Genomic DNA, 57,671 nt, shown 5'->3' with positions numbered 1-57,671 from the left:
TGCGTGGCGGCAAACAGAATCACTAATCTGTTGGCTGGCACGGCGCCGGGTTTACAAAGAAATCCACATTAGAAGGTAGGTGTATAATGACCGAACTTAACGAGAAGTTAGCGACCGCTTGGCAAGGTTTCAGCGAAGGTGACTGGCAGAAAGAAGTCAACGTACGTGACTTCATCCAGAAAAACTACACTCCTTACGAGGGTGATGAATCCTTCCTGGCTGGCGCAAGTCAAGCCACTACCACTCTGTGGGACAAGGTTATGGAAGGGATCAAACTGGAAAACCGCACCCATGCGCCAGTTGATTTCGATACCAACGTCGTCTCCACCGTGACTTCTCATGATGCGGGCTATATCAACAAAGATCTGGAGACCATCGTTGGTTTGCAGACTGATGCTCCTCTGAAGCGCGCGCTGATCCCATTCGGCGGCATCAAGATGGTTGAAGGTTCATGCAAGGTTTATGGTCGTGAACTGGATCCACAAGTGAAGAAAGTGTTCACCGAATACCGCAAAACCCACAACCAGGGCGTATTCGATGTTTACACCAAAGACATCCTGAACTGCCGTAAATCTGGCGTGTTGACCGGTCTGCCAGATGCGTATGGCCGTGGCCGTATCATCGGTGACTACCGTCGCGTTGCTTTATACGGTATCGACTTCCTGATGGCCGACAAGCTGAACCAGTTCAAGTCTCTGCAGACTCGTCTGGAAAATGGCGAAGATCTGGAAATGACCATCCAGCTGCGCGAAGAAATTGCTGAACAGCACCGCGCCCTGGGGCAGATTAAAGAAATGGCCGCCAAATACGGCTACGACATTTCCGGCCCAGCCAGCACCGCTCAAGAAGCCGTGCAGTGGACCTACTTCGGCTACCTGGCCGCGGTGAAATCCCAGAACGGTGCAGCCATGTCCTTCGGCCGCGTATCTACCTTCCTGGACGTGTTCATTGAGCGCGATATCAAGGCCGGTAAACTGACCGAACTGCAGGCGCAGGAACTGATCGACCACCTGGTCATGAAACTGCGTATGGTTCGCTTCCTGCGTACTCCTGAGTATGATGAGCTGTTCTCTGGTGACCCAATCTGGGCAACAGAATCCCTGGCAGGTATGGGTGTTGATGGTCGTACGCTGGTGACCAAAAACAGCTTCCGCTTCCTGAACACGCTGTACACCATGGGGCCATCTCCAGAGCCAAACATGACCATCCTGTGGTCTGAAAAACTGCCGTTGAACTTCAAAAAATACGCTGCGAAAGTGTCTATCGACACCTCCTCCGTACAGTATGAAAACGACGACCTGATGCGCCCAGACTTCAACAACGATGACTATGCCATCGCCTGTTGCGTCAGCCCGATGATTGTCGGTAAGCAAATGCAGTTCTTCGGTGCACGTGCCAACCTGGCGAAAACCATGTTGTACGCAATCAACGGCGGCGTTGATGAAAAACTGAAAATGCAGGTTGGCCCGAAAGAAGCCCCAATGATGGACACCGTACTGGACTATGACAAAGTCATGGAACGTATGGACCACTTCATGGACTGGCTGGCCAAGCAGTATGTGACCTCGTTGAACATCATTCACTACATGCACGACAAGTACAGCTATGAAGCTGCTCTGATGGCTCTGCATGACCGTGATGTTTATCGTACCATGGCTTGTGGTATCGCGGGTCTGTCCGTAGCAGCCGACTCCCTGTCTGCCATCAAGTACGCCAAAGTATCCACCATCCGTGACGAAGACGGCCTGGCTGTCGACTTCAAAATCGAAGGTGAATACCCGCAGTTCGGTAACAACGATTCTCGCGTAGATGACATCGCTTGCGACCTGGTAGAACGTTTCATGAAGAAAATTCAGAAACTGCGTACCTACCGTAATGCGGTACCAACTCAGTCCGTGCTGACCATCACCTCTAACGTGGTTTATGGTAAGAAAACCGGTAACACCCCAGATGGCCGTCGTGCTGGCGCTCCATTTGGTCCAGGTGCCAACCCAATGCACGGCCGCGATCAGAAAGGTGCTGTAGCCTCTCTGACTTCCGTAGCCAAACTGCCGTTTGCCTATGCGAAAGATGGTATCTCTTACACCTTCTCCATCGTGCCTAACGCGTTGGGTAAAGATGACGACGTGCGTAAAGCCAACCTGGCGGGTCTGATGGATGGTTACTTCCACCACGAAGCGTCCATCGAAGGTGGTCAGCACCTGAACGTGAACGTGATGAACCGTGAAATGCTGCTGGACGCGATGGAAAACCCTGAGAAATATCCTCAGCTGACCATCCGCGTATCGGGTTACGCAGTGCGCTTCAACTCGTTGACTAAAGAACAGCAACAAGACGTGATTACTCGTACTTTCACCCAGTCGATCTAATCGCGGTTTCTCCGGGGCGGATCGCTCTGCCCCGCTGAACAAGTGTTACCAAGGCCGGATATTCCGGCCTTTTTACTAAGTACTCCCTGACTCTGGTCTTGAGTCTGTTTTGCCAGGTATCTACGCTGCTGCTTAGCCTGTGATGGGTATATACTGCATGGATATCTGGCAAAACAGTGAACCGGTACGTAACCGGCCAACAGGAATCGTTTTACCTGGCGCCTTTTTTCGCCACATCGTTGATCCCTGCCTGGCGGTTACCAGCCTATTGTAGACTGCGTTTGACAGTCGATTTTGGAGAAACCCGCAATGTCCTTGAAAGGCCGCATCCACTCTTTCGAATCCTGTGGCACCGTTGATGGCCCTGGTATCCGCTTTATCGTGTTCTTCCAGGGTTGCCTGATGCGCTGCCTGTACTGCCATAACCGCGATACCTGGGACACCCACGGCGGCAAGGAGGTCACGGTTGAAGAGCTGATGACTGATACCGTGGCCTACCGTCACTTTATGAACGCTTCCGGCGGCGGCGTAACGGCGTCCGGCGGCGAAGCGATCCTGCAGGCCGAATTTGTTCGCGACTGGTTCCGCGCCTGTCACAAGGAAGGGATCAGCACCTGTCTGGACACCAACGGTTTTGTCCGCCGTTATGACCCGGTGATTGATGAGCTGCTGGATACCACCGATCTGGTGATGCTCGATCTGAAACAGATGAATGACGATATTCACCAGAACCTGGTGGGAGTTTCCAACCATCGTACGCTGGAGTTTGCTCGTTATCTGGCCAAACGTAATCAACGCACCTGGATCCGCTACGTGGTGGTGCCAGGCTGGTCTGATGATGATAAATCGACGCATCTGCTCGGTGAGTTCACCAAGGATATGACCAATATCGAGAAGATCGAGCTGTTGCCTTACCACGAACTGGGCAAGCACAAATGGATCGCGATGGGTGAAGAGTACAAGTTGGACGGCGTTCATCCGCCTAAGGCCGACACCATGGATCGCGTGAAGGGGATCCTGGAAAGCTACGGCCACAAAGTGATCTATTAAGCTCCCACAGATGCCCTATCCTTCTTCCTGTTAGCGGTCTCTTGATCAGGCCCCCTGCTCAAGAGACTTCGCAATATTGCGGTTGAACTGCTTCTTTGCAAAATGCAATTAATAAATAACACTTAACAAAGAAGGGGTTGCAGGGGAGATATTGGTCTTTTAAAGATTAACCAGACTTAAATATCGATTATTATAACAATTACAGATAATTACCTTACTCACTTACCTGCTCCAGTTTGATTCCCGCATAGATTAAATTACTTTCCCCCCATCTATCTTTACTTATTCATAAGATAAATTTACATATTACCTGCTTAGTATAACTGCGTCGTTTGAGTCAAACATCAGCAATGCTGGTAGAAACGACGGTGGTTTACGCGTCAGCGCTGAATTCTACAACAGCTGGTCATGGCCGATTAATACCAACAAAGGGACATGTTATGAACTCCTTGAATCATCTATTAGTAAGAAACCGTAGCTGGGCAACAGAACAGCAATGGCGGGACCCGAGTTACTTCTCACAGCTTGCAAAATCTCAGCACCCTGAAATTCTATGGATAGGCTGCTCTGACAGTCGAGTCCCTGCTGAAACTATCGTGCGTGCACAACCCGGCGAGCTATTTGTCCATCGTAATATTGCTAATATAGTCGAAGAACAAGATGATAATTTGATGAGTGTGGTGCAATACGCCGTAGAACATCTTGGTGTAAGCAGCATCGTCATTTGCGGGCATTACGGTTGCGGTGGGATCCAGTCAGCTTTAAGTACTCGAAACGTTCCAGTAAAAGACTCATTAACACGCCGTCTTGCATCTCTGCGCTTCTCTCTGGCCCCCCATCTGGTCACTCTAAAACCTCCCGAAAATGAAGAAACTGAGTATTTGAAAAAGGCCGTGTATGCCAACGTACAGGTACAACTGAATAAGCTCAGTAAAACCGCCATAATCCAGAGAGCCTGGCAGCAGAATAAAGCATTGACGCTATTTGGTTGTATTTACGATATGCACACGGGATTCCTGAATGTACTGGCGCAATACCCCGACGACGGAGCGATATCATGAGATACGCTAATGTGCGCTTTGATCTTCCGGCTGGATTAGTCGTATTCCTGGTCGCTCTGCCACTGTGTCTGGGGATCGCTCAAGCCAGTGGAGTTCCACCCTTCGTGGGTTTACTGACTGGGATCATCGGCGGGCTCCTTGTCACACTACTCAGCCCTTCCCCTTTTTCCGTTAGCGGGCCTGCGGCCGGGTTGGTCACTATTGTTACTAGTGCAATCGTTTCTTTGGGCGATTTTCCAACCTTCTTGTTCGCGTTGCTACTGTCAGGAATATTTCAATTTGTCTTTGGTATGCTACGCAGTGGCCAATTGGCGGCACTGATCCCCAGTGCGGTGATCCACGGTATGTTGGCAGGTATTGGCATCCTACTTATTTTACAGCAGTTACCACTGGCTATGGGATACCCTGTAGGTCATGGGCTGAGCGAAGACATCACTTTGCAGCAACTACAAGCAGACATTACCCCGGCAGCCATAATAGTCAGCATCGGGGCGCTACTGCTTATCAAATTCTGGGGGAGCTCTTCTGTTAAGCAGCGCCTGCGGCTTTCCGCATTACCGGGCCCTCTGATTGCCGTTTTATGGGGATGCTTATTTGTCTGGCTCGCACAGTATTTGTCACCCGAGCTGGCAAACCTGGCACGCATTGAATTGCCTGCGCTGACAAGTGTGGAAGCATTACAATCTCAACTCTCTTTTCCTAACTGGCAAGCTTGGCGTAATCCTACGGTCTATGTGATTGCCATGACTATTGCCATCGTCGGCAGTTTGGAAACGCTGCTCAGTCAGGAGGCATTGAAGAAAATTGCCCCCATGACGCCAGAACCAAGTGCCGATAAAGAGCTACGTGCGCAAGGGGCCGGTAATATGCTAAGTGGCCTGATAGGGGGCTTACCTATCACCTCTGTGATAGTAAGAAGTTCTGCCAACGTGCAGGCTGGTGCGCAAAGTCGCCTGTCAATCCTCATCCATGGGCTATTATTACTGTTCAGTGCGGTTCTATTTACTGATTTACTTAACAATATTCCCTTGGCGAGTTTAGCGGCAATTTTGATTTATACTGGCTTTAAGCTGGCACATCCAAAAATTATCTTATCGCTATGGCGGCAAGGCTTACAACAATTTATCCCCTTCACCGCCACCCTGTTCGGTATTTTATTTCTCGGTATGTTAGAAGGGATCGCGCTTGGACTCGTTGTACAACTGGCAGGAAGTTTGTATCAAAGCAACCGCAACGCCCTGCGGTTGACGCATTACGACAATCACTACTTAATCAAATGTCAGCAAAACCTGACCTTTCTGAACAAGATGCGATTAAAACATTTATTGGGACAAATCAAGCCGGATAGCGAAGTGATCATAGATTGTGAAGGTATCGACTATCTGGATGATGATATTCGCGAAATGCTCAATGAGTACCGATATAGTGCAGCTAAAAAAGGGATAAAAATTAGCCTGCACTTATCGGAAGATATCTTGGTACGCAATATCAATTAATTGCCCGCCACTCGAAAGATCGGTCTTTCATGTTCAGGCCGCAGCCAACGGGGTGTGGTGATGGTCAGGTTTCTTCAGCAGCATCATCAAATAAACCAACGCCACCCCCGCAATCATCACAAACAGCAGCCGATCGGAGTAGCTCTGCATCAGCATCGACGTCATCGCGGGCCCTAGCAAGCTGCCGACGGTATAGCTCATCAACAATGTCTGGTTCATCGCCACCAACTGATGCGGCAGCACCTTTTCGCAGGCCCAGGACATCGCCACCGGGTATAAGGTAAAACCAGCACAGCCCAGAATAAACAGCGCCGGAGCCATTGCATAGTTACCCAGCATCGCGATGCTGGCAAGGATCACCACGAACACCTGAATGCGCAGCACCAACAGGCGGCCATAGCGATCGGCCAAACGCCCTATAGGCCACTGACCCACGATGCCGGAACTGACCAGCAGCGCCATCCAGTAACCCACGTTGGCATCACTCATCCCCTGATGGTTTAAATACAGCGGCATCAGGCCGTACAGCGAACCCAGCACGATCCCCGAGATAATACAGCCGTTGATGCCCAACCGGGCGTCACGACGTTTAAACATCTGCCAGATTGAGGCCTGCTGTGGCTCATCATCTTGGTTATTAACCCGCGCAAACAGCATCGGCAACATAGCGGCCATCACAACGGCGGTCACCCACGGCACCACATCCAGCAGCTCGGTTGAAACACTGCTTAGCAGCAACTGCCCCGCAACCGTACCGAGGTAGTAAACTATCATATACGCCGCCAACAGTTGGCCACGGTTACTCAAATTACCGCTGCGCAACAGCGCGCTTTCAACGATCACCCAAATCCAGGCACACCCTACCCCGGCAAAGAAGCGCCAGCCGATCCAGCTCCAGAAGTCCAGCGACAGCACCATACCCACGGTAGCGAAGGCAAAGACCAGACAGGCAAGATGATAGCTGCGGGTAAAGCCAATCCGCTTGATCAGTTTGCCCGCCACCAGCGTTCCCATCAGGTTCCCGGTAAAGTAAGACGAACTGACCACTCCCACTTGCCAGGTTGGCAATTGAGCATGGGTTAACCAGAGGGGAACCAAAGTGTTCAAAACGGCGATGGAAACCGTAAGCAGCAATAGGCCGCAGAGCAACATAAGCACTGGGCGAGAATATGCGGACATAGTGAAATTGAAACCGAACAGACAGAGTAGAGTGCGCGCATCATGCCACTGGCGATAAAAAAGTCAATCGGCGGTTAACGGGCGATCGCACAATATGTTTAACAACGGGTTAAAACTGGCTTTATAGCTGTTCCGGCAACGATTTTTCACCCGAAGCTGCCAGGGAAATATGCCCGTGAAAGCAGGATAGCTTGCAGAGCCCGCAGCCATTACACAGCGTATCGTCACACTGCAATTGGCGGGCACCGTTTTCAGAAAGCTGGAAGGATAAAGCCTGTTGCGGGCAGTTGATGGTACACATCCGGCAACTGTCCTGGCGCCCCAGGCAGCTATGGCTGATTTGCGGGCGCAGCAGCGTGTCGCAGGGCATTTTGTCACGCAGCGCCCCGGTTTGGCAGGCGGCGGTGCATTTGCGGCAGACATCACACTCGGTGAAATCGATGCTCAATACCGGCTTGCCTTGCTCGAGGTTCAATAAACCGTACGGGCAACTGCTCACGCAACCGCCACAGCCGTTGCACAACGCGCTGAACAACGCCTCCGGCAAAGCCTGAGGTGGACGAGCCACCGCAGGCAATGTCACAGAGGGCGTATCCTGTTCCGGCAAGGCTTTACTACGATCCAGCCAACCAGTCAGCAACCGGCGGCGGCTATTGCCTTGCGCAGATAACTGCTGGTCGTTGTTCATTAGAAATACAGCTCCAGGCTCGGCACCGGTGACGGGCACTCTTCCGCCCAGGCTGCCAGCGTGATTTGTGCCAACTGAGCCACACCTTGATAGAACGGATGTCCGGCATGTTGCTGCAGCAGCTCCAGATAACGCGGAGCCCACGGAAGAATGTGCAGCGCAATCAGCCCGGAAATCATTTTGTGCTGCTTCTCTTCGGCCAACCAGGCCGCCATCATCAGCAAAGTGCCAATATGGTCTTCCGGTTCATTCTGGTCGCGCTGGGCTTCGATACCGTTCACCCGCAGCCATTGGCGCAGGCGCAGCGTCGAATCACCAAACAGCACGCTCTCTCTATCCAGATAGACCGAGCCCCAAGGCGGAGCAACCAGCGTATGCGGGCCAACAAACAGGCGTTGATAAGCTTCTGACAGCGTCTCTGGCTGGTTTCCAGTCAAACCTTCCGCAATCAGGGCTGCTGCCTCTTGAGCGCCTTCATAAGGCCATTCGGTCAACCACTGCGGGTCGGCCAGGGAGTCCAGTAAAGGCTGGCACTCTTTGCTCTCCGGTGGGGCATACAATAAAACACCTAGCACACGGCCAGTCAGGGCAATTTTTTCAAGCATCATAACTTGGGGCTTCTCCAGGGGCGCAGCCAGGCCGCGCCCAGATTAACGTTAGCCAGCCACGGCCATGCCAACGGTCATATGCAGGCCGTAGAACACGCCACGGCCAATCAACTCACCGGCAAAGACTAACACAAAGCCCAAGATCAACCCCATGACACTGGCGTTACCACGGCGCAACTGCGGGCAAATCCAGCAACCCAGGCCGAGAACCAGCAATACCAGCCGCCATACCATCAGTTGACCGTATTCCGGGATCAGCGCCGACGCCTGCTGTACCGAGCTGCTGATGGTCACCAACTCACTGCCCTGCAACAGCGCCGAGCACAGGCTAAGCAGCAGCGCCAGCACGCTGATCATCATCAATTGACCACGACCAGCCACTTGCAGACCGGCGGCCCGCAGCAGCAACACGCCCAACAGCGGCCCGCCGATAAACACCGACAGGAAGAAGTTCAGCGTGGTGTAACCGTTGTGCCAAGTCGGTACGGTATCAATCTGGTAGACACGCGTCATGGCGTAGACAAACAGCAGGCCTAGCACCATGGTAAGCACCAGCCAGGCTTTACCCAGCGCCGGCGGCATTTTTTTCAACACGGCCAGCAGCCAATAGAGGCCACCAACCGCAAAGAATACAGAACCGCTGGCGATTTCATTACTCAACGCCGACTCACCGATGCGATTGAGCGAGTTAAAGGCCCTGATCGGCGTCCCCAGGTGCATCACGGAGGCGATAAAGGCGATCCCCATCAGCAACCACAGGAAAAACATAGAACCGTGTACCGCCTTGCTCTGGCGATCGGTCAAATTACCGGCGATCAACGCCAGCCCCATTACGATGACGCCGCCCACCACAAACTGCCCTAATACGGTGAACACCATCAGCGGCCATTCATGCCATCCCGTTCCCATTTTAAACCTCCTTCGGATTAGCCAGATGGCCGGTAGTGTCACCACTCGGGCGGCTGTTGGCGTTAGGTTTCAGTACGATGCACGGTTTGGTGAAATGCGCGGCCGGTAACGGTGCCACTTGCGCCAGGGTGCCATGTTGTTTACGCAGTTCGTCGATCGGGCCAAAGTCCAGGGCACGCAGCGGGCAGGACTCGACACAAATCGGCTTTTGGCCAACGGCGACGCGTTCGTAGCAGCCATCGCACTTGGTCATGTGGCCTTTCGCTTCGTTGTACTGCGGTGCGCCGTATGGGCAAGCCATATGGCAGTAGCGGCAACCGATACATATCTCTTCGTTCACCACCACAAAGCCGTCTTCCCGCTTGTGCATGGCGCCACTTGGGCACACTTTGGTGCAGGCCGGATCTTCGCAGTGGTTACAGGCGATCGACAGGTAATAGGCAAACACGTTCTGGTGCCAGCTATCGCCGTCCTGCTGCCAGTCGCCCCCGGCATACTCATAGATGCGGCGGAAGCTGACGTCCGGGGTCAGGTTTTTATAGTCTTTGCAGGCCAGCTCGCAGGTTTTGCAGCCGGTGCAACGACTTGAATCAATGTAGAATCCATATTGCGTAGTCATCAGCTACTCCTTAAAGTTTGGCGACCTGGACCAGATTGGTGTGAGAAGGATTGCCCTTGGCCAGCGGCGACGGGCGCTGGGTGGTCAAGACGTTGATACTGCCAGCATGATCGATACGGCTACCATCTGGCGCATACCATGCTCCTTCGCCCATTGCTACCACGCCCGGCAACATGCGCGGCGTCACCTTGGCATTAATACGTACCTCACCCCGATCGTTGTAAATACGGATCAGGTCTCCGTTGGCTATGCCGCGGGATTGCGCATCAATCGGGTTGATCCACATCTCCTGGCGGCAAGCGGCCTTCAGCACGTCGACGTTGCCGTAGGTAGAGTGGGTTCTGGCCTTGTAGTGGAAACCGGTCATCTGCAATGGATATTTGCCGCTTAACGGATCGTCGAGGCTTTCGAAACCGGCCGCATACACCGGCAGCGGATCGATAACGTCGTCCTTGGATAATTCCCAAGTCGCTGCCAGCTCTGCCAATTGGGCAGAATAGATCTCGATCTTGCCTGAAGGCGTTTTCAGTGGATTAGCCTGCGGATCGGCCCGGAATGCTTTGTAAGCCACATGGTGACCATCGGGATCGCGCTGCTTGAAGATCCCTTGCTTGAGGAACTGTTCAAACTCCGGTAGCGCCGGAATGGCTTCGCGGGATTGCTGATAAAGGTGACGCAGCCACTCTTCCTGAGTCCGCCCCTCGGTGAAGGCCTGCTCAACCCCCATACGCCGGGCGATCTCGCTGGTCATTTCATAAATGTTCTTACATTCAAACTGCGGCTTGATCGCCTGATCGGCGAAGATGACGTAGCCCATATTGCCGCTTGAGGCATCCAGGCAAAAGTCCATCTGCTCAGAGGCGGTGCAATCTGGCAGCACCAGATCGGCATATTTCGCCGACGAGGTCATGTGGTTATCGATTACCACGATCATCTCGCACTTCTTCTCGTCTTGCAGAATGTCATGGGTACGGTTGATTTCTGAGTGCTGGTTGATCAGACAGTTACTGGCATAGTTCCAGATAAACTTGATCGGCACGTCCAACTTGTCCTTGCCCTGCACGCCGTCACGCTTGGCGGTCATTTCCGGCCCACGCAGAATGGCATCGGTCCACATAAACATGGAGATGCTGGTTTTAACCGGATTCTCCAAGGTCGGCATCCGAACAAACGGCAGGCCGTAGGAGCCTTCGCGCGCCCCCGTGTTACCGCCATGGATCCCGACGTTACCGGTGAGGATCGGCAACATGGCGATGGCGCGTGAGGTCAATTCACCGTTGGCATGGCGTTGCGGCCCCCAACCTTGGGAAATGAACGCCGGTTTGGTACTGCCAATTTCGCGCGCCAGTTTGACGATGCGATCGGCCGGGATACCGGTAATTTTTGAGGCCCAGGCAGGCGTTTTCTCAATGCCGTCTTCACCTTGGCCCAGGATATAGGCCTTATAGTGCCCATTAGCTGGAGCCCCCGCAGGTAAGGTTTTTTCGTCGTAACCCACGCAGTATTTATCCAGGAACGGCTGATCGACCAAGTTCTCGCTGATTAACACATGCGCCAACCCGGCAACCAGTGCCGCATCGGTGCCAGGGCGAATAGGGATCCACTCGTCTTCCCTACCGGCAGCGGTATCGGTGTAGCGCGGATCGATCACAATCATGCGCGCATTCGAACGCTTACGCGCCTGCTCCAGCAGGTAGGTGACCCCACCGCCGCTCATGCGGGTTTCGCCTGGGTTATTGCCGAACAGCACCACCAGCTTGCTGTTTTCGATGTCCGTCGGGCTGTTACCGTCCGCCCAACCGCCATAGGTATAATTCAGCCCCATGGCGATCTGCGCGGTGCTGTAGTCACCATAGTGGTTCAGATAGCCGCCGCAACAGTTCATCAGACGCGCGATCAACGTAGAGCCCGGTGGCCAAGAGCGGGTTATTGTGCCCCCCAAGGTGCCGGTGCCGTAGTTCAAATAGATGGCTTCATTGCCATAGTCTTTGATGATGCGCTTCATGTTGTCAGCGATCAGCGTGTAGGCTTCATCCCAGCTTATCTGCTTGAATTTTCCTTCGCCCCGCTTGCCCACGCGGAGCATGGGGTACTTCAGGCGGTCCGGGTTATACACGCGGCGGCGCATTGAGCGCCCACGCAGGCAGGCACGAACCTGATGCAACTCTTGGTACTCATCGTTGCCAGTATTATCAGTTTCGACATATTTGATCATACCGTCGACCACATGCATCCGCAGGGGACAACGGCTACCGCAGTTTACCGTACAAGCACTCCACACCACTTTTTCTTCGGGTTTGGCAAGGGCGGATGTCGGAGAGGTTTCAGCGTTGGCACGACGGCTGAAAGGCAGGGAAACGCCACCAACGGCAAGGGCAAGCCCGCCAATGGCACTATTTTTGACCAGCTTTCGTCTGGAACACTGAAAGCCGGTTAGAGGTTTTTTGGGGGACTCGCTCATAATATTTCGCTCTGGGTTGCTTCAATCAGCCAGGGGTATGGCTACAGGAAAATCTGCAATCAACTACGCAGATCGGTTTTAAAATGGCAGGTAATGGTTTTTTTATTTTGACCTGCTCTAGGTGGAACTATCCTCCTAAATAGGTAGTTCCACCTTGTTCACAATCAATAAATAGTTGATATCACTGCCATTGTTGATAATGATTATTATTTCATACCTTTTCGATCTCGATCAGATTGGTATGCTGCGGGTTACCTTTCGCCAGCGGCGATGGCCGGTGGGTGGTGAGCGTATTCATGCAGGCACCGTGATCGATACGATCGCCGTTCATGTTGGCCTGATGCCAGGCTCCTTGCCCCATAGCTACCACGCCTGGCATGATGCGCGGTGTCACCTTGGCGGCCACGCGAACTTCGCCACGGCCATTGAATACCCGCACCGTTTCGCCGCTGGCAATGCCGCGCTGGCTGGCATCCAGCGGGTTAATCCAGACCTCCTGCGGGCAAGCCGCCTGCAGCACATCGATATTGCCGTAGCTGGAGTGGGTCCGGGCCTTATAGTGGAAACCGAACATTTGCAGCGGGTAGGTGTTACGCAACGGATCATCCCAACCTTCAAAGGTTGAGGCGTAGACCGGCAGCGGGCTGATGGTCTCGTCCTTCTCCAGCTCCCAACTGTTGGCGATCTCTGCCAACTTGGCAGAATAGATCTCGATCTTGCCTGAAGGCGTTTTCAACGGGTTAGCTACGGGATCGTCACGGAATTTTTTATAGGCCACAAAGTGCCCATTCGGGTCTTTACGCTTGTAAATCCCCATGCTGCGCAAGGCTTCATAGGAAGGTAGCTGCGGGTCCTTCGCCAGCATTTTGGCGTACAGGTATTGCAGCCACTGCTCCTGGGTGCGCCCTTCGGTAAATTTTTGGTGTACCTCAGGCCCAAGGCGACGCGCCACCTCGCTCATCACTTCATAGATAGGTTTACGCTCAAACTTGGCAGAAGTGGCCGGCTGGATAAAAATCAGGTAGCCCATATTGCCGGCATAATCGTTCGGGATGATGTCCTCCTGCTCGACCGTCATCAGATCCGGCAGCAAAATATCGGCGTATTTCGCCGAAGAGGTCATAAAGTTTTCCAGCACCACGATCATTTCACACTGGGAGTCATCCTGCAGAATGTCGTGGGTTTTGTTGATATCGGAGTGCTGGTTGGTAATGGTGTTACCGGCATAGTTCCAGATGAACTTGATCGGCACGTCCAACTTGTCTTTGCCGCGTACCCCATCACGTTTGGCGGTCATTTCCGGGCCACGGGCGATGGCATCGGTCCAACTGAAGCAGGAAATCTGCGTTTTTACCGGATTTTCCAGCACCGGCATCCGCTCTATGGTGATGGTATAGGTTGATTCACGCGCACCGCTGTTACCGCCGTTAATCCCTACGTTGCCGGTCAGGATAGGTAGCATGGCAATGGCCCGCGAGGTGAGCTCACCATTTGCCTGGCGCTGTGGCCCCCAACCTTGAGAGATATAGGCCGGTTTGGCACTGCCAATCTCACGTGCCAGCTTGATGATACGCTCGGCCGGAATGCCGGTGATCTGCGATGCCCACTGTGGGGTCTTCTCAACGCCGTCCTCGCCCTGCCCCAGGATATAGGCCTTATAGTGGCCGTTGGCAGGTGCACCGGCGGGTAAGGTTTTTTCATCGTAACCCACGCAGTAATTATCCAGGAACGGTTGGTCGACCAAATCCTCGCTGATCAACACATGCGCCAATCCGGCGACCAGTGCAGCATCTGTACCAGGCCGGATCGGGATCCACTCATCTTCCCGCCCAGCAGCCGTATCCGTATAACGCGGATCGATGACGATCATGCGCGCGTTTGAACGTTCCCGTGCCTGCTCCAGAAAGTAGGTGATACCACCGCCACTCATGCGGGTTTCCGCCGGATTGTTGCCGAACAGCACCACCAGCTTACTGTTTTCGATATCAGAGGTGCTGTTACCTTCATTGCTGCCGTAGGTATAAGGCATGGCGCAGGCGATCTGGGCGGTACTGTAGGTGCCATAGTGGCTGAGAAAACCGCCGTAACAGTTCATCAGGCGGGCGACCAGCGAGGCATAGGGTGAAGAACGGGTAATATTGCCGCCGACAATGCCGGAGGTGTAGTTGATGTAAACCGCTTCATTGCCGTATTTGGCGACGATACGTTGCAGGTTGGCGGCAATTTCGCTGTAAGCCTCTTCCCAACTGATGCGTTTGAATTTGCCTTCGCCACGTTTGCCGACGCGTTTCATCGGGTAATTCAGTCGTTCCGGATGGTTCATGCGCCGCCGTATGGAGCGGCCACGCAGACAGGCACGCACCTGGTGGTTGCCGTAAACATCATCGCCCGTGTTGTCGGTTTCCACCCAGTAAACTTCATCATCGCGCACGTGCAGCCGCAAGGCGCATCGACTGCCACAGTTAACCGAGCAAGCTCCCCACACCACTTTATCCTGCGGCACGGGTTGTACCGCGGTGCCGACCGTTTCTGCCACGGCATGACGGCTAAAAGGCAACGAAAAACCGCCAGCAGCCAGGGTCAAACCCGCTACCGTGCCGGATTTCATTAGCGTACGGCGGCTGATACCGTTGGATGATGTTGCAGATTTTTGCTTCGACATAGCTCACTCCAGGTCTTGCCCGAACAACGGGAAAAGTCATGCCTTGGTCGGCAGAGACAGGAGGAAGCTGAATTAGTGCTGGGTGGTTTGATGTGGAAAAATAATTCCCCCTCCATAGGTAAGGATATTACTCACAAGGAGGTAAGAAACTTTGTCTGCTATCAATAAATGGTGCTTTCATTCGTAAATAAAAAACATTCATACAAAAAAAGCGCCCGTAGGCGCTTTCGATACACTATTTCGTTACCACTGTGAGGTGGGTTAACCGATATATTCCAGGCCGCCCATGTAAGGGCGCAATGCTTCTGGCACCTGAATACGGCCATCTGCCTGCTGGTAGTTTTCCAGCACGGCAACCAGAGTACGGCCTACGGCCAAACCAGAGCCGTTCAGCGTGTGCACCAGGCGTGGCTTCTTCTCGGTCTTGCTGCGGCAACGAGCCTGCATACGACGAGCCTGGAAATCTCCCATATTGGAGCAGGAAGAGATCTCGCGATAGGTGTTCTGCGCAGGCAGCCACACTTCCAGATCGTAGGTTTTACAGGAACCAAAACCGATATCACCGGTGCACAGCAGCACTTTACGATATGGCAGGTTCAGCAGCTGCAGCACTTTCTCCGCATGGCCGGTCAACTCTTCCAGCGCATTCATCGAGTCTTCTGGGCGCACGATCTGGACCATTTCGACCTTGTCGAACTGGTGCATACGGATCAGGCCACGGGTGTCACGCCCGTAAGAACCGGCTTCTGAACGGAAGCATGGTGTATGCGCGGTCATCTTCAGTGGCAGATCTTCTTCATCGAGGATCTCGTCACGCACCAGGTTGGTGACTGGCACTTCCGCAGTTGGGATCAGCGCATAGTTGCTGCTTTCTGATTCCTCTTCCAGCGGTTTGGTATGGAACAGATCTTCACCAAACTTCGGCAACTGGCCAGTCCCGTACAGCGTGGCATGGTTCACCAGATAGGGCACGTAGGTTTCCAGATAGCCGTGTTGTTCCGTGTGCAGATCCAGCATGAACTGGGCCAACGCACGGTGCATACGAGCCATTTGACCTTTCATTACCACAAAGCGCGCACCGGTCAGTTTCACCGCTGCGGCAAAGTCCAGCCCACCGGCCATTTCGCCCAGCTCAACGTGATCGCGTACCGGGAAATCGTACTGACGCGGCTCGCCCCAGCGGCAGATTTCCAGGTTTTCGCTATCGTCTTTACCATCCGGCACCGCATCGTCCGGCACGTTCGGCATCACCAACGCGTAATCACGGATCTCGTTCTGCAGCTTATCCAGTGCGGCCTTGGCAGCATCCAGCTTGTCACCCAGTTCGTTCACTTCGCGACGCAGTGGCTCGATATCTTCACCGCGCGCTTTGGCCGCGCCGATGGATTTCGATCGGGAGTTACGTTCTGCCTGCAGTGTTTCAGTTTCTACCTGCAGAACCTTACGGCGCTCTTCTTGCGAACGCAGCAGATCCAGATCGAGTTTAAAGCCTCTGCGAGCCAGTTTTACGGCGACTGCGTCTAGCTCATTACGCAGCAGATTGGGATCGAGCATGCTAATCCTGTGCTTGTTGTTATTGAAAGAGAAATTGTGTTTTATGCCGCAACGGTATAGCCGCATAAAAGAAGTGTGATACCCGCTAACCTTACCGCAACGGCAACGCTAGCGGTAGCGTTTTGTCTGGCTATTTTGATCCTGCTCAGCCAGCCATGCCAACTTTTCACCGATTTTGCCTTCCAGCCCGCGCGAGGTTGGATGATAGTAGCGCGTGGTGGCCATTTCTGCCGGGAAATAGCTCTCTCCGGCCGCGTAGGCGTTGGGTTCGTCATGGGCATAGCGGTATTCTGCGCCCAGACCCATTTCTTTCATCAGCTTGGTCGGTGCGTTACGCAGATGCTCCGGCACGTCATAGTCCGCCATCTCTTTGGCATCACGCATGGCGGCTTTAAAAGCGGTATAGACGGCGTTGCTTTTTGGCGCACAGGCCAGATAAACGATCGCCTGTGCGATGGCGCGTTCCCCTTCCGCGGGGCCAACGCGGGTGAAGCAATCCCAGGCGGCAATGGCCACCTGCATTCCGCGTGGATCGGCGTTGCCAACGTCTTCAGAGGCAATGGCCAACAGGCGGCGCGCCACATATAGAGGATCGCCACCAGCAGTAATAATACGTGCATACCAGTACAAGGCGGCATCCGGTGCCGAGCCACGCACGGATTTATGCAGCGCTGAAATCAGATCGTAATAGCGATCGCCTTTGTTATCGAAGCGCGCGCTGCGTTCACCGGAGACCTCTTTGAGCAGCTCCGGGGTTAATACCCGCATGCCTTTGCCGTCGATTTCCGCCATATCGGCCATCATCTCCAGGCTGTTCAAGGCGCGGCGGGCATCGCCACCCACCAGTTCTGACAGCATGCGCTTGGTTTCCGGCGGCAGCGCGATGTTATGATCGCCAAAACCTCGTGCCTTGTCTTCCATGGCCTGATCCAGCACTTGGCCGATGTCGTCCGCCGTCAGCGCTTTGAGCAGATAGACCCGCGCGCGTGACAGCAACGCCGAGTTCAGCTCAAAGGAGGGGTTTTCCGTGGTGGCGCCGATGAAGGTAATGGTGCCGTCTTCGATATGTGGCAGGAAGGCATCCTGCTGGCTTTTATTGAAGCGGTGGACTTCGTCAACAAACAGGATGGTACGGCGGCCTGCATCGCGGTTTTGCCGGGCGCGCTCGATAGCTTCGCGGATCTCCTTGATGCCGGAGGTTACCGCTGAGATGCGCTCAACATCGGCCCGGCCATAGCGGCCAATCAACTCTGCCAGCGTCGTTTTCCCGGTTCCCGGCGGCCCCCACAGGATCATAGAGTGCAACTGCCCAGCCTCGATGGCGCGTGGCAACGGCTTGCCCGGGGCCAGCAAATGCTGCTGGCCAATGTATTGTGCCAACGTGGTTGGCCGCATACGCGCGGCCAGTGGCTGGAACTCATTATGGGAAAAATCGAGTGACATGTTGCTCACGTAGACCTCACTGGCGCTGGTCGTCCAGCGTCACCCCCTTCGGTGGGGTAAATTTGAATTTGGCAGCATCAACGCTGCTGCTCTGCTGGCTCTTCAACTGATAAGCGCTACGCTGGCCATCTTGCTCAACCGCAGCAAAGCTCTTGATGGTGCCGCTATTGGTCACGGTGATGGCAAACTGCTTCAGATTACCGCTGCTGGCCTTTGGCGTCAGTTCGAAATCATCGCCCTTCTGCTTCACGTTGTATTTTTTCCAGTCGTTAGCATCGTTACGGGTGATCAGCATAAAGGGCGTATTGCCAGTGGCGTTCTTCAGCCAGGTGGCCGTCACCTGCTCGACGAACGGGTTGTAGAACCACAGGGTCTCGCCGTCCGAAACCAGCACGCTCTCATCCGGCGAGGTCATGTGCCAGTTAAACAGATTGGGGCGTTTTACCCATAATTCGCCTTCCCCTTGCTGCACAGCAGCGCCGTCACTACTGGTGACAGATTGGGAGAAGCTGGCATGGAAACTGTTTACTTTCGCCAGACGACTTTGCAAATCTTGCGCAGCATCCGCCAACACGGAAGTAGACGCGAATCCCGAAAGCAGACAACAGGCCATCAACAGTTTTTTCATTATTTCAGCTACCTTATGAAATGCGTTTACCGCAAGCTGGGTCAATATAACCCTGAACACCTCCACTCTACCCGAAGCGCTCGGCCGACAGCCAGAGCACGATTCCGATAAAGCAGGGGTTTACGCTTCTTTGCACAAGGGCCGCAAAGCGGCCCTTTTATGATGGTTACAGCGCCTGATGGCAATCAATCATGCCGTGGCGGGGCAAGCACCTCACGGTTACCGTTATGCCCCTGCTCGCTGACAATGCCCTGCGCTTCCATCTGTTCGATGATACGCGCGGCGCGGTTGTAGCCGATGCGGAACTGACGCTGTACACCGGAAATCGAAGCGCGGCGTTTATCCACCACAAACTCGACCGCCTGATCGAACAGCGGATCCAGCTCTTCGTCACCGTCCAGACCACCGCCTGCGCCACCCTCACCGTCTTCACCGGCGCTGAGAATACCCTCTTTATACTGCGGCCGCTCACGCGCTTTCCAGTCTTTGACCACGGCATGAACTTCCTGATCGCGGACAAACGCCCCGTGCACACGCACCGGTATTGAAGAATTCGGCGCCAGATACAGCATGTCACCCATCCCCAGCAAGGATTCCGCTCCGCCCTGATCGAGAATGGTGCGGGAGTCGATCTTGCTCGATACGGTAAAGGCGATACGCGTCGGGATGTTGGCCTTGATCAAACCGGTGATCACATCCACCGAAGGACGCTGGGTTGCCAGCACCAGGTGGATCCCCGCAGCACGCGCTTTCTGTGCCAGACGAGCGATCAGCTCTTCAACCTTTTTGCCCACCGTCATGATCAGATCGGCAAATTCATCCACCATCACCACGATGTACGGCTCTTTTTCCAACACCGGCGGCGTGATATCCATGCTGTCGCTTGGCTTCCAGAACGGATCCGGGATTGGCCGCCCCATCGCCTCGGCCTGATCGACCCGCTCGTTGTAGCCTGCCAGGTTACGAACCCCCAGGGCAGACATCAGCTTATAGCGGCGCTCCATCTCGGCCACGCACCAACGCAATGCATTGGCGGCGTCTTTCATGTCGGTAACCACATCGGTCAGCAGGTGTGGGATGCCTTCGTAGACCGACAGTTCCAGCATTTTCGGGTCGATCATGATAAAGCGCACTTCTTTCGGCGTGGCCTTATACAGGATACTGAGGATCATGGCGTTGACCCCAACCGACTTACCGGAACCGGTGGTACCGGCCACCAGCAGATGCGGCATTTTACCCAGATCGGCGACCACTGGCTGACCCGCGATATCTTTACCCAATACGATCGCCAGAGGCGATGGGTTGTCGCGGAAGGCTGGGCAATCCAGCACTTCGCGCAGATACACGGTTTGCCGTTTGACGTTCGGCAGTTCCAGGCCGACGTATGGCTTACCCGGGATCACTTCCACCACACGCACGGCGGAAGTTGACAATGAGCGGGCCAGATCGCGCGACAGGTTGGAGATACGCGCGGCCTTGACGCCAGGAGCCAAATCCAGTTCGAAGCGGGTAATGACCGGACCAGGCAGAATATCGACCACGTCGGCCTTGACGCGGTAATCCGCCAGGCTGGCTTCCACCAGCCGCGCTTTCTGTTCCAGCGCAAAGGTATCGACCGGTTCGACCTCTTTCGGGGCCTCGGTCAACAGATCCAGCGTTGGCAGTGGCGTAGTCGGTTTCTGCAGCGGCATATCATTACGCATCAGGAATGGATGGATCAGGCTGTCCATCGCTGGTGCTGGCGGTTGCTGCTGAACGGGTGGCTGATAAATCTGTTGCGGCTGGTAACCAGGCGCAGGGTTAGTTTGCGGACGCGGCGCCTGATAAGCGGGCACCTCAGGCTCAAACTGCCCGAACGGCACATCATCTTCCAACTCGCTTTCCAGCTCGATGCTATCCTCAAGCTGTGGCGACAAGGTAAACAGCGGCTCGGTTGGGCCGTCATCCACCAGATCTGCCATCGGTGAGAAACTGTAGGCCTGGCGGGTATCCACCGGGCGAGTTACCGGAGCTGGTTCTGGTTCAGGCTGCGGTTCTTCTACGCCATAGCGAGCCTGTTGCTGCGCGGCAAATGCCTGACCGAGTTCGGCCTCACGCTGCGCATCTTCGTCATCTTGTTGTTCTTGCGAATACTCTTCGCCATAGCGCTGGCTTTGCTGTTCGGCAAAGGCTTGACGCAATGCAGCTTCTTGCAGGACTTCATCTTCTTCCTGCGGGTTGCTGAACGGTTCTGGCTGAGGTTCATCCCCACGGTTGCGCTGCTCCTGCTCCGCGATCCGCTGCGAAGGCAGCTTGATGCCGTAGGAGGCCAGCTCACGCCGGGTTGGAATACGCACCGGATTTGGCCGTGGCAGTTCCGGGCCGATGCCCTGCTTGATCTGCGAGCTCGCATCACTGGTGGCTGTAAACGCAGGCATGAAGGTGTTGTTCACCGCGCCAGCGGTTGCTGTGGCTGCGGCAACCGCCGCTGGCTTCACTACCTCTCTGGCGCTGAAACCCGTTGAGCCAATAACATCGTCGCTATCCCGCTGAGCCGCAGAGAAATCAAACGGTGACGGCTCTGGTTTTGGCGTAACGGGGGTCTGCCAGTCACCCAGGCGCGGCTCATGTTCCTCACGATAAGGCTCCGTTACGCGCGTCGTTCTCGGTGCCGGTGTCTCTTCAGGCAGTTCAAACGAATACAGCGGCGGCGTGTCTTGTGGCTGCGCAGGGGTTAATGGATGCTGATTGATGGAAGCAGGCGCTGTCGGGGCAACGGTGACCGGAGCCTGAACGGCCGCTTTCGGCATTACCGGGATATCAGTAACGACCGGCGCTGGCTCGGCAAGCGGGAGGTCATCATCGCTGGCACGCAACCCACTTAATAAAGGATCTGCGGCATCTTGCGCTGCTTCTTCGGCGGTTTCGGTCACGGAAGAGGCAGAGAACAACGCGTCGTCCTCATCTACTGCCAGAGCAGCAGGTGCCACAGGTTGGCCGCTTTCTTCGCGATCGTCGAACACGACATCGTCATCGTCGTGATAGCGGTCTTCACGGCGTGAACGGTTAGTCATAAAGGTAGCGGCGCCCAGCACGACACCACCAATTTTTTCCGCAATCACCAGCCATGACCAACCGGTGAACAGCGTCAGCCCCACTGCCCAAATGCCGAGCAGCGCCAAAGTGGCGCCAATGCCGTTAAACCACGGCAACATGGCATTGCTTAGCAGGCTGCCAATCACCCCGCCGGAAGCGAAGTAATAGAGATCGTCAACGTTCAACGCCGCCAGGCCACACGAGGTAAGCACCAGCGCCAATGTGCCGATCAAACGTAACGAGAGCCCAAAGAAATCGACGTAATCGCCGTTATCGCGCCGACGGTAACCAGACAGGCACAACACCAGCATAATCGGTGGGATCGCATAGGCAAGGACCCCAAAGGTGAAGAACAACGTGTCGGCCAACCATGCGCCTACCCCGCCGCCCAGATTGTGGATAGGCTCATGCCAGGCAGTTTGCGACCAACTAGGATCGGAAGGATTGAAACTGACCAATGCAGCCATAAGGTAAACGGCAAAAATTGCCACCACGATCAACACAGCCTCGAGCAAACGTCGCCCACTGCTGAGTTTTTTCAGGGTAACTTCTTTATCTTCTGTGTATTCCTGGCTCAAGAAAGGCACTCCAGGTTCCTGTTGACGGATAGAGTAACGGCGCCGAGAAGTTTCCCCGGCGCCAAAACTGTATGAATAAACAGGAGTGTAACGAATTTAATCAGGTTTTGCACCTGCACCTTACCGTGTTTTGATAACCAGACGGTTACTCTGTTTGACTTCTTCCATCACGACGTAAGTACGGGTGTCATTCACCCCCGGTAAACGCAACAGAGTTTCGCCCAACAGCTTACGATAAGCTGACATATCTGGTACACGGGTTTTCAACAGGTAGTCGAAATCACCGGAAACCAGATGACACTCCTGAATTTCTTCAAGTTTTTGTACCGCAGAGTTGAATTGCTCAAACACATCCGGCGCACCGCGGTTCAACGTGATTTCCACGAAGACCAGCAGGGAAGCGTCCAGATAATGCGGGTTAAGCAATGCGGTATACCCATGAATGAAGCCTTGACGCTCAAGACGGCGCACACGCTCCAAACAAGGGGTTGGGGATAACCCCACGCGCTTTGAAAGTTCGACGTTCGAAATGCGCCCATCCTTCTGCAACTCATTAAGGATGTTGCGATCGATACGGTCGAGATCTTTACCCGGGCGTTTTTTAGTATCTACCATTATTATTGTCTCTCTTATGTTCTTCCCTGCACTTGCCACACCCTAGCCAACGTCAATGTGCAAGGATTTGTTCCAAGCGAAGACCCGATGCCAGTGTTTAGCGGTTCATCCCCCTGAGGGAACAGGATACGTAATACCAACCGCCCTTGTGCTTCGTCACTCTTTGTCACTACCATCTTCCGCCGTTGCCCAGCCTGTCTGTCACCTCTGGGCAACGAATTCAAATGATTTACGTTCAGAAATCCATCAACCCCGTCAGGGCAAACCCTCCCTCACCCGTCGCGCCCCGACAATATTCTGCCTGGGTGGCGAAAATGCCTACGATTTGCAGCTGACACGGGGTTAATTTCTTCTTCCAATGATGTTTTCGCAAATGCGCAGCGGATTGTCAAAGTAAAAGAACTAAAATCAGTAGAACGTACCGCCAGCAAAACTGAGCACCTGATTTTTTATTAGGAATTTCCCCTACCCGAAACCGGGTAGTTGCCCACATAAACCCGACAAAAAACGCATTTTTAACCCATTGCTGTACAAAATTATTGCTGCTGTTACCTCTCCCAGCCCAAGGATAAAATCGCGGCTAATAGGCGCTGATTATCAAACAAATCGGTAACAACATCCCCTGGCGCTTTTTTTACTGCCGCATTTTCCCTACAATCGGTTTCATTGTCCGCCATTGTGGGAAACGAGGTTATTCATGGGCACGGCTAAACATAGCAAATTATTGATCCTGGGCTCTGGCCCGGCTGGCTACACCGCAGCGGTTTATGCAGCACGCGCGAACCTGAACCCGGTATTGATCACCGGTATGGAGCAAGGCGGTCAGCTGACCACCACCACCGAAGTCGAGAACTGGCCAGGCGATGCCGAAGGCTTGACCGGCCCGGCGCTGATGGAGCGGATGCGTGAGCACGCAGAAAAGTTCGACACCCAGATCGTGTTTGACCATATCAACAGTGTCGATCTGCAGAACCGTCCTTTCCGCCTGTTGGGTGATAGCGGCGAATATACCTGCGATGCCTTGATTATCGCTACTGGCGCATCGGCTCGTTATTTAGGCCTGCCATCGGAAGAAGCTTTCAAGGGCAAAGGGGTCTCCGCCTGTGCCACCTGCGATGGTTTCTTCTATCGCAACCAGAAGGTCGCCGTAGTCGGTGGTGGCAACACCGCCGTGGAAGAAGCGCTGTATCTGTCAAACATCGCCTCGGAGGTCCATCTGGTGCACCGCCGTGACACTTTCCGCAGCGAAAAGATCCTGATCAATCGCCTGATGGAAAAAGTGAAGAACAGCAACATCATCCTGCATACGGACTGCACGCTGGACGAAGTGTTGGGCGATCAGATGGGCGTCACCGGGATGCGCTTACGCAGCACCAAAGACGCTGAGCAAACCAAAGAGTTAGAGCTTGCCGGCGTATTTATCGCGATCGGTCACAGCCCGAACACCGCGATCTTTGGCGGGCAGCTTGAGCTGGAAAACGGCTATATCAAGGTGCAGTCCGGTATTCACGGCAACGCGACCCAGACCTCCATTCCTGGCGTATTTGCCGCAGGTGACGTCATGGATCACATTTACCGCCAGGCGATCACCTCAGCCGGAACGGGCTGTATGGCCGCACTGGATGCCGAACGCTATCTCGACGGTATCGCACAGGCCGAGTGCAAATAACCCTTCAGCGATAAACGTTACCGAGGCGGCCGATTGGCCGCCTTATTTCTATCCCCCCGCCCCTGAAAGTTCAAAACAACCCCCTCCACGCTAAAAACGTGACTGTTGCCCAAGTGATGAAAGGGATATTTAGTTCACGTCTACCGAGTGACGAGGTAACATTAGCGTTCACTTGTCTTATTTCCCGCTGAGACAAACACTTTTTTAACAGTACGTTAACCAAGCCTGCTACAACAGGCATCGGCGACGCAGACACCTGATGAAAAAAACCAGACAGCACCAGTTAACCCGTTGGCTCAAAACACAGAGTACGTTGGCGCAGCGTTGGCTACGTTTATCCATGCTGTTAGGCCTGGCAAGCGGCATTTTGATCGTCGCCCAGGCCTGGCTGTTGGCCTCACTGCTCCATGCGCTGATTATTGAACATCAGCCCCGTGGCGAACTGGTTTCGTCGTTTATCTGGTTGGCCGCCACCTTTGCCCTGCGCGCCTTCCTGAGCTGGCTGCGCGAACGGGTTGGCTTCATCTGCGGGCAGGTCATTCGCCAGCGTATGCGTTCGCAGGTGCTGGATAAGCTGCAACAGCTTGGCCCCGCCTGGATCCAGGGCAAGCCCGCCGGGAGCTGGGCCAGCATCATCGTTGAGCAGATTGAGGATATGCAGGATTACTATTCCCGCTATCTGCCGCAAATGTATTTGGCCGTGTTTATCCCAGTGCTGATCCTGATCACCGTCTTCCCGATCAACTGGGCGGCCGGGTTTATCCTGCTGGCTACCGCCCCACTGATCCCGCTGTTTATGGCACTGGTCGGTATGGGTGCGGCCGATGCCAACCGCCGTAACTTTGTCGCGCTGGCAAGGCTCAGCGGCAATTTCCTCGATCGCCTGCGCGGCCTGGATACTCTGCGTCTGTTTAATCGCGGCCAGGCGGAAACCGATCACATTGCCAAATCCTCAGAAGATTTTCGCCAGCGCACCATGGAAGTGCTGCGTCTGGCCTTCCTCTCCTCGGCCGTGCTGGAGTTCTTCGCCTCGATTTCCATCGCCGTGGTGGCGGTCTATTTTGGCTTCTCCTACCTCGGTGAACTGGACTTTGGCAGCTATGGCATGGGCGTAACGCTGTTTGCCGGTTTTCTGGTGCTGATCCTGGCACCGGAGTTTTTCCAACCGCTGCGCGATCTGGGCGCCTTTTACCATGCCAAAGCCCAGGCCGTGGGCGCTGCCGAAGCGCTGGAAACCTTCCTGGCCGCCGAGGGCGAGCAGGTTGGCAATGGCTCTCAAACGCTAAATAGCGAAGAACCACTGACCATACGGGCACAGCAGTTGGAAATCCTCTCGCCCAATGGGGTAGTGCTTGCAGGCCCCCTTGATTTTACCTTGCCTGCCAACCGGCGCATTGCCTTAGTCGGGCTTAGCGGTGCGGGGAAAAGTTCGTTGTTGAATCTGCTGCTGGGCTTCCTGCCCTATCGTGGCTCGTTGCTGATCAACGGCATCGAACTGCGCGAGCTGGATGCGGTTAACTGGCGTCAGCAACTGGGCTGGGTGGGGCAAAACCCCCATCTGCCAGCCCAAACTCTGCGGGACAATATTCTGCTCGGCTACCCACAGGCCAGCGAAACCCAATTGCAGCAGGCCGTCGAGCAGGCTTACGTCAGTGAATTCCTGCCGCATTTACCGAAGGGATTGGCAACCGATCTGGGCGATGGCGCTGCCCGCCTTTCCGTTGGGCAAGCTCAGCGTGTGGCCGTGGCGCGAGCACTGCTCAGCCCCCGCCGCTTGCTGTTACTGGATGAACCTGCGGCCAGCCTGGACGCTCACAGCGAACGTTTGGTGATGCAGGCGCTGAATGCTGCCTCCCATCAGCAGACCACGCTGTTGGTCACGCACCAGTTGGAAGATACCGAAGATTATGACCAGATTTGGGTGATGGACAGCGGCAAAATCGTGCAGCAGGGCAACTACGCCACGCTGAGCGCCCAGCCCGGTCTGTTTGCCAAACTGATTGCACACCGCAGCGGGGAGTTATAATCATGCGCGTTTTGCTGCCATTCCTGGCGTTGTATCGCCGCCACACGTTTCTGATTTTACTGGGTATCGTGCTGGCTATCGTCACCCTGCTGGCCAGTATCGGCCTGCTGGCGCTGTCCGGCTGGTTCCTGGCCGCCTCTTCGCTAGCCGGGTTGGCGGGGTTGTATACCTTCAACTACATGCTACCGGCCGCTGGCGTACGGGGCGCGGCAATCTTCCGTACCGCCGGGCGTTATGCAGAACGGGTCGTCAGCCATGACGCCACTTTCCGCGTGTTGTCCCATCTGCGGGTATTTACCTTCCGCAAGATCCTGCCGCTGTCACCGGGTGGTATTGCCCGCTTCCGTCAGGCTGAGCTGCTTAACCGCCTGGTTGCCGACGTTGATACGCTAGATCACCTCTACCTACGCGTTATCTCGCCAATGGTCAGCGCTGCGGTGGTGATTGTGGTAGTCACCTTCGGCCTCAGTTGGCTGGATGTTCCGTTAGCCCTGACGCTGGGCGGAATATTGTTATTGCTGTTGCTGGCCGTTCCGCCGGTCTTCTATCGCGCAGGTAAGCCCATCGGGGAAGAGTTGACCCTGTTACGCAGCCAGTACCGCACCGACCTGACCGCCTGGCTCCAGGGGCAGGCCGAACTGGTGGTGTTTGGTGCGCTGGACAGTTTCCGGCATAAGCTCAACGCAACCGAACAGCGCTGGCAGAGCCGTCAGTGGCAACAGGCTTCACTTGGGGGGATTGCCCAGGCGCTGATGATCCTGGCAAGTGGCCTCACCGTCACGCTATTGATGTGGCTTGCCGCTGCGGGGATCGGTGGCGATACCCAACCCGGGGCCCTGATTGCCCTGTTTGCTTTTGCCGCCCTGGCCTCTTTTGAAGCCATGATGCCCGTCGCCGCCGCGTTCCAACATCTGGGCCAGGTGATCGCTTCGGCGACCCGGGTCAAGCAGATCATCGATCAGCAACCGGAAGTCACCTTCCCTGCCAGTGGCCCAGCTTCACAGCCGGGCGCAGAACTGCAACTGAGCGAGGTGTCTTTCACCTATCCCGACCAGCCGCTGCCGGTGTTGAACAACGTGACGCTGAACATCACCGCTGGAGAGCACATTGCGCTGTTGGGCCGTACCGGCTGTGGTAAATCGACCCTATTGCAATTGCTGACCCGCGCCTGGAATGCCGACGGCGGCCAAATCCTGCTCAACGGCCAACCATTGGCCAGCTATGATGAAGCTACGCTGCGCGCCATGACTACGGTAGTGAGCCAGCGGGTGCATATCTTCAGCAGCACGCTGCGTGAAAACCTGCGTATCGCCGCACCTGCGGCCAGCGATGAGGACTTAAACCTCGCACTGCAACAAGTTGGTCTGGATAAGCTGCTGGAAAATGAGGGGCTGAATGCCTGGCTGGGTGAAGGTGGCCGCCAGCTTTCCGGCGGTGAGCAACGCCGTCTGGGCATTGCCCGTGCCCTGCTGCATCAAGCCCCGCTATTGCTGCTTGATGAGCCAACCGAAGGGCTGGATGCCGAAACCGAACAACAGATCCTGGCCCTGCTCCGCCAGCATTGTCGCGGCAAGACATTAATTCTGGTGACTCACAGACTCTATGGGCTGGAGCATTTCGATCGCATCTGCGTGATGGACGGTGGCAGTATCGTGGAACAAGGCAGCCACGCGGCGCTAATGCGCCAGCCTGGCCGTTACGCCCAATTTCACCAACGTATCAGTAATCTATCGCTGTAGAACCGCCTGTGGGCGACGCTAAGAGGTTTTATGCGCATTGTTAAGCTGTCATCGCAGTCTGTAGCGTTTCCCTCACCAGAGGCCGCCCTGCACGATCCTAACGGACTGCTGGCCATCGGTGGCGATTTGACGCCTGCGCGGCTGCTGGCAGCCTATGAGCGCGGGATCTTCCCCTGGTATTCGCCTGGGGAAGCCATCCTATGGTGGTCACCGGACCCTCGAGCGGTGCTGTTCCCAACGGATTACCATGTCAGCCGCAGCTTCAAGCGATTCCTGCGCAACCCGCCGTTCCGCATTACCCTCAATCATGATTTTGCCGCCGTGATCGCCGCCTGTGCATACCGCCCCGATGAAGGCACCTGGATCGGCGAGGAGGTACAGCGTGCCTATTTACAACTGCATCACCTTGGGCACGCCCATTCCATTGAGGTGTGGCAGGGGGAAGAGCTGGTCGGCGGCCTGTACGGTGTCGCCCAGGGAGCGCTGTTCTGCGGTGAATCGATGTTTAGCCGCACCACCAACGCATCAAAGTGTGCTTTATGGGCGTTTTGCCGCCATTTTGCCGCTTATGGAGGAGAATTGGTTGACTGTCAGGTGCTTAACGCTCACACTGCCCGGCTTGGAGCGAGAGAAATTCCCCGCCGCCAATTTTTGCAGCAGTTGAGCAACCTTCAGCGCAGGGTGTTAGCGCCGGAATGCTGGACAGCGCAAGTCATACCCCCACAGCTGGTTGAACTGCCCTCCCAAACTGACTAATTTTGTGGAATCGGTGCATTGTTCACCGACACTCCTTTACATAATGTGGGTTTTTCGGCATTATCTTGCCGGTTAAAAACTAAGGTAGTTACACCTAGAGGATTCGATGGCCAAAGAAGACAATATTGAAATGCAGGGCACCGTTCTTGATACGCTGCCGAACACCATGTTCCGTGTTGAATTGGAAAACGGGCACGTGGTTACCGCTCATATCTCCGGTAAAATGCGCAAAAACTATATCCGCATCCTGACGGGTGACAAAGTCACTGTAGAGCTGACCCCGTACGACCTGAGCAAAGGCCGCATTGTCTTCCGTAGCCGTTAATCGGCTCACCCGTCGCCAGCCACTGGCGACACCGAGGATGTGATCCCTCAAAAGAGCCCTTTCCGTTTACCCCCGCAGCAACGTTCTCCACCGAGTTGTGTTGGCGCAGGTAAACTGAGAGGGCTCACTCATTTTGTTGAGGCGAATCTGTTCGCCCCGACCTGGTTCAATTTCGTAGGCCGTGAAATTCACGTATAAAAAAAGCGATGCCAAGGCATCGCTTTTTCGTTACCAGCCTACCGCTTAGTGCACCGCACCTTCATCCGCTTTACGCTTCTGCGCGCTGAGGAAGTGGTAAGTCAGCTGTTTCTTGTCTGCGTCCAGCTCGACTTTCACCGAGCCGCCGTCCACCAGTGAGCCAAACAGCAGTTCGTTGGCCAGCGGTTTTTTCAGGCTTTCCTGCATCACACGCGCCATTGGACGAGCGCCCATCGCACGGTCATAGCCTTTCACCGACAGCCAGTCACGCGCTTCGTCGCTCACTTCCATCGACACGCCCTTCGCATCCAGCTGCGCCTGCAGTTCGACGATAAACTTGTCGACCACCTGCTGGATCACCGCAGGAGACAGATGGTTGAACCAGATGACGTTGTCCAGACGGTTACGGAATTCTGGCGTAAACACCTTCTTGATCTCGTCCATCGCGTCGATGCTGTTGTCCTGTTCGATCAGGCCAATCGATTTGCGTTCGGTTTCACGTACCCCGGCGTTGGTGGTCATCACCAGGATCACGTTACGGAAGTCTGCTTTACGGCCGTTGTTATCGGTCAGCGTCCCGTTGTCCATCACCTGCAACAGCAGGTTGAACACGTCCGGGTGCGCTTTCTCGATTTCATCCAGCAGGACCACCGCGTGCGGATGTTTGATCACCGCATCGGTCAGCAGGCCGCCCTGGTCGTAACCGACGTAGCCCGGAGGTGCGCCAATCAGACGGCTGACGGTATGACGTTCCATATATTCGGACATATCAAACCGCAACAATTCGATATCCAGCGCCTTCGCCAGCTGCACGGTAACCTCGGTTTTCCCTACCCCGGTCGGCCCGGCGAACAGGAAGGACCCCACCGGCTTGCGATCCTGGCCCAGACCGGCACGGCTCATCTTGATCGCTTCGGTCAGCGCCTCGATGGCCGGATCCTGGCCAAACACCAGCATTTTCAGGCGGTCGCTCAGGCTTCTCAGCACGTCGCGATCGCTGGCAGAGACGGTCTTTTCCGGGATACGCGCAATACGTGCGACCACGGATTCAATATCCGCCACGTTGACCGTTTTCTTACGCTTGTTCACCGGCAGCAACCGGCTACGCGCACCAGCCTCATCGATCACGTCGATTGCCTTGTCCGGCAGATGACGGTCGTTGATGTATTTCACCGACAGCTCTACCGCAGCACGAACCGCTTTAGCGGTGTAACGCACATCATGGTGCGCTTCGTACTTGGTTTTCAGACCGTTGATGATCTGAATGGTCTCTTCCGGCGTCGGCTCGGTAATGTCTATTTTCTGGAAGCGACGCGCCAGCGCACGGTCTTTTTCGAAAATATTGCTGAACTCCTGATAGGTGGTGGAACCAATCACCCGGATCTTGCCGCTCGACAGCAGCGGTTTGATCAGGTTGGCGGCATCCACTTGCCCACCGGAAGCCGCACCGGCACCGATGATGGTGTGAATTTCGTCGATAAACAGGATGCTGTTCTTATCCTGCTCCAGCTGTTTGAGCAGCGCCTTGAAGCGCTTCTCGAAATCGCCACGGTATTTGGTGCCCGCCAGCAATGAGCCAATATCCAGCGAATAGAGGGTGCAGTCTGCCATCACCTCTGGCACGTCGCCCTGCACGATCCGCCAGGCCAGCCCTTCGGCAATGGCGGTTTTACCTACGCCGGATTCACCCACCAGCAGCGGGTTGTTTTTACGGCGGCGGCACAGCACCTGAATGGCGCGCTCCAGTTCACGGTCACGGCCAATCAGCGGATCGATACCGCCGACGCGGGCCAGTTGGTTGAGGTTGGTGGTGAAGTTTTCCATACGGTCTTCCCCTCCAGGCTGCTCTTCGTTTACCGGGTTTTCCGCATTAGGTGCCTGGCCCGGCTCATCTTTACGTGTACCATGTGAAATGAAGTTCACCACGTCCAGACGGCTGACGTCGTGTTTACGCAGCAGGTATGCCGCCTGGGACTCCTGTTCGCTGAAGATCGCCACCAACACGTTGGCACCGCTCACTTCGCTCCGGCCGGAGGACTGCACGTGGAATACCGCACGCTGCAGTACACGCTGGAAGCTGAGCGTCGGCTGAGTATCGCGCTCCTCTTCGCTGGTGGGCAGCGTTGGTGTGGTTTGTTCGATAAAGGCTTCCAGCTCCTGGCGTAACGCGGCCAGATCCACCGTACAAGCCTCGAGCGCTTCGCGCGCGGCAGGGTTGCTGAGTAACGCCAGCAACAGGTGCTCCACGGTCATAAACTCATGTCTGTGCTCGCGCGCTCTGGCGAAAGCCATGTTGAGACTGAGTTCCAATTCTTGATTGAGCATAGGCACCTCCCCAATAGATTGCCTTTTCAGGCTTTTTCCAGCGTACAGAGCAACGGATGCTCATTCTCCCTTGCGTAACGGTTCACATGGACCACCTTGGTTTCCGCGACCTCAGCGGTGAAAACACCGCAGATCGCCTTGCCTTGATAGTGGACCGTGAGCATCAGTTGCGTTGCACGTTCAATATCATAAGAAAAGAACTTTTGCAGAACGTCAATCACAAATTCCATCGGTGTGTAATCGTCGTTGTTAAGTATAACTTTATACATTGACGGCGGTTTTACCGCATCGATTTGTTTTTCTTCGGCCAAGTGTTCAATATTTAGCCAATCGTTGCTATTGCCCATTGCTGCTCATCTTCTCTGCCATGCCTCAGTATATGGGGCCATGTTCGGGTTATTCAAACGGGAGTATCAAGACTATTTTACCATCTTCGCGGTTAACGTGCCGCAGCACAACGCGATTAATCACCCTTATCGCGGCCACAATTTGTTACCAAACCATGTCAATAGCGTTAACTACTTCAAACTTTGGTGAACTGCCCGACGAGGTCATTGGCCGATCCCTTGACGTGTTGATCATTTGCTCTAGAGTGTAATTTTGTGAGTTGTTGGTCTTTTGACCAGTTGGTACTCACCTGGATCAGTTATTCATCTCATTTTAAAAATAGCATTGCGAGGGATGTAGCAACATGGAGACGGGTACTGTTAAATGGTTCAATAACGCCAAAGGGTTCGGCTTTATCTGCCCGGAAGGCGGCGGTGAAGATATCTTCGCGCATTATTCAACAATTAAAATGGATGGCTACCGAACGTTGAAAGCGGGCCAACAGGTCAGGTTCGACGTACATCAAGGGCCGAAAGGGAACCACGCGAGCCTGATTATGCCGCTGGAAAGCGAGGCAATGGCCTAAACGCTCCCCTTCAGCCACTGCACTGTCAACTCAAAATGCCAGCCGCCATACGGCTGGCATTTTATTTTTGCCGTTACTCGCGCGCCAAGGCGTCAATCGGATTCAAGCGAGCAGCACTGCGTGCCGGCAGATAGCCGAACACCACGCCAATACCGGTGGAACACAAGAACGCACTTAGCAAGGCCACCGGCGGGAAGCTGATCTGCCAGCCCGGCATCACCAATTGCACCAGCAGGCCAATCGCGAACGACAGCGCGATCCCCAGCGCGCCCCCCACCAGGCAGACCAGCACCGCCTCGATCAGGAACTGTTGCAGGACATCGCCAGAGCGCGCCCCCACCGCCATGCGAATGCCGATTTCACGCGTCCTTTCCGTTACCGAGACCAGCATGATATTCATCACCCCAATCCCGCCAACCACCAGCGAAATCACCGCCACCAGGGTCAGGAACAGTTGCAGCGTGCGGGTGGTTTTCTCCGCGGTTTGCACCAGGCTGTCCATGTTGTAGGTGAAGAAGTCTTTCTTGCCGTGGCGCAGCGTCAGCAACCGCGTCAACTGCTGTTCCGCTTCCTGGCTGTTATAGCCCTCACGGATACGCACGGTGATCGAGTCAAAATAGTCATTGCCCATCAGGCGATTGGCCATCGTGCTATAGGGCACCCATACGCTCAGCGCCTTGCTGCTGCCGAACATCGACTGCTTTTCCTTAGCCACACCAACCACCGTGGCTGGCATATTGCCGATCAGGATCACCTCACCCACCACGTTTTTTTTATGCGGGAACAGCCGCCGCTGGGTATTGGCGTCGATCACCACCACCTGCGCCTGGGATTGCACCTGTAGGGCATCGATACCTACCCCCTGGGAAAGCGTCATACCGTAAACTCGGAAAAATTGTTCACCGACGCCCGCGACGTTGGCGGCCACATCAATATTGCCAAACCGTAGCCGCATGCTGCTGCTGATATTCGGCGAAAGCGCACTGACATAGGGTTGTTCACGCAACGCGCTTAGATCGCCATACTTCAACGCCTGGCGGAAGCTGGGATCGTCATCACCAAAGTCTTTGCCGGGATAGATGTCCACGGTGTTGGTGCCAATGGATTTGATGTCTGCCAGGATCATCTGCTTGGCCGCGTCGCCGATCACCAGGATTGAGACCACCGAGGCAATGCCGATGATGATCCCCAACATGGTTAACGCCGTGCGCATCTTGTTGGCTGCCATAGCACGCCAAGCCATCACCAACGCCTCACGGAAACGGCCAGCTACCTGCTGCCAGGAAGGCGCTGGCGCAGCCATATCCAGCATTTTGGCCTGCGGGTTACCCTGCGCCTGTGGCCGAGAGTCGGCGATGATTTCGCCGTCGCGGATTTCGATAATCCGCTCTGCCTGCTGTGCTACCGCCGGATCGTGCGTGACGATAATCACCGTGTGCCCCTGCTCGCGCAGTTGCTTGAGGATCGTCATCACCTCTTCACCGGAATGGCTGTCGAGCGCACCGGTCGGTTCATCCGCCAGGATCACCTGACCACCGTTCATCAAAGCCCGCGCAATACTGACACGCTGCTGCTGCCCCCCCGAAAGCTGGCTTGGCCGGTAGGTGATACGTTCCCCCAGCCCCAGACGTTGCAACAAGGCCGCCGCCCTTTCGCGCCGTGCTGCCTTGCCCAGCCCGGCATAAACCGCAGGCACCTCCACGTTATGCGCCGCACTCAGATGGGGTAGCAGATGATAGCGCTGGAAGATAAAGCCAAAGTGCTCGCGCCGTAGCTGGGCCAGCGCATCGCCATCAAGCGTTGCCACATCCTGCCCGGCCACACGGTAAGTCCCGGCGCTGGGCTTGTCCAGGCAGCCGAGAATGTTCATCAGCGTCGATTTACCGGAGCCAGAAGCCCCCATAATCGCCACCATCTCACCAGCGTTGATGCGCAGACTGACGTTTTTCAGCACGTCTATGGTCTGGCCGCCGGAGAGGTAGCTACGCCGGATATCACTCAGTTCTAACAGTGCCGTCATCAGCTGGCCTCCGCGCCGCCGCGGCTGACAATCACTTCTTCACCGGCCTGCAACCCACTGACAATCTGCACATCCACATTGTTGCGAATGCCGATCGTAACTTCGCGCTTCTCTTCCTTGCCCTGTTTCAGTACCGAAATGTGGTAACGGTTATCGGCGATCTGATCCCCCAATGCCGCCAGCGGGATCACCAGCGCATCGCTGACGCCAGCCAGTTGAATATGCACCTGCGCGGTCATTTGCAGACGCAGCAAGCCCTGTGGGTTTGGCACTTCGAAACGCGCATAATAGAAAATGGCATTGTTGACCTTCTCTGGCGTGGGCTGAATGTCTTTCAGCTCGCCGTCAAAACGTTTGCTCGGATCGCCCAGCACGGTAAACCAGGCTTTCAACCCCGGCTTGAGGTGGATCACGTCCGCCTCGGAAACCTCGGCCTTCACCATCATGCTACTCATGTCTGCCAACGTCAGAATGTTGGGCGCTTGCTGCGCGGCGATCACCGTCTGGCCCTGCAAGGTGGTGATCTGCACCACATCACCGTCCATCGGCGCTTCGATACGGGTATAAGCGAGATTGATCTTGGCGGTATCCAGACTGGCCTGATTTTTGGCGATCTGCGCTCTGGTGGTTTCAACCTGCGCTTTTTTTACCGCCAGCTCAGTGGTGAATTTATCCAGATCCTGGCGCGACACCGCCTGCACCTTGGCCAGTTCGCGGTTACGCTGCAAGGTCACCGCCGCAAGTTGTTGCTCTGCCAAAGCCTGTTGCAGCTGGGCTTGCAGTTGCTGCAGCGTGGCTTCGCCTTCGCGAATACTGTTTTGTGCCTGTTCGGGATCGATAATGCCGAGCAGTTGGCCTTTTTGCACCTTATCGCCAATCTCGACCTTCAGGCTCTCCAACTGTCCGCTGACCTGAGCCCCCACATCAACCTTACGCACCGCGTCCAGTTGGCCGGTTGCCAATACGCTTTGCTCCAGATCGCGTTTAGCGACCTTGACGGTTTTAAACTCCACCGGAGCCGGATGGCTAAAGTGCCAATAAGCCACAACGGCAAGCACCACCAGAACGGCACACACCAGCAACCCACGTTTCTTACTTTTGAATAACCACGTCAATGTTTGTTCCTACCTATTTCCTGTCATTCTCAGGCTGCCAACCATGGCAACCCAAGTAAATTAGCATGTTGCGTTTCCGATAACTAAACCAAGGCTCAACGTATTTCGAGCAAGGCAATTTTGCCGTACCGTATTGAACTTCTGTTTAGTGAAGCCTTGATGAAATAGTCATTTAGACACAGACCAGGATTTCATCATGTCTCAGCTCAGCTATCCACTCATATCGGCCAAACCGGCCAGCCAACTGATGACGGCACTGATCAACGGCGAGAAAGTGCCCAGCAATGCCTGGAAAAAAACGTCATTCCGCCTTAAGTTTCTTGGCCGTTCGCTACTGTGCTGGCCCACGACTCGCAGCCTGCTCAATACGCTGGCCGCCAACCCGCTGCTGGATGAGATTTTAAGCGCACAACCCAATCTACCCTGCAAACTGCATCGCCCCTATCTGGCGAACAACATGAGCCGCATCGACCGTCTTTTTGCCCTGCGCGATCACTACGATCTGCTCTCTCAACGCATGCCGCTGAAGGTGCACCTCGGCCAACTGGGTAGCCATCCCTTTACCTTAAGCCGTGCACAGGACAAAAATGGCGAGCAGATCTGCCTGCAACTGGCCTCTCTGGACCACTTGAATAAAGAGGGTGAAACGACCCTGCTGTTGCGCAATAGCCAAGGGATCATGCTGGCTGAAATGACCTTCACCTTGATGAATTACCAGCAACAACCCACGTTATTTATCGGCGGTATGCAAGGCGCCAACTCCACGGTGCCGCACGCTGAGATCCAGAATACGACCAAAGCCTGCCACGGCCTGTTTCCAAAACGCCTGGTGTTGGAAGGCATTTGCCACCTGGCCCAACAGCTGGGGATCCGGCAGTTGATCGCGGTAGGCAACACCACCCATATTTACCAGAACTGGCGCTACCACCACAAAAAGAAAAGCCAGCTGCATGCCGATTACGATCAGTTCTGGCTTTCCATGGGCGGCAAGCAACTCGATAACGGCTATTTCCTGTTACCCGAGCACATTGGCCGCAAGCCGATGGAAACCATCGCCAGCAAAAAACGCGCGGAATATCGCCGCCGTTACCAGTTACTGGATGAGCTTCAAGAGGGGATTAGCAAACACTTTTCTTAATCCGCCCGGCCCCGCGCCAGCCACATCACGCGGGAGAACATTTTCTTCAACAACGGTGGCACCGAGTCGGTGCCCCACGCCCCGGCCTGCATGGCCACCTCAATCGCCAGATCGGGTTTTGAAGTGTGATGCACCGCCTTGAGGATCACCTTACGCACCGGCATCTGTACCTTTAGCGGTACCGAAGCCACCCGGTGATAAACCGAGCTGAATCCCTCCCGATACATGAAATGTTCCATATCCGGCGCAGGCAGTGCGGTCAAACGATCGCGCTCGTTATCCTCGTGGTTATCCAGCATGCTGCGCACGGCATTGGCATATTTCTTCCCGGCTTCGTCGCCATCCACCAGGGCGTGCCATTCAATGCCCATGCGCCGGGCAAACTTCAGCAAGGGTTTTAGCCCGCATTGGGCAAACTCAATGACCCGCACACCTTCGGACTCGAAACGATAGCCACACTGGCGCGCCAGTTCGTTAAGCAGCCAGACCTCGGTTTCCCCTTCCACCAGCAGCCAGCAGCGGGCAAACAGCGAGGCGGGCCGGTTAAAGCGGATATGGAACGCTATGCGCCGCCCGTCCTCCGCACTTAGCCCCTTTGGCCCGAGGCGATAGGTGGCAACCCGGGCCGATTCGCGCACCAGGCGGCAAATATGCTCCACCGGCACCAGCGACACCAGCTCGCTGGAGTTGGTGGTGGTAATACGCTGCAACGGCATCTGGTTGAGCAACCCCCAGGCTACCGACAGCATGATGGGATGCAAGCGCGTTTCCGGGTCTTCTACCAGCAATAATGGCCGTGCATGGGGATCGAGTTTTACGTTTCCCTTGGCCTGCAGTAACGTAGAGAACATCCCCAGCAGGATCAGTCGCATGCTGCGGCTGTTAGGTTCGGCAATCATGCGGTTGATGCTGTCTAGCGATCGCCACGCCTGTTGTTCCGGTTGGCGACGATGGCGAGGCCCGGCAATCTGCGAACCTTGCTCGGCAAAATAGTGTTCAAGCAGTTGCTGCATCGCCGCCAGGCCCTGCCGTAGTTCGGCATTAGTCAGTTTTTGCGGGTTGCGCACCAGTTCGCGCGTCAGTTGATCCAACTGCTGTGCCAGGGCTTCGTTATCGGCAGGGAGACGATCGCTGAGTGAGCTGGGCCGCAGGCGGCGAATAAAACGCGCATCACGCAGCCGCAGCACCGGATGAATACGGATCAGGGCGTGCACCAGTTGATCAATATGGTGCAGGTGCAAGGCGTTGCCCTCGGCATCAAGAAAACGCCGCCAGGTGCATACCGTGCCATCATCGTCTAATTCTCCCACACAGCAGTAGTGAATGCGGCTCAGGTTATCTTCCCCCTTCGACCAAAGCGGCGAAAGATGGCGATAGCGCGGCAGATGCGCATGGCCGGTATCCTTTTCACAAAAAGTGAAGATAATCTGCAAATGACGATCTTTGGCTGCTTCGTCGCCAGGCGGGAAGTAAAAATCTTTGGCTTCAAAGCGATACAGCGTCTGTTCGGGGGCCAGCAAAAAGGTCATGGCGTCCAGCAGGCTGGACTTGCCCCAGGCATTTTCCCCAAGTAGCACGGTATTATCATCCAGCGTCAGTGAAAGCCGGTTGATACCGCGGAATCCTACAATCTCAATACGCTCCAGGTACATCTGCTGACTCCTTTATTCGCCTGATACCTTGAGGATGAGCAATAAAGCCATTACAGGTCAAGCAGACATTGCCACCGCGTGCTGCAAACCGCGTAAATCCGCCACTTTACTCCGCCGCCCATTTTGGTTAGCGTGTTAGGTTTGCCGTATTCCCTCCAGATTAAAGGACGCTTGTTTCACATGTATTCAGGACTGCTGATTATACTGATACCGCTAATTGTCGGTTATCTTGTCCCCTTGCGTAGCGTCACCCTGATCCGGGCCATTAACCGGCTGCTGAGCTGGATGGTGTATGTGATCCTGTTCATTATGGGGATCAGCCTGGCATTCCTGGAAAACCTCAGCAGCAACCTGATGCTGATCTTTCAGTACACCCTGGTGTTTTTTCTGTGCATTTTCTGCGCCAATCTTCTGTGGTTATCGCTGTTTGAACGCCGCCGCCCCTGGCACAGTACTCACAAGCAAGAAACATTACCTTCACGCCTGCATATGGCGTTGGAATCCCTGAAGCTCTGTGGAGTGGTGGTGGGTGGCTTTGCCTTGGGACTCACCCAGTGGCACTGGCTGCAATTTGCTGGCCAAGGCAGTGAATATGCCCTGCTGTTTCTGTTGCTTCTGGTGGGCGCACAGTTACGCAACAGTGGGATGACGCTACGCCAGATTGCCCTCAATCGCCGTGGCATGATGGTCGCCGTGGTGGTGGCGCTCAGTTCGCTGGCGGGTGGTGCAGTGGCCGCACTGCTGCTGGGGTTGCCGCTGAAAGCCGGTTTGGCGATGGCTTCGGGTTTTGGCTGGTACTCCCTTTCCGGCATCCTGATCACCGACGCCTATGGCCCAGTGATGGGCAGCGCCGCCTTCTTCAACGATCTGGCTCGTGAGCTGGTGGCAATAATGCTGCTCCCTACGCTGGTGCGCCGTAGTCGCTCCTCTGCGTTAGGTTTATGTGGTGCCACTTCGATGGATTTCACCCTGCCGGTTCTGCAACGCAGCGGCGGGATAGAAATGGTGCCTCCCGCCATCGTGCACGGATTCTTGCTGAGCCTGTTGGCTCCGGTGTTAATCGCCCTGTTCTCCTGACGCCCACGGGCGCGGCTCGCCGCGCCTGCTGTCAAAGCGTAATAATTCCCATCCACACGCCAACTTGTTCTAAATCAAACTTTGTTAAAGTTGTATCAAAAAAGCCTTTTTAAGGTTGCGTCATCGATCTATGCTTCAAAACAAGCATTATAAATGCAACTTTAAAAAAGGAAGCGATTATGTTCTGTGTGCAATGTGAACAAACCATCCGGACACCGGCAGGTAACGGCTGCTCCTACGCTCAAGGGATGTGCGGCAAAACGGCAGAAACCTCCGACCTGCAGGATCTGTTGATAGCGGCGCTGCAAGGGCTCTCTGCCTGGGCCTTGCAGGCGCGTGCATTGGGTATTATCGATCATGATGTCGACAGTTTCTCCCCACGCGCCTTCTTCTCTACGCTGACCAACGTTAACTTCGATTCCGAACGCATTATCGGCTATGCACGTGACACCATTGCCCTGCGTGACTCGCTGGCGGTTCGCTGCCGCTTGCTCGACGCCAGCGTGCAGGTCGATCATCCGCTGGCCCAGCTGCAACTGGCCGGCAACGATATGCCTGCGCTGTTGCAACAGGCTGCGCAGTTTGCCCTCAATAAAGATAAAGCCGAGGTAGGCGACGATATCCACGGCCTGCGGATGCTGTGCCTTTACGGCCTGAAAGGGGCCGCCGCCTATATGGAACATGCCCATGTGCTGGGCCAGTTCGACAACCAGATCTATGCCGATTACCACGCCTTCATGGCCTGGCTGGGTACCCAACCGAGCGATCTGGACACCCTGCTGAACAACTCGATGGCCATCGGCAAAATGAACTTCAGCGTGATGGCTATTCTGGATCGCGGCGAAACCGGTGCCTTTGGCGACCCACAACCGACCACGGTCAACGTGCGCCCGGTGGCGGGCAAGGCGATCCTGATCTCCGGACACGACCTGAAAGATCTGCGCTTGCTGCTGGAACAGACCGCAGGCACCGGCATCAACGTGTATACCCACGGCGAAATGTTACCGGCCCATGGCTATCCAGAGCTGAAAAAATTCCCACACCTGGTGGGCAACTACGGCAGTGGCTGGCAAAATCAGCAGACCGAATTCGCCAAATTCCCGGGTTCGATCGTCATGACCTCCAACTGCATCATCGATCCGAACGTCGGCAACTATGGCGATCGCATCTGGACGCGCAGCATCGTTGGCTGGCCTGGTGTCAACCATCTGGAAGGGGATGATTTCAGTACCGTGATCGCTCAGGCTCAGCAGTTGGCTGGCTTCCCTTACAGCGAAATCGAACAACTGATCACCGTCGGTTTTGGCCGCCAGGTACTGCTCAACGCTGCCGATACCGTGGTTGACCTGGTAGTACAGAAAAAACTGCGCCACGTATTTCTGGTGGGTGGCTGTGACGGCAGCCGTGACGAACGCAGCTATTTCACCGATTTTGCCCGCAGCGTGCCGCAAGATTGCCTGATCATGACGCTGGGATGCGGTAAATACCGCTTCAACAAGCTGGACTTCGGCACGCTGGAAGGCCTACCGCGCCTGCTGGACGTTGGCCAATGTAACGATGCCTATTCCGCCGTAATGCTGGCAGTCAAACTCGCCGAGAAAGTCGGTGGCACGGTCAACGATCTGCCGCTCAGCCTGGTGCTGTCGTGGTTCGAGCAGAAAGCGATCGTCATTCTGCTGACGCTGCTGTCGCTAGGGGTGAAAAATATCGTCACCGGCCCAAGTGCCCCGGCCTTCCTGACCGACAATCTGTTGGCGGTGCTGAATGAGAAATTCGGCCTGCGTTCGGTCACCACCGTAGAGCAGGATATGCAAACCCTTCTCGGCTAAGGCCGTTGTTCCGGGGCTGCCCATCGCGGCGGCCCCGTTTGTTGTGAGGTGCCCTATGAGCCAACCCAGCCCACTTTGCCCCAACCCGATGCAGGTGCACTCCCTGCAACAGGAAACCGCCGACGTCTGGACGCTGAACCTGATCAATAACGACTTTTATCCTTATCAGCCCGGTCAGTTTGCATTGGTCAGCATTCGCGACAGTGCAGACACGCTGCGAGCCTATACCCTCTCCTCTTCGCCCGGCCTGAGTCCTTTTATCAGCATCAGTGTACGTTGCCTGGCGGATGGCGCTGGCTCACGCTGGCTGACGCAAGAGGTCAAACCGGGCCAAACGCTCTGGTTATCAGACGCCCAGGGAGAATTCAGCTGCGTGCAACACCCCAGCGATCGCTACCTGATGCTGGCTGCCGGCTGTGGCGTCACGCCGATCATGTCGATGTGCCGCTGGCTGGTGGTGAACAAGCCGCAATGCGATATCCGGGTGATCTTTAACGTCCGCACCCCGGCCGATGTGATTTTTGCCGAACAATGGCAACGGCTATGCGCCGCCCATCCGCAATTGCAACTGACATTGATGGCTGAGCAGGATGCACAGCCCGGCTTCCTGTCTGGCCGCATCAATGAACAGGTGCTGCAACAGGCCGCGCCGGACATCAGCTCACGCATCGTGATGACTTGCGGCCCTGCCCCTTACATGCAACAGGTTGAGCAGCTTTGTCTGGCGCTCGGTGTCCCCGCTGCCAACTTCCATCAGGAACAGTTCCACACCTCGGCAAAGCTGGATGATGGGAAAAACGAACAATTAACATTGCGCATCGGTCAGCCACTGCGTGAATTCCGCGTACCGGTCGGCAGCACCTTGCTCGCCGCTTTAGAAGCCCATAAATTACCGGTCAATGCCGCCTGCCGGGCTGGCGTTTGCGGCTCGTGCAAAACCCGTATCATCGACGGCCAATACACCACCACCAGCACCATGACGTTAACCCCGGCGGAAATCGAGCAGGGTTACGTGCTAGCCTGTAGCTGCCAGCTACAAAGTGACGTCACCCTCGCCTGAAGCTTTGCCCCATCTTCCCGATGGGGCACATATCGGTAAGCGTATTCCCTGATGCCCTTCTACACTTTCTGTTTGCCTTTAATCGGGCGAGTACCCCTCATTTTGGATAATGACTGGAGGAACTATGAAGCAAACAGTAGCCACGCTGATCGCCAAAACGTTGGAACAGGCCGGGGTAAAACGGATCTGGGGCGTCACCGGCGATTCGCTCAACGGCCTGAGTGACAGCCTGCACCGGATGGGAACCATCGCCTGGATGGGCACCCGCCACGAAGAAGTCGCCGCCTTTGCCGCCGGTGCCGAAGCGCAGCTCACCGGCCAACTGGCGGTCTGCGCAGGCTCCTGCGGCCCGGGCAACCTGCACCTGATCAACGGCCTGTTCGATTGCCACCGCAATCACGTTCCGGTGCTGGCTATCGCTGCCCATATTCCTTCCAGCGAGATCGGCAGCGGCTACTTCCAGGAGACTCACCCGCAAGAGCTGTTCCGCGAATGCAGCCACTACTGCGAGCTGGTTTCCAATCCAGAGCAACTGCCGCGAGTGCTTGAGATCGCCATGCGCAAAGCGATCCTCAACCGGGGTGTCTCAGTGATCGTGCTGCCTGGAGATGTCGCCCTGCAAATGGCGCCAGAAGATGCCAGCATGGTGTGGCATACGCCTGCGCACCCACTGATGCAGCCACCGATGAGCGAACTACAAAAGCTGGCAGAAACGCTGAACAGCGCCAAAAATATCACCCTGATGTGCGGCAGCGGTTGCGCCGGATCGCATGACGAAGTCGTCAAACTGGCCGAACTGCTGCAGGCCCCGATTGTGCACGCCCTACGCGGTAAAGAGCACATCGAATGGGATAACCCTTACAGCGTCGGCATGACCGGGCTGATCGGTTTCTCCTCCGGCTACCACGCCATGATGAACGCGGATACCTTGGTGCTGCTAGGCACTCAGTTCCCTTATCGGGCGTTTTATCCTGGCAATGCCAATATCATTCAGATCGATATCAACCCCGGCAGCATAGGCGCTCATTGTCCAGTTAATATGGCGCTAATGGGCGATATCAAAACGACGCTCAGCGCCTTGCTGCCGCAGCTGCAAGCCAAGAGCGACCGCAAGTTCCTGGATAAAGCGCTGGAGCATTACCGGGAAGCGCGTAAAGATCTCGACGGATTGGCTACAGCTAACGATGACCAGCCGATCCACCCACAATATCTGGCACAGCAACTCAGCAACTCAGCCACGGATGACGCCATCTTCACCTGCGATGTCGGCACGCCGACGGTGTGGGCAGCTCGGTATTTGAAAATGAACGGCAAACGCCGCCTGCTCGGTTCGTTCAACCATGGCTCAATGGCCAACGCCATGCCGCAGGCGATTGGTGCCCAGGCCACCGAACCGGATAAGCAAGTGATCGCCATGTGCGGTGACGGTGGCTTCACCATGCTGATGGGGGATTTTCTGTCGCTGGCGCAGTTGCAGCTGCCGGTCAAGGTGGTGGTATTCAATAACAGCGTGCTGGGCTTTGTGGCAATGGAGATGAAGGCCGGTGGCTACCTTACCGACGGCACCGATCTGCACAACCCGGATTTTGCCGCTATCGCCAATGCGGCAGGCATCAAAGGCATTCGGGTAGAAAAGGCCTCCGAGCTGGACGCGGCATTGCAGGAAATGCTGGCCCATCCTGGCCCGGCCTTGCTCGACGTGGTCACGGCCAAACAAGAGCTGGCGATGCCGCCGCAGATTAAATTCGAACAGGCTAAAGGGTTCAGCCTGTATATGCTGCGCGCCATCATCAATGGCCGGGGTGATGAAGTTGTCGAACTGGCTAAAACCAACTGGCTGCGTTAATCGCTTCTGGGGGCAATGAAGTTGGTTGTCCCCTGCATTTTCCGCTTTTGCCCCGCGCTAATCCGGTTATGATGAAAGCCACTTCCTCATCAGCTACCAAGGACCCGTATGCTTATCGATTTACGCAGTGACACCGTTACCCAACCTAGCGCAGAGATGCGCACCGCCATGGCGCAGGCTGACGTCGGCGACGACGTGTATGGCGACGATCCCACCGTCAACGCCCTCCAGGCTGAAGCGGTCAGACTCTCTGGCAAAGAGGCGGCATTATTCCTGCCTACCGGCACCCAGGCCAACCTGGTAGCCCTGCTGAGCCATTGCCAGCGTGGTGAGGAATATATTGTTGGCCAGCAGGCGCATAACTACAAATATGAAGCCGGTGGTGCCGCCGTGCTGGGCAGCATTCAGCCGCAGCCGATCGAAGCCAATCCCGATGGCACGCTGCCGTTGGATAAAGTCGCCGCCGCCATCAAACCCGATGATATTCACTTTGCCAAGACTCGTCTGCTGAGTCTGGAGAATACCATCAGCGGCCGCGTGCTGCCGCTGGAATATCTGCAACAGGCCTGGCAGTTCACCCGTGAACACAAACTTGCTCTGCACATTGACGGCGCGCGCATTTTCAACGCGGCGGTGGCACTTAACGTACCGCTGAAAACCCTCGCCCAGTATTGCGACACCTTCACCATTTGTCTGTCAAAAGGCCTGGGTGCACCGGTTGGCTCCCTGCTATGCGGTAGCAAAGAGTTTATTCAACGTGCCAACCGCTGGCGCAAGATGACCGGTGGCGGAATGCGCCAGGCCGGTATTCTGGCGGCGGCCGGGCTCTATGCGCTGGAGCACAACGTCGAGCGGCTGAAAGAAGATCATGACAACGCCAAATGGCTCGAACAACAGCTACGTGACATTGGCGTAGATATTGCCGAACCGGGCGCACAAACCAACGTGCTGTACCTGCGCCAATCCCCGGAGCTGGCGGCCAAGCTCGGCCCCTGGATGCGCGAACGTGGTGTGTTGATCAGCGCCGGGCCGTTAACCCGTATCCTGACGCATCTGAACGTTAGCCGCCAGGATCTGCAAAAAGTCGTCGACCTATGGCAGGAGTTCTTGCAGCAGCACGCTTGATTTTTTTGCAGTAACACCGGGAGGCCCCGCTTCCCGGTTCTCGCCAAACCCGTTATCTCAGCCTAGTTTCAAAACCTGAAGGGATATCATCTATGAGTCATAAATTGCGCCAGACGTTATTAGCTCTCACCCTCGCTAGCAGTGGAATGATGTTTACCTTGCCAGCCAGCGCCGCCTCAGCGCCGGCCCAACAGCAGACACAGGCTCCCGGCTATTACCGCATGATGTTGGGTAACCTGGAGGTGACAGCGCTGTATGACGGTTATACCCACCTTGCGACCAAGCTGTTCCACGGCGTCAGCGAGCCGGATATGCAAAAGCTGTTCGCCCGCATGTTTACCGACAGTAAGTCAGGCATACAGACTGCGGTTAACGCTTTTCTGGTGAATACCGGTACGCATCTGGTTTTGGTCGATGCCGGTACCTCGCAGTGTTTTGGACCAACCTTGGGGGCTATCAAAAACAACCTGCGCGCGGCAGGTTATCAGCCAGAGCAGGTTGATATGATATTGCTGACGCATCTGCACCCCGATCACGCCTGCGGCATCACCGATCAGGGCAAAGCCGCCTTCCCTAACGCTACTGTCTATGCCTCCAAGGCCGATGGCGATTATTGGCTGAGTAAAAAGATAGCGTCCAAAGCCCCGAAAGACGCGCAGCCGATGTTCAAAATGGCCCAGGACGCCGTGGCCCCTTATGCCGAACAGGGCAAGCTGAAATTGTACAGCCCTGGGGAGCAGTTACTTCCTGGGTTGGAGGTGATAGCGACACCGGGCCATACACCTGGGCATACCTCTTACCTGTTCAGCTCCGGCGGCCAGAAACTGCTGTTGTGGGGGGATATCGTCCACAGCCACTCTTTGCAGTTTGCCAAACCTGAAGTCGCGGTGGACTTTGACACGGACTCCAAACAGGCGATCGCTACCCGGCAGAAGGTGTTTGCCGATGCGGCTGAAAACAAGCTGTGGGTTGGCGGAGCGCACTTACCGTTCCCTGGCCTGGGCCACGTACGCGTCGAAGGCAAAGGTTATGCGTGGGTGCCGGTTGAATATGCACCGGTGGTCGTTGGCGAGAAGAAACCTTAACGTAGATTGTTGACAACGGGCGGCGCATGCGGCGCCCGTTTAATGACGCATAGTGCGGTAACTCAAACCACCATCCGGCCATAGAGCCAGTAACCCACAGCCAGTATCAGCAGCAGGTTCAGCACTACGCTGAGAATAAAATAGGTTTTGAACGGCTGTTTCTGTGTTTTATGACGGAACATCCGTTGCCCGATAATGGCCCCTATCCAACCGCCCAGCACGCCGAACAGCAGCAGGGTGATTTCCGGCACCCGTTGCCAACTTTTGCAGGCGGCCAGCTTATCAGCTCCGTAGATCAGCAGGGTCAGCAAGTTTACCAGCAGCAACCACGTCCACAGCGGAGCGGGAAAACACAGGCTGCCAGCCAGAGCAATTAGCAGCAGCAAATAACACAGGGAATTGATTTTCATCGGGCATGGGCTCGTTGCTTGATCGCCGCGTAGTGTGAACCGCCCTCCGTGCAGATGCAACCATTGATACCCATACATAAAGTGCATTTAGCCCGCTAATTTGGCATCCTGTCGTTCATGCTCACATTAACATCAATAAACTAAGGCAGCGCAATGACCTCCCAACGTATTCTGGTTCTTGGAGCCAGCGGTTATATTGGCCAACACCTGATCCCCCGTTTGACCGAGCAGGGCCACGAAATCACCGCCGCAGCACGCCGTATAGAATGGTTGGAAGAGCAAAACTGGCCGCACGTAAGCTGCCGCTACGTGGATGTCTATCGCCCAGAAACGCTAACGGCGGCGCTATGGCAGATCGATGCCGTTTACTACCTGATCCACGGCATGGGCGATGGCGATGATTTTATCGAAAAGGAACGCCAGGCGGCGGAGAACCTGCGCGATGCCTTGCGAGGATCCAACGTTAAACAGGTTATTTTCCTTGGCGCACTGCAACCAGAGGGCAATAGCTCCCCCCACCTCATCGCCCGTAAACTGACCGGCGAAATCCTGCGTCAAAGCGGCATTCCCGTCACCGAATTGCGCGCCAGTATCGTGGTTGGCCCTGGTTCAGCCGCGTTCGAGATTATGCGCGATATGGTCTATAACCTGCCGATCCTGACGCCACCGCGTTGGGTGCGGTCAAAATCGTCCCCGGTCGCACTGGATAACCTGCTCACTTACCTGACCGAGCTACTGCAACATCCGGCGCAGGAAAACCGGATTTTTGACGTGGCCGGGCCGGAGTACATCAGTTACCAAACCCTGTTCGAGCGCTTTATCAAGATCAGCGGCAAAAAGCGCTGGCTGATCCCGGTGCCGCTGCCGACACGCTTTATCTCGGTATGGTTTATCAGCATGATCACGTCTGTGCCAACCTCGATTGCCAGCGCGCTCATTCAGGGGCTGAACCATGACTTACCTGCCGATGGCAAACCGCTGCAAGCCTTGATCCCACAGCCACTACAAACCTTTGATGAGGCCGTGAAGGAAACGCTACGCCGCGAAGACGAGGTGGTCGACTCTGCCGACTGGGGTTACGATCCTGAAGCCCGAGCCCGCTGGCGCCCCGGTTATGGTTTCTACCCCAAACATGCAGGCTGTGAGGTGGATACCCAGGCTTCCAGCGAAGCGCTATGGCACGTTGTGCAGCAGTTGGGTGGTAAAGAGGGATACTTCTACGCCAACATTCTGTGGCAAATCCGCGCCCGCATGGACGATATGATCGGCAACGGCGTCGTTTATGGCCGACCGCGGCGTGACACCCTGGAAATCGGCGATCTGGTCGATGGCTGGAAGGTGATCACCAAGAAGCCATTACGGCAGCTGGCATTGATGTTCGGGATGAAAGCTCCGGGGCTTGGCCGCCTGACCTTCAGCATCAAAGACCTGGGCGATCGCCGCCAACTCGATGTCCGCGCCTGGTGGCATCCTGCCGGTTTCAGCGGGCTGTTATACTGGTTTGTCATGATGCCCGCCCACCTGTTTATTTTCCGTGGCATGGCCAAACGGATTGCCCAATTGGCCGAAGAGTACGATAACCAGCGTCCTCATTAGTCGAATTCTCGATCAACCGCACAGTTTGCTGCTGCGGTTAGGTCCTTTCTCATTGCATAGCGCACAAAATCACGAAAGAATGGCACCTTATTTGCTGGGGCGCGCTAAAACGCCCTCAGCATCCTGATTTTTGGTGAGAACAGAGTGAGTTATGAAGGTATTGGTCACCGGTGCAACCAGTGGGTTAGGCCGTAACGCCGTTGAATATCTCCGCCGCCAAGGCATAAAAGTACGTGCCACCGGGCGCAATCAGGCCATGGGTTGCCTGCTGGAAAAAATGGGTGCCGAATTCATCCATGCCGATCTCACCAACCTGATCTCTTCACAGGCCAAAGCCATGCTGGCGGATGTCGACGTGCTGTGGCACTGCTCCGGTTTCACTTCCCCATGGGGCACGGAAGAAGCCTTCGAACTGGCCAACGTCCGCGCTACCCGTCGTTTGGGGGAATGGGCTGCGGCCTACGGTGTAGAACGGTTCATTCATATTTCGTCGCCGGCAATTTACTTTGATTATCACCATCACCGCAATGTGGATGAAGACTTCCGCCCGATTCGTTATGCCAACGAGTTTGCCCGCAGCAAGGCCGCCGGGGAACAGGTGGTGCAACAGTTGGCGCTGTCCAACCCGCAAACCCATTTCACCATCCTGCGCCCACAGGGGCTATTTGGCCCACACGACAAAATCATGCTGCCGCGCCTGCTGCATATGATCAAACATTACGGCAGCCTGCTGCTACCGCGTGGCGGGGATGCACTGGTCGATATGACCTATCTGGATAATGCGGTACACGCCATGTGGCTGGCCACCGTGAAGGAAGAGACTCCTTCTGGTCGGGCCTACAACATCTCCAACCAGCAAGCCTGCACGCTACGCACCGTGCTGCAACAGTTGATCGATGAGTTGGGCATGAAGTGCCGCATCCGCTCGGTGCCCTACCCGATGCTCGATATGATGGCTCGTGGCATGGAAAAGCTGGGCAGTAAAAGCGATAAAGAACCCGTGTTGACCCATTACAGCGTCGCCAAGCTCAATTTCGATCTGACGCTGAACACCACTCGCGCACAGCAGGAACTGGGTTATCAACCCGTGGTTTCGCTTGAAGAAGGCATTAGCCGTACCGCTCGCTGGTTGAAAGAGCACGGTAATCTGCACGGGCTATAACTAACCCCCTCACCCCAACCCTCTCCCACAGGGAGAGGGAGCTGTTAGTCCCTGCACATTTGGTAGTAAAAAGATAATCTCAGCAAACTCGAACGGTCCACTATGGGAGAGCGTGAGGGCATTTCTTTTGGCGTTAGCGCATAGCTCCGTATTTGCTTAGCAACGCTTCTATAATCGCCTCGCTTTCTGCATCTGGCTCACCGCGATAATCGCTGGGCCGGAAATGCATCTGAAACGCCGCTACCAAGTTCCGCTGCTGCTTGGCATCCCATGTAGGATCAACGCCATAGCCGTATCGCGCCAGCTTTTCCAACAGTGATGCCATCGCCACCGGCTCATGCTTATCACGGCCTGCCAGGTAACGTTCCACCTCCCGCTCATCCGGCCAGGCACCAATACCTGCCTGCGCCAGCTGTTGCCATGGGAAGAGAGGGCCAGGATCCTGTTTGCGCTGCGGGGCGATATCGCTATGCCCTACCACGTCCGTCGGTTGCAGCGCGTAACGCTGTACAATATCGCGGCTAAGTTGGATCAGTAACGAAATTTGCTCTGGCGTATAAGGCTGCCAGTCTGTCTCCAGCAAGTTACGCGTAAAGCCCCGGTTGACGATCTCAATACCGATCGAGGTATCGTTCAAATTGGTACGCCCACGCCAGTTGCTGGCACCCGCATGCCAAGCTCGCAGCTCTTCGGGCACCAGTTGATACGCCACCGGTTTACCGCCCTGCAGTGGCGGATGGGCGGGCAGCAAGTAATGGGCGCTGACGTGCTCGTCCGTCAGCGTTTTCAGCGAGGAGTGAAAGTCTTCTGCGGTGTAATGCATCACCAGGAAACGAATACGCTGATCGGCCCCCGGTGCCTGATGCAGGGTTTCCAACTGATAGCTGCCGTGATCCACCAGCGTGCTGGTGGATTGCTGTTGGCACCCCGTCAAAACGCCAATGGCGGCGATCCACAACCACTTGGCCACAGTATGCTCCTTTCCGCAGTGATGCACCGCCATCAGGGGATGACCGAGTCTGGTACAGTCTCAGCCGCTTGCAAGGTTTGCATCAGCTTGCGTCTATCGTAATAACACTTGCCCCACGACGCCAGGCAGGACGCCCCTAGCGCGCCTTCAATCGAATCATAAATGGGATCGAACTCGCCGCTAAAGAAACTAAACAACACCCTTCCCAGCGTGGCGGCTCCCCCAATCAGCAACCAGGTCATCACCTGGGTTAGTTGGCTGATTTTCAATTGCAGTTCACTGCTTCCCTGCTCGGTATTTTTCATTTCACTTCCTGGTTATCTCACGTTATCCCCGTTTAGCGGCTGACTTTTACCGCGGTGCCACTGACGCTGACCATCAGCATGGTGCTATCTTTACCCACGGTTTGATAATCGATATCGATGCCGACTACCGCGTTAGCCCCCAGTTCTTTGGCCTGCTCCTGCATCTCCTGAAAGGCCAGCTGACGTGCCTTGCGCAGCTCTTTCTCGTAGGCACCGGAACGGCCACCAACGATATCACGCACACCAGCAAAAAAATCGCGGAAAATATTGGCACCCAGAATCGCCTCGCCGGTAACTACGCCGCAATATTCGGTGATGGTAAACCCTTCCAGGGTGTGGGTAGTGGACAATTGCATCAAGAACTCCTTATAAAATCAAATCATTGCTGTGGTAGGACAGCTAATTTAAGCGGATGTTCTGTGGCACAATGGCACACAGCACCAATGCAAGGACCAAAAACGCCTTTATACTGTAGGCTAGTCCCGTGGTTTTCGGTCTTCATGGTTGAGAGACTTTTACATAAGGTTATGAGATGAAAACAAAAACGCTTGCTGTTGTTTTACCCTTGGCCCTGTTCTTAAGCGCCTGTACCACCGTCGAACCGGCCTTTAAGGATGTTGGCGTCCGCACTGGCGCCTGCGTGGACGGTGGCCCGGATACGGTAGCCCAGAAATTCTATGACCTGCGCATTCAGCAAGGCCCAAGCACCGCTCTGCCGGACAGCAGCCGTCTGGCACAGTTGCAGCCTTACCTGAGCCAGGTGCTGTATCAGGATCTGGTCAGTGCCGCTCAGCACCCTGGCAAACACACCATCACCGGCGATCTGTTCTCTGGCAATGCCCAGGGGCCAACCAGCGCATCGGTTGCCAGCGCTTCCACCATTCCTAACACCGATGCCAAAAACATCCCGCTGCGTGTACAGTTGACCCACCAGAAAGAAGGTGCCAACACAATCAACTGGCAGGACGAGGTGCTGATGGTCCGTGAAGGCACCTGCTGGGTAGTTGACGACATCCGCTTCCTCAACATCCCGCCGCATGCCGCCAGCGGTACGCTGCGTCAGGTTCTTGAGAACCAGTAACACCAAGATGGCAGCCGGGTGTATCACCTTCCCGGTTGCCAATTACCCCCTCAGAAACGCTCAAAATTCCATCACATTGAGAAAAATAGCTAGCTATCTCACAGAGTGCGCGACAAATCCGCCATTCAGCCAGCGCTCACGGTATCTTCTGCTATTATTTAGTCATTCTGCGACGTACTAATAAATTTTAACTCACAAAGATTGCATAAGTATTCTGTGGAAGTTACCATTCCCGGCATCAATGTCTATTCAATTTCAGCGCATGAGTATTCAACTAAAAGATATCAACTGCTTTTATGGCGCACATCAGGCGCTGTTTAACATTACACTGGATTGCCCTGCCGGCGAGACTCTGGTGCTGCTTGGTCCAAGCGGCGCGGGTAAGAGTTCACTGCTGCGGGTGCTTAACCTGCTGGAAATGCCACGCTCTGGCCACCTGCAAATCGCGGGCAATCAGTTCGACTTTAAACAGTCACCGGGGGAGAAATCCATCCGCGAACTGCGCCAAAACGTGGGCATGGTGTTCCAGCAGTACAATCTCTGGCCGCATTTGACCGTGGTGCAAAACCTGATCGAAGCGCCCTGCCGCGTACTTGGCCTGACCAAGGCACAAGCGATGGCGCGTGCCGACAAGTTGCTGACCCGGTTACGCCTGACCGATTTTGCCGACCGTTTCCCACTGCATCTCTCCGGTGGCCAACAACAGCGCGTAGCCATTGCCCGTGCGCTGATGATGGAACCTCAGGTGCTGCTGTTCGATGAACCTACGGCCGCACTGGATCCGGAAATTACCGCGCAGATCGTCAGCATCATTCGCGAGTTGGCGGGCACCGGTATTACTCAGGTGATCGTCACCCATGAGGTTGAAGTCGCGCGTAAAACCGCCAGCCGCGTGGTGTATATGGAAAATGGCCATATCGTCGAACAGGGCGATGCCAGCCACTTTGCACAACCGCAAACCGTAGAGTTTGCCAATTACTTATCACACTAATAGCGATATTTGCTGTTCTCAGGGAGTTTGCGATGAAAAAACTACTAATCGCCGCCGTTCTGGCTGGCATCAGCGTTTCTGCCTCAGCAGCCGAAACTATCCGTTTCGCTACCGAAGCTTCCTACCCTCCGTTCGAATTCGTCGCGGCGGATAACAAGATCCAGGGCTTCGACGTCGATCTGGCCAACGCTCTGTGTAAAGAGATGCAGGCCGAGTGTACCTTTACTAACCAAGGCTTCGACAGCCTGATCCCAAGCCTGAAATTCAAGCGTTTCGATGCCGTGATGGCCGGTATGGATATCACCCCTGAGCGCGAAAAGCAGGTGCTGTTCAGCAAGCCTTACTACGATAACTCGGCCCTGTTTATTGCCGAGAAAGGCAAAGTGGCCGACGTGGCCGCGCTGAAAGGCAAACGCGTTGGCGTGCAAAACGGCACCACGCACCAGAAATTCCTGACCGATAAACACCCGGAAATCACCACCGTGGGCTACGACAGCTACCAGAATGCCATTCTGGATCTGAAAAATGGCCGTGTTGATGCGGTGTTCGGCGATACCGCCGTGGTTAACGAGTGGCTGAAAGAAAACGCTGCGCTGACCGCCGTGGGCGATAAAGTGACCGATAAAGACTACTTCGGTAGCGGTCTGGGCATTGCCATGCGCCTGCAAAATACCGAACTGCAGGGCAAATTCAACGCCGCCCTGGATAAAATCAAGCAGGATGGGACTTACGAAACCATCTACAAAAAATGGTTCCAGCAGTAATCATCATCCATGAATGAAATCCAACCTTTAGCTAGCGCCGCCGGGATGACCGTCGGCCTTGCCGTTTGTGCCCTGGTCCTCGGCCTGATCCTGGCGATGCTGTTTGCCGTCTGGGAGTCATCCCGCTGGAAAGCGGTCAGTTGGCTCGGCACCGCCTGGGTGACCCTGCTGCGCGGCTTGCCAGAAATTCTGGTGGTGCTGTTTATCTACTTCGGCTCTTCACAACTGCTGATGATGCTGTCCGACGGCTTCGTCCTGAACTTCGGCCTGTTCCAGTTACCGGTGCAACTGTCCATCGACAATTTCGAAGTCAGCCCGTTCCTGTGCGGCGTTATCGCCCTGGCCCTGCTCTATTCTGCCTACGCGTCGCAAACGCTGCGTGGGGCACTGAAAGCGGTGCCACTGGGTCAGTGGGAATCCGGCCAGGCTCTCGGGCTAAGCAAGACGGCTATCTTCTTCCGCTTGATCATGCCGCAAATGTGGCGTCACGCGCTGCCGGGGCTGGGCAACCAGTGGCTTGTGCTGCTGAAAGATACCGCGCTGGTGTCGTTGATTAGCGTTAACGATTTGATGTTGCAGACCAAAAGTATTGCCACCCGCACCCAGGAGCCGTTTACCTGGTATGTGATTGCGGCAGCAATCTATTTGGTTATCACCCTGCTGAGCCAGTACATCCTTAAGCGGATCGAGCTGCGCACCACGCGTTTTGAGCGGGGGCCTGCCTGATGCTTGAATTCATCCCCGAAATCCTCAAAGGCTTGCATACCAGCCTGTCGCTGACGATCGTCGCACTGATTGTTGCCTTGCTGATGTCGCTAGTGCTGACGGTGATCCTGACGTTAAAAACCCCGGTGCTGACGCAGTTGGTGAAGGTCTACATTACGTTGTTCACCGGTACGCCGTTGCTGGTGCAGATCTTCCTGATTTACTACGGCCCTGGCCAGTTCCCGGCGATCCGTGAATATCCCTGGTTGTGGAACCTGCTGTCGCAACCCTGGCTCTGCGCGATGATTGCCTTGGCGCTGAACAGTGCGGCCTACACCACCCTGCTGTTCCATGGGGCGGTACGCGCTATCCCGGCGGGCCAATGGCAATCCTGTGAAGCGCTGGGCATGTCACGTAAGCAAACGCTGCGTATTCTGCTGCCGTATGCCTTCAAACGTGCCTTGTCATCCTACTCTAACGAAGTGGTTCTGGTGTTCAAGAGCACCTCGCTTGCCTATACCATTACGCTGATGGAAGTGATGGGCTATAGCCAACTGATGTACGGCCGGACTTATGACGTGATGGTGTTCGGTGCCGCTGGTGTTGTGTACCTGTGCGTGAATGGCCTGCTGACGTTATTGATGCGTTTGGTTGAACGCCGCGCATTGGCTTTTGAACGTCGTAATTGAATCAAGCCTCGCTGAACTAGCCCTGCCTTGCGCGGGGCTTTTTTATGACCGGAAATAATTTTCTAGTCATTTATATTGAATAGTCATTCACTAAATGGCATTGTTATCGGCATAGCCACTCACAATGCTCTTGGGGCGTTGTCAGAAAAAAAGGTGGCGAGACAACAATCAAATTTACGACAGGAGCCGTACCGATGAAAAAGCTGTTACTTGCCGCCACCCTTCTCGCCGGGATCACCTTTAACGCTGCCGCCGCAGACACCATCCGTTTCGCCTCTTCAGCGACCTACCCGCCGTTTGAATCTCTGGATGCCAATAACCAGATCGTCGGTTTTGATATCGATTTGGCCAAGGCCTTGTGCAAGCAGATGCAGGCCGACTGCACCTTTACCAACCAGGCCTTTGACAGCCTGATCGCCGCGCTGAAATTTAAAAAATATGACGCGGTGATTTCCGGTATGGACATCACACCAGAGCGTAGCAAGCAGGTAACCTTTACCCAGCCCTATTATGCCAACTCGGCTATCGTCATTGCTCAGAAAGGCAAGTTCACTACGCTGGCGGATTTGAAAGGCAAAAAGCTGGGGATGGAAAACGGCACCACGCATCAAAAATACATGCAGGACAAGCACCCGGAAATCAATACCGTGTCTTATGACAGCTACCAAAACGCCGTGCTGGAGTTGAAGAATGGCCGTATCGATGGCGTGTTCGGTGACACTGCGGTGGTTAATGAGTGGCTGAAGAATAACCCCGAACTGGCCGCCGTAGGCGAGCACGTAACCGATGCGCAGTACTTTGGCACCGGCCTGGGCATTGCCGTACGCCCGGACAATCAGGCACTACTGGCCAAGCTGAATGCTGCGCTGGATGCGATCAAGGCGGATGGGACCTACAAGGCAATCAACGATAAGTGGTTCCCACAGTAATACCCTCCGCTAGACTACTGGCCCTCACTGGAGGGCCATTATTTCCGCACCAGTAGCGTCAACACTTCGTAATGGGCAGTATGCGGGAACATATCAAATAGCTGCACGCGCTCAACTCGGTAATCCGGCAGCATCGCCAAATCCTTCGCCATACTTAACGCATTACAGCTGGAATAAAGAATATAACCCGGCGCCATGCGGTTGAGATAATCACACAGCTCGTTGCCAATCCCCCGGCGCGGCGGGTTCACCAAGACCAACTCCGGAACTTCCCCCTCAGCGGTGGCAAATCGGGTCGAATCCAGCGCCTGGAAATCCACCCGCTGCAAGCCGAGGGTTTGCGCAGACTGTTTGGCACAGGCTATCGCCTCTGCACTGATTTCAATGCCGGTCAGCCTGGTTTCCGGCTGTGCGCAATGCAACCCGAAACCGCCAACGCCACAGAACAGATCCCACATGCTGGCGATACCTAGCGCCCGTACCCAATCCCGCGCGGTGGCATACAGCTGGCTGGCCACCTGCGGATTGGTTTGAAAAAAGCTCTGCGGGCGAATGTATAACGGCACCTGGTTGAATCGCTCTTCCAGCGCCTGCTGTTCGGTCAGCGGGATTTCATGCTCACCTTCCATGATCGCCATGTGTACTGGCTGAATATTGGCGGCGATCACCTTCAACTGCGGCAACTGTTCTTGTAACCAAGGCAAGGCCGCACGCAGTTGCGCCAGCTTGCTTTCGGAACGCAGCACAAAGCGCAACATCAGGCCGCCGCTGAAGGTGCTTTCCGTCAGTAGTAAATATTTCAGCTCGCCACGTTTGCGCGCCACGTTATAAGGCGTTAACCCGGCACGAGGGATAAACTCTTTTAATACCGCGAAAATCGGAGCAAAGCTGGCCGGGTACAACGGGCAATCACACAGGTCTACCGGCGTGCCATCACGGTGCAACATGCCAAGCAACGGCCGCTCAACGCTACCGCTGACCACCATTTTCGCCTTGTTGCGAAATGCACTTTCTTCACCCGTCACCGGTTCTAACCACTGCGCGACATCGCGATCCGCCAGCAAGGATTGCAGATGATGTTGTTTTTCTTCCAGTTGCTGGGGATAAGGTTTTTCCAGCCACTGACAGGAACGGCAGGTGCCCGCCGAGTACAAAGCGCAATGCATGAATAGTAAC

The 57,671-nt window shown here is 55.3% G+C and carries 48 protein-coding genes (1 of these 48 cut by a window edge); 26 read left to right on the top strand and 22 right to left on the bottom strand.

Annotated features, from left to right (window positions below):
• The 5 genes from focA to KGP26_RS10105 form a co-directional block, all read left to right on the top strand.
• Window positions 1-26, top strand: the 3' portion of a protein-coding gene (gene focA, locus KGP26_RS10125; RefSeq protein ID WP_024484609.1) for a formate transporter FocA. The gene continues 835 nt to the left of window position 1, outside the view; 26 of the gene's 861 nt are visible here — the last part of the coding sequence; its start codon lies off the left edge, out of view; the stop codon is at window positions 24-26.
• Window positions 27-86: 60 nt separating this feature from the next.
• Entirely contained in the window at window positions 87-2,369 is a 2,283-nt protein-coding gene (gene pflB, locus KGP26_RS10120) for a formate C-acetyltransferase (RefSeq protein WP_021804926.1), read from the top strand.
• Window positions 2,370-2,678: 309 nt separating this feature from the next.
• Complete coding sequence (gene pflA, locus KGP26_RS10115) at window positions 2,679-3,419, top strand: pyruvate formate lyase 1-activating protein (RefSeq protein WP_024484611.1); 741 nt, start codon at window positions 2,679-2,681, stop codon at window positions 3,417-3,419.
• Window positions 3,420-3,859: 440 nt separating this feature from the next.
• Window positions 3,860-4,480, top strand: a complete 621-nt coding sequence (locus tag KGP26_RS10110) for a carbonic anhydrase (RefSeq protein WP_223665363.1) — start codon at window positions 3,860-3,862, stop codon at window positions 4,478-4,480.
• Entirely contained in the window at window positions 4,477-5,976 is a 1,500-nt protein-coding gene (locus KGP26_RS10105; RefSeq protein ID WP_179247829.1) for a SulP family inorganic anion transporter, read from the top strand. Before KGP26_RS10110 ends, KGP26_RS10105 begins: the two co-directional genes overlap by 4 nt.
• A 33-nt stretch (window positions 5,977-6,009) precedes the next feature.
• On the opposite strand, the gene KGP26_RS10100 is transcribed toward KGP26_RS10105, so the two are convergent.
• From KGP26_RS10100 to lrp, 12 genes are all read right to left on the bottom strand, one after another.
• A complete protein-coding gene (locus tag KGP26_RS10100) occupies window positions 6,010-7,155 on the bottom strand; it encodes an MFS transporter (protein ID WP_179247828.1) in 1,146 nt (381 codons plus the stop codon).
• 121 nt (window positions 7,156-7,276) lie between these two features.
• Window positions 7,277-7,843, bottom strand: coding sequence for a ferredoxin-type protein NapF (gene napF, locus KGP26_RS10095; protein ID WP_059200388.1), 567 nt, complete (start codon window positions 7,841-7,843; stop codon window positions 7,277-7,279).
• The gene (gene dmsD / locus KGP26_RS10090; RefSeq protein ID WP_021804934.1) at window positions 7,843-8,451 is read right to left on the bottom strand and encodes a Tat proofreading chaperone DmsD; all 609 of its coding nucleotides are present in this window, start codon (window positions 8,449-8,451) and stop codon (window positions 7,843-7,845) included. Before dmsD ends, napF begins: the two co-directional genes overlap by 1 nt.
• A 48-nt stretch (window positions 8,452-8,499) precedes the next feature.
• Window positions 8,500-9,360: a DmsC/YnfH family molybdoenzyme membrane anchor subunit gene (locus tag KGP26_RS10085; protein ID WP_223665362.1), complete on the bottom strand. Its 861-nt coding sequence runs from the start codon at window positions 9,358-9,360 to the stop codon at window positions 8,500-8,502.
• Window position 9,361: 1 nt separating this feature from the next.
• Window positions 9,362-9,979, bottom strand: coding sequence for a DMSO/selenate family reductase complex B subunit (locus KGP26_RS10080; RefSeq protein ID WP_021804936.1), 618 nt, complete (start codon window positions 9,977-9,979; stop codon window positions 9,362-9,364).
• A gap of 10 nt (window positions 9,980-9,989) precedes the next feature.
• Window positions 9,990-12,440 (bottom strand): dimethylsulfoxide reductase subunit A, encoded by a 2,451-nt coding sequence (gene dmsA / locus KGP26_RS10075; protein WP_223665361.1) that lies wholly within the window; start codon window positions 12,438-12,440, stop codon window positions 9,990-9,992.
• 211 nt (window positions 12,441-12,651) lie between these two features.
• A complete protein-coding gene (ynfE, locus tag KGP26_RS10070; protein ID WP_094982383.1) occupies window positions 12,652-15,102 on the bottom strand; it encodes a selenate/tellurate reductase subunit YnfE in 2,451 nt (816 codons plus the stop codon).
• A 261-nt stretch (window positions 15,103-15,363) separates the two neighbouring features.
• Entirely contained in the window at window positions 15,364-16,656 is a 1,293-nt protein-coding gene (gene serS / locus KGP26_RS10065; RefSeq protein WP_021804939.1) for a serine--tRNA ligase, read from the bottom strand.
• A gap of 108 nt (window positions 16,657-16,764) precedes the next feature.
• The gene (locus KGP26_RS10060; RefSeq protein ID WP_223665360.1) at window positions 16,765-18,108 is read right to left on the bottom strand and encodes a replication-associated recombination protein A; all 1,344 of its coding nucleotides are present in this window, start codon (window positions 18,106-18,108) and stop codon (window positions 16,765-16,767) included.
• A gap of 7 nt (window positions 18,109-18,115) precedes the next feature.
• Window positions 18,116-18,727 (bottom strand): outer membrane lipoprotein chaperone LolA, encoded by a 612-nt coding sequence (gene lolA, locus KGP26_RS10055; protein WP_024529867.1) that lies wholly within the window; start codon window positions 18,725-18,727, stop codon window positions 18,116-18,118.
• Window positions 18,728-18,912: 185 nt separating this feature from the next.
• Window positions 18,913-22,380, bottom strand: coding sequence for a DNA translocase FtsK 4TM domain-containing protein (locus KGP26_RS10050; protein WP_223665359.1), 3,468 nt, complete (start codon window positions 22,378-22,380; stop codon window positions 18,913-18,915).
• A gap of 120 nt (window positions 22,381-22,500) precedes the next feature.
• Window positions 22,501-22,995: a leucine-responsive transcriptional regulator Lrp gene (gene lrp, locus KGP26_RS10045; protein ID WP_021804943.1), complete on the bottom strand. Its 495-nt coding sequence runs from the start codon at window positions 22,993-22,995 to the stop codon at window positions 22,501-22,503.
• A 697-nt stretch (window positions 22,996-23,692) separates the two neighbouring features.
• Between lrp and trxB the strand changes: the two genes are divergently transcribed.
• From trxB to infA, 5 genes are all read left to right on the top strand, one after another.
• A complete protein-coding gene (gene trxB, locus KGP26_RS10040) occupies window positions 23,693-24,664 on the top strand; it encodes a thioredoxin-disulfide reductase (RefSeq protein WP_223665358.1) in 972 nt (323 codons plus the stop codon).
• 259 nt (window positions 24,665-24,923) lie between these two features.
• Window positions 24,924-26,690, top strand: a complete 1,767-nt coding sequence (cydD, locus tag KGP26_RS10035; RefSeq protein WP_021804946.1) for a cysteine/glutathione ABC transporter permease/ATP-binding protein CydD — start codon at window positions 24,924-24,926, stop codon at window positions 26,688-26,690.
• 2 nt (window positions 26,691-26,692) lie between these two features.
• The gene (gene cydC, locus KGP26_RS10030) at window positions 26,693-28,429 is read left to right on the top strand and encodes a cysteine/glutathione ABC transporter ATP-binding protein/permease CydC (protein ID WP_223665357.1); all 1,737 of its coding nucleotides are present in this window, start codon (window positions 26,693-26,695) and stop codon (window positions 28,427-28,429) included.
• Window positions 28,430-28,459: 30 nt separating this feature from the next.
• Window positions 28,460-29,185 (top strand): leucyl/phenylalanyl-tRNA--protein transferase, encoded by a 726-nt coding sequence (gene aat, locus KGP26_RS10025; RefSeq protein WP_094982385.1) that lies wholly within the window; start codon window positions 28,460-28,462, stop codon window positions 29,183-29,185.
• Window positions 29,186-29,291: 106 nt separating this feature from the next.
• The gene (gene infA / locus KGP26_RS10020) at window positions 29,292-29,510 is read left to right on the top strand and encodes a translation initiation factor IF-1 (protein ID WP_002211347.1); all 219 of its coding nucleotides are present in this window, start codon (window positions 29,292-29,294) and stop codon (window positions 29,508-29,510) included.
• A gap of 243 nt (window positions 29,511-29,753) precedes the next feature.
• On the opposite strand, the gene clpA is transcribed toward infA, so the two are convergent.
• Complete coding sequence (clpA, locus tag KGP26_RS10015) at window positions 29,754-32,033, bottom strand: ATP-dependent Clp protease ATP-binding subunit ClpA (RefSeq protein ID WP_024529873.1); 2,280 nt, start codon at window positions 32,031-32,033, stop codon at window positions 29,754-29,756.
• A 26-nt stretch (window positions 32,034-32,059) separates the two neighbouring features.
• Entirely contained in the window at window positions 32,060-32,380 is a 321-nt protein-coding gene (gene clpS, locus KGP26_RS10010; RefSeq protein ID WP_021804950.1) for an ATP-dependent Clp protease adapter ClpS, read from the bottom strand.
• A gap of 344 nt (window positions 32,381-32,724) precedes the next feature.
• Between clpS and cspD the strand changes: the two genes are divergently transcribed.
• Window positions 32,725-32,946, top strand: a complete 222-nt coding sequence (gene cspD, locus KGP26_RS10005) for a cold shock-like protein CspD (RefSeq protein WP_021804952.1) — start codon at window positions 32,725-32,727, stop codon at window positions 32,944-32,946.
• 73 nt (window positions 32,947-33,019) lie between these two features.
• Here the strand turns inward: cspD and macB are convergent, their stop codons facing one another.
• Window positions 33,020-34,966 carry a macrolide ABC transporter ATP-binding protein/permease MacB gene (gene macB, locus KGP26_RS10000; protein ID WP_223665356.1) on the bottom strand — a complete coding sequence of 649 codons (1,947 nt, stop codon included), beginning with the start codon at window positions 34,964-34,966 and terminating at the stop codon, window positions 33,020-33,022.
• Window positions 34,966-36,081 (bottom strand): macrolide transporter subunit MacA, encoded by a 1,116-nt coding sequence (gene macA, locus KGP26_RS09995; protein WP_223665355.1) that lies wholly within the window; start codon window positions 36,079-36,081, stop codon window positions 34,966-34,968. The genes macB and macA overlap by 1 nt, the downstream gene beginning before the upstream one ends.
• Before the next feature lie 196 nt (window positions 36,082-36,277).
• Here macA and KGP26_RS09990 point away from each other — a divergent pair, with 196 nt between their 5' ends.
• On the top strand, window positions 36,278-37,219 hold the full coding sequence (locus KGP26_RS09990) for a VirK/YbjX family protein (RefSeq protein WP_223665354.1): 942 nt from the start codon (window positions 36,278-36,280) through the stop codon (window positions 37,217-37,219).
• On the opposite strand, the gene KGP26_RS09985 is transcribed toward KGP26_RS09990, so the two are convergent.
• Window positions 37,216-38,871 (bottom strand): ATP-dependent endonuclease, encoded by a 1,656-nt coding sequence (locus KGP26_RS09985; RefSeq protein WP_021804956.1) that lies wholly within the window; start codon window positions 38,869-38,871, stop codon window positions 37,216-37,218. The genes KGP26_RS09990 and KGP26_RS09985 overlap by 4 nt on opposite strands.
• Window positions 38,872-39,051: 180 nt before the next feature.
• Between KGP26_RS09985 and KGP26_RS09980 the strand changes: the two genes are divergently transcribed.
• The 6 genes from KGP26_RS09980 to KGP26_RS09955 all read left to right on the top strand — a co-directional run bounded on the left by KGP26_RS09980 (window position 39,052) and on the right by KGP26_RS09955 (window position 46,893).
• Window positions 39,052-39,948 (top strand): lysine exporter LysO family protein, encoded by an 897-nt coding sequence (locus KGP26_RS09980; protein WP_059200376.1) that lies wholly within the window; start codon window positions 39,052-39,054, stop codon window positions 39,946-39,948.
• Between the two features lie 179 nt (window positions 39,949-40,127).
• Window positions 40,128-41,777: a hydroxylamine reductase gene (hcp, locus tag KGP26_RS09975; RefSeq protein WP_223665353.1), complete on the top strand. Its 1,650-nt coding sequence runs from the start codon at window positions 40,128-40,130 to the stop codon at window positions 41,775-41,777.
• 55 nt (window positions 41,778-41,832) lie between these two features.
• Complete coding sequence (gene hcr, locus KGP26_RS09970; RefSeq protein ID WP_223665352.1) at window positions 41,833-42,837, top strand: NADH oxidoreductase; 1,005 nt, start codon at window positions 41,833-41,835, stop codon at window positions 42,835-42,837.
• A 124-nt stretch (window positions 42,838-42,961) separates the two neighbouring features.
• On the top strand, window positions 42,962-44,683 hold the full coding sequence (gene poxB / locus KGP26_RS09965; protein WP_094982389.1) for a ubiquinone-dependent pyruvate dehydrogenase: 1,722 nt from the start codon (window positions 42,962-42,964) through the stop codon (window positions 44,681-44,683).
• A gap of 108 nt (window positions 44,684-44,791) precedes the next feature.
• Window positions 44,792-45,808, top strand: coding sequence for a low-specificity L-threonine aldolase (ltaE, locus tag KGP26_RS09960; RefSeq protein ID WP_223501246.1), 1,017 nt, complete (start codon window positions 44,792-44,794; stop codon window positions 45,806-45,808).
• 92 nt (window positions 45,809-45,900) lie between these two features.
• Entirely contained in the window at window positions 45,901-46,893 is a 993-nt protein-coding gene (locus tag KGP26_RS09955; RefSeq protein ID WP_021804962.1) for an MBL fold metallo-hydrolase, read from the top strand.
• Between the two features lie 62 nt (window positions 46,894-46,955).
• Here the strand turns inward: KGP26_RS09955 and KGP26_RS09950 are convergent, their stop codons facing one another.
• Window positions 46,956-47,303: a DUF1294 domain-containing protein gene (locus KGP26_RS09950; RefSeq protein ID WP_179246428.1), complete on the bottom strand. Its 348-nt coding sequence runs from the start codon at window positions 47,301-47,303 to the stop codon at window positions 46,956-46,958.
• Window positions 47,304-47,456: 153 nt separating this feature from the next.
• On the opposite strand from KGP26_RS09950, the gene KGP26_RS09945 reads away from it, so the two are divergent.
• Both KGP26_RS09945 and KGP26_RS09940 read left to right on the top strand, forming a co-directional pair.
• The gene (locus KGP26_RS09945; protein ID WP_223665351.1) at window positions 47,457-48,899 is read left to right on the top strand and encodes a DUF2867 domain-containing protein; all 1,443 of its coding nucleotides are present in this window, start codon (window positions 47,457-47,459) and stop codon (window positions 48,897-48,899) included.
• Window positions 48,900-49,050: 151 nt separating this feature from the next.
• Window positions 49,051-50,061 carry an NAD(P)-dependent oxidoreductase gene (locus tag KGP26_RS09940; protein ID WP_037375026.1) on the top strand — a complete coding sequence of 337 codons (1,011 nt, stop codon included), beginning with the start codon at window positions 49,051-49,053 and terminating at the stop codon, window positions 50,059-50,061.
• A 133-nt stretch (window positions 50,062-50,194) separates the two neighbouring features.
• Here KGP26_RS09940 and KGP26_RS09935 read toward each other — a convergent pair whose 3' ends face one another.
• The 3 genes from KGP26_RS09935 to KGP26_RS09925 are packed head-to-tail and all read right to left on the bottom strand — an operon-like array spanning window position 50,195 to window position 51,692.
• Entirely contained in the window at window positions 50,195-51,031 is an 837-nt protein-coding gene (locus tag KGP26_RS09935; protein ID WP_172413988.1) for an N-acetylmuramoyl-L-alanine amidase, read from the bottom strand.
• A gap of 32 nt (window positions 51,032-51,063) precedes the next feature.
• A complete protein-coding gene (locus KGP26_RS09930) occupies window positions 51,064-51,336 on the bottom strand; it encodes a hypothetical protein (protein WP_021804965.1) in 273 nt (90 codons plus the stop codon).
• Window positions 51,337-51,368: 32 nt separating this feature from the next.
• The gene (locus KGP26_RS09925) at window positions 51,369-51,692 is read right to left on the bottom strand and encodes a heavy metal-binding domain-containing protein (RefSeq protein ID WP_021804966.1); all 324 of its coding nucleotides are present in this window, start codon (window positions 51,690-51,692) and stop codon (window positions 51,369-51,371) included.
• 176 nt (window positions 51,693-51,868) lie between these two features.
• Between KGP26_RS09925 and KGP26_RS09920 the strand changes: the two genes are divergently transcribed.
• From KGP26_RS09920 to KGP26_RS09895, 6 genes are all read left to right on the top strand, one after another.
• Window positions 51,869-52,417, top strand: a complete 549-nt coding sequence (locus KGP26_RS09920; RefSeq protein ID WP_021804967.1) for a lipoprotein — start codon at window positions 51,869-51,871, stop codon at window positions 52,415-52,417.
• A gap of 262 nt (window positions 52,418-52,679) precedes the next feature.
• The gene (artP, locus tag KGP26_RS09915; RefSeq protein WP_094982923.1) at window positions 52,680-53,408 is read left to right on the top strand and encodes an arginine ABC transporter ATP-binding protein ArtP; all 729 of its coding nucleotides are present in this window, start codon (window positions 52,680-52,682) and stop codon (window positions 53,406-53,408) included.
• A 32-nt stretch (window positions 53,409-53,440) separates the two neighbouring features.
• Window positions 53,441-54,172: an arginine ABC transporter substrate-binding protein gene (artJ, locus tag KGP26_RS09910; protein ID WP_021804969.1), complete on the top strand. Its 732-nt coding sequence runs from the start codon at window positions 53,441-53,443 to the stop codon at window positions 54,170-54,172.
• Window positions 54,173-54,181: 9 nt separating this feature from the next.
• A complete protein-coding gene (gene artQ, locus KGP26_RS09905) occupies window positions 54,182-54,898 on the top strand; it encodes an arginine ABC transporter permease ArtQ (RefSeq protein WP_021804970.1) in 717 nt (238 codons plus the stop codon).
• Window positions 54,898-55,566, top strand: coding sequence for an arginine ABC transporter permease ArtM (gene artM, locus KGP26_RS09900; RefSeq protein WP_115159626.1), 669 nt, complete (start codon window positions 54,898-54,900; stop codon window positions 55,564-55,566). Before artQ ends, artM begins: the two co-directional genes overlap by 1 nt.
• Window positions 55,567-55,760: 194 nt before the next feature.
• On the top strand, window positions 55,761-56,495 hold the full coding sequence (locus tag KGP26_RS09895; RefSeq protein WP_021804972.1) for an arginine ABC transporter substrate-binding protein: 735 nt from the start codon (window positions 55,761-55,763) through the stop codon (window positions 56,493-56,495).
• A gap of 38 nt (window positions 56,496-56,533) precedes the next feature.
• Here KGP26_RS09895 and rlmC read toward each other — a convergent pair whose 3' ends face one another.
• Window positions 56,534-57,661, bottom strand: coding sequence for a 23S rRNA (uracil(747)-C(5))-methyltransferase RlmC (rlmC, locus tag KGP26_RS09890; protein WP_223665350.1), 1,128 nt, complete (start codon window positions 57,659-57,661; stop codon window positions 56,534-56,536).
• Window positions 57,662-57,671: the final 10 nt, after the last annotated feature.

The sequence above is a fragment of the Serratia sp. JSRIV002 genome, assembly GCF_019968725.1.
GTDB lineage: Bacteria > Pseudomonadota > Gammaproteobacteria > Enterobacterales > Enterobacteriaceae > Chania > Chania fonticola_B.
This window is presented reverse-complemented; position numbering and strand designations above follow the sequence as displayed.

Excerpts from the sequence above, each read along its gene's own strand:
- KGP26_RS10105 (WP_179247829.1), top strand. The coding sequence starts at position 4,477 with ATGAGATACGCTAATGTGCGCTTTGATCTTCCGGCTGGATTAGTCGTA.
- dmsA (WP_223665361.1), bottom strand. The coding sequence starts at position 12,440 with ATGAGCGAGTCCCCCAAAAAACCTCTAACCGGCTTTCAGTGTTCCAGA.
- artQ (WP_021804970.1), top strand. The coding sequence starts at position 54,182 with ATGAATGAAATCCAACCTTTAGCTAGCGCCGCCGGGATGACCGTCGGC.
- clpA (WP_024529873.1), bottom strand. The coding sequence starts at position 32,033 with ATGCTCAATCAAGAATTGGAACTCAGTCTCAACATGGCTTTCGCCAGA.
- KGP26_RS09990 (WP_223665354.1), top strand. The coding sequence starts at position 36,278 with ATGTCTCAGCTCAGCTATCCACTCATATCGGCCAAACCGGCCAGCCAA.
- dmsD (WP_021804934.1), bottom strand. The coding sequence starts at position 8,451 with ATGATGCTTGAAAAAATTGCCCTGACTGGCCGTGTGCTAGGTGTTTTA.
- hcr (WP_223665352.1), top strand. The coding sequence starts at position 41,833 with ATGAGCCAACCCAGCCCACTTTGCCCCAACCCGATGCAGGTGCACTCC.
- KGP26_RS09940 (WP_037375026.1), top strand. The coding sequence starts at position 49,051 with ATGAAGGTATTGGTCACCGGTGCAACCAGTGGGTTAGGCCGTAACGCC.
- ltaE (WP_223501246.1), top strand. The coding sequence starts at position 44,792 with ATGCTTATCGATTTACGCAGTGACACCGTTACCCAACCTAGCGCAGAG.
- napF (WP_059200388.1), bottom strand. The coding sequence starts at position 7,843 with ATGAACAACGACCAGCAGTTATCTGCGCAAGGCAATAGCCGCCGCCGG.
- clpS (WP_021804950.1), bottom strand. The coding sequence starts at position 32,380 with ATGGGCAATAGCAACGATTGGCTAAATATTGAACACTTGGCCGAAGAA.
- pflA (WP_024484611.1), top strand. The coding sequence starts at position 2,679 with ATGTCCTTGAAAGGCCGCATCCACTCTTTCGAATCCTGTGGCACCGTT.
- pflB (WP_021804926.1), top strand. The coding sequence starts at position 87 with ATGACCGAACTTAACGAGAAGTTAGCGACCGCTTGGCAAGGTTTCAGC.
- ynfE (WP_094982383.1), bottom strand. The coding sequence starts at position 15,102 with ATGTCGAAGCAAAAATCTGCAACATCATCCAACGGTATCAGCCGCCGT.
- rlmC (WP_223665350.1), bottom strand. The coding sequence starts at position 57,661 with ATGCATTGCGCTTTGTACTCGGCGGGCACCTGCCGTTCCTGTCAGTGG.
- lrp (WP_021804943.1), bottom strand. The coding sequence starts at position 22,995 with ATGGTAGATACTAAAAAACGCCCGGGTAAAGATCTCGACCGTATCGAT.
- artJ (WP_021804969.1), top strand. The coding sequence starts at position 53,441 with ATGAAAAAACTACTAATCGCCGCCGTTCTGGCTGGCATCAGCGTTTCT.
- KGP26_RS09955 (WP_021804962.1), top strand. The coding sequence starts at position 45,901 with ATGAGTCATAAATTGCGCCAGACGTTATTAGCTCTCACCCTCGCTAGC.
- cspD (WP_021804952.1), top strand. The coding sequence starts at position 32,725 with ATGGAGACGGGTACTGTTAAATGGTTCAATAACGCCAAAGGGTTCGGC.
- KGP26_RS09895 (WP_021804972.1), top strand. The coding sequence starts at position 55,761 with ATGAAAAAGCTGTTACTTGCCGCCACCCTTCTCGCCGGGATCACCTTT.
- KGP26_RS10080 (WP_021804936.1), bottom strand. The coding sequence starts at position 9,979 with ATGACTACGCAATATGGATTCTACATTGATTCAAGTCGTTGCACCGGC.
- hcp (WP_223665353.1), top strand. The coding sequence starts at position 40,128 with ATGTTCTGTGTGCAATGTGAACAAACCATCCGGACACCGGCAGGTAAC.
- cydD (WP_021804946.1), top strand. The coding sequence starts at position 24,924 with ATGAAAAAAACCAGACAGCACCAGTTAACCCGTTGGCTCAAAACACAG.
- macB (WP_223665356.1), bottom strand. The coding sequence starts at position 34,966 with ATGACGGCACTGTTAGAACTGAGTGATATCCGGCGTAGCTACCTCTCC.
- KGP26_RS09920 (WP_021804967.1), top strand. The coding sequence starts at position 51,869 with ATGAAAACAAAAACGCTTGCTGTTGTTTTACCCTTGGCCCTGTTCTTA.
- KGP26_RS10085 (WP_223665362.1), bottom strand. The coding sequence starts at position 9,360 with ATGGGAACGGGATGGCATGAATGGCCGCTGATGGTGTTCACCGTATTA.
- KGP26_RS09980 (WP_059200376.1), top strand. The coding sequence starts at position 39,052 with ATGTATTCAGGACTGCTGATTATACTGATACCGCTAATTGTCGGTTAT.
- trxB (WP_223665358.1), top strand. The coding sequence starts at position 23,693 with ATGGGCACGGCTAAACATAGCAAATTATTGATCCTGGGCTCTGGCCCG.
- cydC (WP_223665357.1), top strand. The coding sequence starts at position 26,693 with ATGCGCGTTTTGCTGCCATTCCTGGCGTTGTATCGCCGCCACACGTTT.
- KGP26_RS09925 (WP_021804966.1), bottom strand. The coding sequence starts at position 51,692 with ATGCAATTGTCCACTACCCACACCCTGGAAGGGTTTACCATCACCGAA.
- poxB (WP_094982389.1), top strand. The coding sequence starts at position 42,962 with ATGAAGCAAACAGTAGCCACGCTGATCGCCAAAACGTTGGAACAGGCC.
- aat (WP_094982385.1), top strand. The coding sequence starts at position 28,460 with ATGCGCATTGTTAAGCTGTCATCGCAGTCTGTAGCGTTTCCCTCACCA.
- KGP26_RS10110 (WP_223665363.1), top strand. The coding sequence starts at position 3,860 with ATGAACTCCTTGAATCATCTATTAGTAAGAAACCGTAGCTGGGCAACA.
- KGP26_RS10100 (WP_179247828.1), bottom strand. The coding sequence starts at position 7,155 with ATGTCCGCATATTCTCGCCCAGTGCTTATGTTGCTCTGCGGCCTATTG.
- KGP26_RS09945 (WP_223665351.1), top strand. The coding sequence starts at position 47,457 with ATGACCTCCCAACGTATTCTGGTTCTTGGAGCCAGCGGTTATATTGGC.
- KGP26_RS09930 (WP_021804965.1), bottom strand. The coding sequence starts at position 51,336 with ATGAAAAATACCGAGCAGGGAAGCAGTGAACTGCAATTGAAAATCAGC.
- KGP26_RS09950 (WP_179246428.1), bottom strand. The coding sequence starts at position 47,303 with ATGAAAATCAATTCCCTGTGTTATTTGCTGCTGCTAATTGCTCTGGCT.
- KGP26_RS09985 (WP_021804956.1), bottom strand. The coding sequence starts at position 38,871 with ATGTACCTGGAGCGTATTGAGATTGTAGGATTCCGCGGTATCAACCGG.
- artP (WP_094982923.1), top strand. The coding sequence starts at position 52,680 with ATGAGTATTCAACTAAAAGATATCAACTGCTTTTATGGCGCACATCAG.
- serS (WP_021804939.1), bottom strand. The coding sequence starts at position 16,656 with ATGCTCGATCCCAATCTGCTGCGTAATGAGCTAGACGCAGTCGCCGTA.
- infA (WP_002211347.1), top strand. The coding sequence starts at position 29,292 with ATGGCCAAAGAAGACAATATTGAAATGCAGGGCACCGTTCTTGATACG.
- lolA (WP_024529867.1), bottom strand. The coding sequence starts at position 18,727 with ATGAAAAAACTGTTGATGGCCTGTTGTCTGCTTTCGGGATTCGCGTCT.
- artM (WP_115159626.1), top strand. The coding sequence starts at position 54,898 with ATGCTTGAATTCATCCCCGAAATCCTCAAAGGCTTGCATACCAGCCTG.